Origin of the sequence: Vibrio profundi (assembly GCF_043642225.1) — a bacterium.
GTDB lineage: Bacteria > Pseudomonadota > Gammaproteobacteria > Enterobacterales > Vibrionaceae > Vibrio > Vibrio profundi_A.
Genome location: NZ_JBHZSF010000007.1, coordinates 57,672 through 115,342, shown reverse-complemented (window position 1 = coordinate 115,342; position 57,671 = coordinate 57,672). Strand labels below are relative to the sequence as shown.

The window sequence follows — 57,671 nt, the reverse complement described above, 5'->3', positions numbered from 1 at the left end:
CTCAATCATGCACTAGGTGAACTTTCAATTGGGGATATTTCGGAAGAAAACGTCGAGCATGTTTTATCCGATTTACGCTTAGAAAGCCTTGATGACCTGTTAGCTTCTATTGGCTTAGGCGAACTGATGAGTATCGTTATCGCGCGCCGTTTACTGGGCGACGCTGACGAGCTAACGGAAGTGGAACACTCCAGTGACAAACCGAAGAAGAAATTGCCTATCCGTGGTGCGGAAGGGTTACTACTGACATTTGCTAACTGTTGTCACCCAATCCCAGATGATCACATCATTGCACACGTTTCTCCTGGTCGTGGTCTTGTGGTTCACCGTGAAACGTGTCCTAACGTTCGTGGTTATCAGAAAGAGCCTGATAAGTACATGGCAGTTGAATGGTCTGAAGATTATGACCAAGAGTTCACAGCAGAGCTTCAAGTCGACTTACAGAACCACCAAGGTGCCTTAGCGGAGCTGACTAGCGTTATCTCTAAAACCGGTTCGAACATTCACGGGATCTCAACAGAAGAACGTGATGGTCGCTTGTACACAGTGACGATTCTTTTGACCACTAAAGATCGCGTTCATCTTGCAAGTATTATGAAGAAGCTACGTGTCATGCCACACGCGCTGAAAGTAAGACGACGTAAGAACTAAGTTTCTAACGTGTTCATAAAAATACCAATAAAGGTTGGCCTACTCGGTCAACCTTTTCTTTATGGCGGCCTCAATCCCTCCCTTAATCAACTCCTCCGAATTTAGCCTGTACAAAAATCCAGTAAGATGATTGAATAGCCTATAAATATTACGTTTATGAGCCATCGCCATGTCCCAACTTTTGTCTGCAATTCCACTCAGCTCCTTATCTGGCGTTGGAGCTAAAGTCGCTGAAAAGTTAGAGAAAGTCGGCCTTGTTAACGTACAAGATTTACTCTTCCACCTTCCACTTCGCTATGAAGACCGCACTCGAATTTACCCAATTGCAAAGCTGCATGCTGGCTTATGGGCAGCAGTGCAAGGCAAAGTCATGAGTGTAGACACCATCTTTGGTAAACGAAAGATGCTCGCGGTAAAGATCAGTGATGGTAATGGCACCATCACTCTGCGTTTCTTCAATTTCAGCGCCGGCATGAAGAACAACTTTTCAGAAGGTAAACAAGTACACGCCTACGGTGAAATCAAACGTGGTGGTATCGGACTAGAGATTGTCCACCCTGACTACAAGTTCTTTGCCCCTAGGCAAAAACCAGATGTAGAGCAAAACCTCACACCGGTTTACCCAACAACCGAAGGCCTACGTCAAGTCACTTTGCGAAACCTGACTGACCAAGCATTAGCCTTGTTAGACAAAGCGGCCGTCAACGAACTGCTTCCCTCAGGTTTATACGATCATCAGATCACTTTAGGACAAGCCTTACACACCATTCACCGTCCGCCGCCAGCTATCGATCTAGAGCAATTTGATGAGGGGAAACATCCCGCTCAGTTACGCCTTATTATGGAAGAACTGCTCGCACAGAATCTTTCGATGCTTTCTGTTCGCACCAAAGGTCAATTAGACGCCGCGACTCCGCTACCGGAGGCAAGTGCACTTAAACAGAAACTATTGGATCAGCTCCCGTTTTCGCCAACCAACGCACAAGCTCGAGTTGTTAAAGAAATCGAGTCTGACCTTATTAAACCGCACCCGATGATGCGTTTAGTGCAAGGAGATGTGGGCTCAGGTAAGACACTGGTAGCCGCTCTTGCTGCTGTCCGAGCTTTGGAACATGGTCAACAGGTCGCTCTGATGGCGCCTACCGAGCTGCTGGCAGAGCAACATGCTATCAACTTCAAAAACTGGTTTGAGTCGATGGGTATTCAGGTCGGCTGGCTAGCCGGAAAGCTCAAAGGCAAAGCGAGAGAAACCGAACTCGTACGAATAGCCAGTGGCGAAGCTCAAATGGTAGTCGGCACACACGCTTTGTTCCAAGAGCATGTTGAATTCAAGAACCTTGGGCTCGTGATCATCGATGAACAGCATCGTTTTGGAGTCCACCAACGATTAGAACTACGAGAAAAAGGTGCCAAGCAAGGTTACTACCCGCATCAGTTGGTAATGACGGCGACTCCAATCCCGCGAACGCTGGCAATGACGGCATACGCTGATCTTGAAACCTCCGTAATCGATGAATTACCGCCAGGAAGAACGCCTATTCAAACCGTGGCGATTCCTGATACCAAACGAGATAACATTGTCGAACGCGTTCGCAACGCCTGTCTCAATGAAGGTAAGCAAGCTTACTGGGTATGCACACTGATCGACGAATCCGAAGTTCTGGAAGCGCAAGCGGCAGCCGATACAGCGGAAGATCTTCAGCGTAAACTTCCTGACGTGAAAATCGGCTTGGTTCATGGCCGAATGAAGCCTGCTGAGAAGCAAGCCGTGATGCAAGAGTTCAAAGAGAACAAACTGCATCTACTGGTTGCCACAACCGTCATCGAAGTGGGGGTGGATGTCCCTAATTCGAGCTTAATGATCATCGAAAATCCGGAGCGACTAGGCTTAGCTCAATTGCACCAATTACGTGGCCGTGTCGGTCGAGGTTCTGTCGCCAGTCACTGTGTATTGCTGTATCACTCTCCGCTCTCGAAAACAGCGCAAAAGCGCTTAGGAGTTCTCCGGGAAAGTAATGATGGGTTTGTTATCGCCCAGAAAGACTTAGAAATTCGTGGCCCTGGGGAGTTACTCGGCACGAAACAAACTGGCTTAGCCGATTTCAAGATTGCTGACTTAGTGCGTGACCAACGTTTGATCCCAGAAGTGCAGCGTATCGCTCGCCATATTCACGATAACTATCCCGATAATGCTAAGGCGATCATCAATCGCTGGTTAGGCGAACGAGACGTCTATTCGAAAGCGTAATTCCACCGTATAAAAAAGGCTCAATACCAACGTATTGAGCCTTTTCCATTCTTTTCTCGTTAGATTATTTTACTGGAAAACTGATCTGAGCCTTTAAGCCGCCTTCACTGCGATTGTTGACCATCACGGAGCCTTGATGTTGGCTCACGATACGCTTGACGATTGCAAGTCCAAGCCCCGTACCTTCACTGCCTCGGGCAGTATCACCACGCGTGAAAGGTTCAAAGAGTTTGCCTATTTGGTCTTTTTCAATACCAGGCCCGTTATCTTCAACCGTTACCCACACCAACTTATTGTCGGCGGTCATCCCGGTTGATACTTTAATCCAGCCATTACCGTAGCGAACGGCGTTAACAACTAAATTGCTCACTGCACGTTTGATCGCTATTGGGTTGCCCAAAGCAGGCTTAGTTGAGCCCTCTATGTGTGTCTCTATCTGAAGTTCATAACCACCTTCAGCTGTCGCCACTTCACTCGCGATTTCAGTCAGGTAGACCGCTTCAAATGTTTGCGTGTTCACAGGCTTCAAATAATCCATGAACTGGCTAATGATTTCATTACATTCTTCAGTGTCACTGATGATGCCTTCAGCCAAGTAGGCATCTTCAGGAGACATCATTTCTGTTGCCAATCGGATTCGAGTCAGCGGTGTTCGCAAATCATGGCTGATACCTGCCATCAACAACGCTCTGTCTTCTTCGAGCTCCTGAATGCCTTTCGACATTTGATTAAAGGCGCGAGTCACCGAGCGAATCTCTGATGCCCCTTTTTCAGGTAATGGTGGTGGTATTTCCCCTCGCCCTACGCCTTTGGCTGCCTTTTCTAACGCGATAAGCGGTCGATTTTGCAATCGAATGAACAGCCAGCCACCGGCAATGATCAACAGCGCCATAATCAAGCTATTGCGAAATAACGGTGCAAAATCTTCTTCTTGCAGTTCAGATAACGGAATGCGGATAAGGGAGTTAGGGAGGTCTTCAATATCCATCCATAGCACATAGCTTTCCGAACCAAGAATCAAGCGCACTTCGGTTTGCGTGCCCAATTCCTTGGTCATTTCTTCACTCATTAAGTCAATCGACATCGCGTGATAATACTCCTCCGCAGTCGGGCTCTCTTTCGAGTGAACGGTCACACCTAATTGCTCTAATACACGTCGACGTAAAGGCGCATCCATCTGTAGTTCATGGTCGCTAGTATCATCGAGCACTAAGTTAAGTTCGTGAGCAAGAATCTTGTTGAATTGCTGCAAACTTGGCATCAACGCGTAGTTAAAAACTGCGTAATAGGAGAAAACTTGACTAGCAATCAGAAGAGTTAAGAAAAGGGCGATAGATTGAGTAAATGAGCTACGAATTCGCATAGAAAACCTTAAGGATGAGGTTGCTCTTTGGGAGCTAACCCCTAAAGCGAGTTAGGGGTTAGTAATATGGATGAATGGCTTATACTGCTTTACCGTCTGGAACAAACACATAGCCTAAGCCCCATACTGTCTGGATATAACGAGGCTTACTTGGGTCCTCTTCCAGCATGCGACGTAAGCGTGAAATCTGAACGTCAATCGAACGTTCCATAGCAGAATATTCACGGCCTCGAGCCATATTCATCAGCTTGTCGCGCGACATAGGTTCACGCGCATTGGTCACTAGCGATTTCAATACCGCAAATTCACCTGAAGTGAGAGGCATTGACTCTTCACCACGGAACATTTCGCGCGTCCCTAAGTTCAGACGGAACTCACCAAACTCGACGATCGATTCTTCAGAGCTTGGAGCGCCAGGAGCTTCAATTACTTGACGACGCAATACCGCTTTAATGCGGGCAAGCAGTTCACGAGGGTTAAATGGTTTTGGTAGGTAATCATCAGCACCAACTTCTAGGCCAACGATACGATCCACCTCATCACCTTTCGCAGTCAGCATAAGGATAGGTAACATGTTATTTGCGTTACGCAGGCGGCGGCAAATCGATAGCCCGTCTTCACCTGGTAACATTAAATCCAGCACCATCAAATGGAAGTTTTCACGAGTTAACAGGCGGTCCATCTGCTCACTGTTGGCCACGCTGCGTACTTGGAAACCTTGTTCCGATAAGTAACGCTCTAGCAATGCACGCAAACGAGCATCATCATCGACCACTAAAATTTTATAATTTTCTTGCATGTAATGATTCCACCTATTAAAAGCTTCTACCCCGATATTATAAGGCTCTAAAAATGTAACATTCTTGACAGAAATGTCGCGTAAAGAATTGTTAACGTATGTTGCCTTTCTATATATTGTAACTCATTCAATGCTTTTACTTAGTCAGAGTTATGAAAACAAACCTAATCACTCGTGAAGGTTATGAAAAACTTTCAAACGAGCTCAACTTTTTATGGCGAGAAGAACGACCTGAGGTCACTAAAAAAGTGACTTGGGCCGCTAGCCTTGGCGATCGCTCAGAAAATGCCGACTATCAGTACAACAAAAAACGGCTACGAGAAATCGACCGTCGAGTTCGCTATTTAAGAAAGCGCTTAGACCAAGTTAAAGTCGTCGACTACTCTCCACAGCAAGAGGGCAAAGTTTTCTTTGGTGCTTGGGTAGAAATCGAAAACGAACAAGGCGATATCAAAACATTCCGTATTGTCGGCCCTGATGAAATTTATGGCGGGGTAAAAGATTACGTGTCTATCGATTCCCCAATGGCTCGTGCTCTACTGAAGAAAGAAGTGGATGATGAGTTTGTGGTCCGCACGCCGGAAGGCGAGAAAGAGTGGTTTGTTAATTCAATTCACTATGCAGAAAGTAAACCTCGATAACTTACTCCCTGAATAAAGAAAACCCCGTTAAGCTTTCGCCTAACGGGGTTAAGTTCTTTCGTAGTCATCCTGCTACTATTTATCTCTTTGAGATAAGGTGCTCCATGCATCTTTCCATGATTAGGGTTAAATCCGTTAACCTATTTCCGTTTTGTTCATCGCCATCCTAGCGGTGTCCATATTGCCTATCATCCTGATGGGCTGCATCTCTTCCTGAGACAATTACTTCCTTGCTGACTACTCATCCTAAGTAATCAAATCTTCATCCTGAAGATACCTAGTCCATTAGGCTTTTTCCTGTTCCTGCCAACATCCTGTCGACAAGTTAAATATTACGGGAATTCGGCTAATATCCTAGTTACTCCCTAAAAAAACCGCCTATAGACCCCGGTCACAAAAATCAAAACTCAATCAAGTTCAACGACTTAGGAAAGAAACGAGCATATGTAACCCAATTATCTTGGAATACTCTTACACAACTTGTAAGAGATCTCTTACAAAGTCGGGGGCTAATTTAGAAATGTCGTTACGATCAGGGATTAATACGACTCAAGAACTAGAAAAAACCGCCAAGGAACCCCATATTCCTTTCATGATTGTAAATAAGAGATCCAACGGATGAGCCAAGCTATCTGTAATTTGATTGCACAGGAACTGAATGTACGACCTGAGCAAGTCATTGCTGCTGTAAACCTAATTGATGACGGAAGCACGATTCCATTCATCGCCCGTTACCGTAAAGAAGTCACCGGCGCACTGGATGACACCCAATTACGAACGCTGGACAGTCGCTTATCTTATCTACGCGAGCTGGATGACCGTCGCCAAACCATTCTCAAATCCATTCAAGATCAAGGTAAAATGACACCAGAGCTTGAAGCCGAAATCATCCAAGCTGACAGCAAAACTCGCCTTGAAGATTTGTACTTACCTTACAAGCCTAAGCGCCGTACTAAAGGTCAAATTGCAATTGAAGCAGGCCTTGAGCCATTAGCCGACAAACTTTGGACACAGCCTCAAACAGAACCTGAGTCCGAAGCCGCTTTATATATTGATGCAGATAAAGGCATTGCTGATAACAAAGCTGCACTCGATGGTGCGAGAGCCATCGTCATGGAGCGCATCGCAGAAGATGCGAATTTACTCGAAAAGATTAGACACCACCTAACGCGCCATGCTGAGCTCAGTGCTCGTGTTGTTTCTGGTAAAGAACACGAAGGTGAGAAGTTCAAAGACTACTTCGAACATGATGAAGCAATCAGCAAGGTTCCTTCTCACCGTGCATTAGCTATGCTGAGAGGCCGAAATGAAGGTTTCCTAACATTGGCAATGAACGCCGATCCCGCTCAAGAAGAAAGCGTTCGTGGCTCTTACTGCGAAACTATTATCGCTGAGCACTATGGTATCCATCTAAGCAGCGCTCCAGCAGACACATGGCGTAAGCAAGTGATCAGCTGGTCATGGCGTATTAAAGTGTCCATGCACATGGAAACAGAGCTAATGGGTGCGATGAAAGAACGCGCTGAAATTGAAGCGATCGAAGTCTTCGCAACGAACTTAAAAGACTTACTGATGGCGGCGCCAGCCGGGCCGCGAGCTACATTAGGACTCGACCCTGGATTACGTACGGGTTCTAAGATCGCAGTGGTTGACTCGACAGGTAAGGTTTTAGCAACTGAAACGATTTACCCTCACCCACCTCAAAAACAATACGACAAATCAGCTCACGTTGTTGATCAGATGGTTCGCCAGTTTAATGTCGATCTAATCGCGATTGGTAACGGTACGGCTTCACGCGAAACGGACAGCTTTGTTGCCGACGTGATTAAACGCGGCAACCTAAAAGTGCAAAAGATTATCGTGAGTGAAGCAGGTGCATCGGTTTACTCAGCATCTGAACTCGCTGCGAAAGAGTTCCCAAATATGGACGTTTCCCTTCGTGGAGCCGTATCGATTGCTCGACGCTTGCAAGATCCGCTAGCTGAACTTGTGAAAATTGATCCAAAATCCATTGGGGTGGGTCAATACCAGCACGATGTAAGCCAAACTATGCTAGCAAAACGCCTAGATGCTATCGTTGAGGACTGTGTGAATGCTGTCGGTGTTGATGTTAATACCGCTTCCGCAGCACTATTGACTCGTGTTGCTGGACTCTCGACAACTATCGCGCAGAACATTGTTGATTTTCGCGATGAAAATGGTCGCTTTGAAACTCGTACCACGCTTAAGAAAGTCGCTCGATTGGGACCTAAAGCTTTCGAACAATGTGCCGGTTTCCTACGCATTATGGATGGTAAAAACCCACTTGATGCGTCTTCGGTTCACCCTGAAGCCTACCCAATCGTAAAATCAATTGCTGAGAAAAACAGCAAAGATGTTAAATCACTTGTCGGTGACTCTGAGTTCTTAAAAGGTCTCCATGCAATTGATTACACCAACGACAGCTTTGGTGTTCCAACGATTACTGACATCATTAAAGAATTAGACAAACCGGGTCGAGACCCTCGACCTGAATTCAAAACCGCAACCTTTGCTGAAGGAGTCAATAGCGTTTCCGATCTAGAAGCGGGAATGATTCTAGAAGGCGTAGTCTCGAATGTGGCGAACTTTGGCGCTTTCGTTGACATCGGCGTACACCAAGATGGTTTAGTGCATATTTCAGCACTCACCGACCGCTTTGTTTCCGACCCACGTGAAGTCGTGAAGGCTGGCGATATCGTTAAAGTGAAAGTGATGGAAGTCGATGTGCAGCGTAAACGTATTGCACTTTCTATGCGTATGAAAGACGAGCCAGGTCAAGATAATCGAGCTCAACGTTCTAGCTCAGCTCGCAATACTGCGGCCCCTCGCCAAAACCAAGCGAACCAACGCCGACGTGAAGAGCCACAAAACGGAGCGATGGGTGGCGCGTTTGCTGCCGCCTTTGCTAAAGCAAAAAAATAACAAGTAATTCTGGTATTTACCCCTAAAAATCAAAACCCACTTTATTGAATAAAGTGGGTTTTATTTTAGCGCTTCCCCCTAGAGCCTTAGCGTTTGAAATTACAAAACCGCTATCACTTCTGATGGGGTATTGGGTGCCACAGCGTGACCATAGTGGTACTTAATGATCTTTCGCCGTTTCTCCATCTGACCTTCTTTTATTGCCGCATCTAAAATGTGCTTAGGCAACCGAAAACGCATCGCATAGCCTTTTCCTTGCTCGGCACTGTATGTCTTTAGTGCCAATAAATCGAATAGCCGTTCAAGCGTACTTTTCGGGTCTTCATGATAAATAGAGTTTGCTTCAGACTCTTCTTCCATCCCATAACTCGGGTGGTCGGAAGGGTCCCAAGCAGATTGCTTTCGCCTTTTATCCTCTGACTTTACCTTCTGTTCCGCTCTGGTTCTCGCCATCGCGACAGTGGGAGCAATTGGTTCACGCACTTTATTTTCGCGCGCGACTTGCTCCGTTTGCACATTAACTGATGGGGCGATCAGTGGCACACTAACTACTGTTGCAGGTGACACAATCATGCGAGTCCTCCTCAAGAATCGCCCGAAGCAATGTTCTGCGTTTGAACTGAGCCTAGTCTCTCATTCTCACCACTACACTCAAGTCAAAAGCAGCCCCATTGAAATCTTCAAGCCAAGCTCTTAGATTTCTTTGGTTAGATTATATATCGACCATATTGATTATTATTTTAGCAATTATTTATTTCCGAAGCCGATCAGCTGGTTACAAAATGTGTCGGCTTCTGTCATAAATGGCGCATGAGAAGATTGGGTAAAGATATATTGCTCGGTACCTGGGATTGATTTATCGAGATCTTTCGCCACTTTAATTGGGACCAAGCCATCTAACCTCCCGTATAAACGCAACATCGGAACAGAAAGCTGTGGCAATTGCGCTCTAAGATCCACATCAGAGAGCATCTTTAGGCCTGCAAGCAAAGAGTCAGGATTGGGTAACGGGCGAGATAACACCGCTTGTTTGAGCTGTTTAACATCCTGACGAGCAGAGGGGCTTCCCATCGCTTGAAGTGCCATAAAACGCTCAATAGTCGTTTGAAAATCCTCAACTAATTGTTCAGTGAACGCCGTCAATACATTAGGCTGAATACCTCGCCACGGCTTATCTGCCGCGAATTTAGGAGAACTTGCGACGGTGACCAGCTTTCTCACATACTCAGTATGATGAAGCGCCATATGCGTTGCGACTAAGCCGCCTAATGACCACCCCACCCAGATTGCATCTTTGGGCGCGTCAGGCATCAGAAGGTGAGCGATTTCTTCCAAATTTTGTGCGTGAGTATGAGCACTGTGTCCATAACCCGGAAGATCGACAACATGCACTTTGAAGTGCTTTTCCAAAACACTAACGGTTTGTTGCCATACCGCGCCATTCATTCCCCAACCATGAACCAGAACCAAATCCGGCCCAGATCCGGATACATGCCAAAATAACGCTTTGCTCATACTCTCAATTATCCCTACTTTTATCATCAGCCATCACTTCGGTGAGGTGATAAATTCAATCATTTCATCCAAATAAGTTTGTGCTCATGGTATCCGATTGGTGGCGAAAAAACACATCACTTTCCATCCCAAAACAATGCCATCTGTGCGGGTTGAATAAAGCGGGCAACGGCACTCGTTGGTGTTCTACGTGCCTGACTCTTTTTTCAAAAGTACCTCGCTGTCAGCGGTGTGGAATAACGACCCCAACCACTGTCGAACAATGTGGTCAATGCCTAACAACGCCACCGTCATGGCATCGCTTATACTGTGTAGGGGACTATAATTTCCCCCTGTCTCGCTACGTCCATCAGCTAAAATATTCCAAGCAGTTTTGGTTTGCCAGAGACCTAGCCTCACTACTCACCCATCACATTGAACAACCTGCTCCTATCATCGCAAGCGTGCCACTCCACTGGACACGCACCCTCTCTAGAGGCTTCAATCAAAGCGCACTCCTTAGCCATTATTTGGCAAAAAGCCTAAATGTCTCCGCTCACCCGCACATGTTTTCACGAACACGCGCGACGCCCTATCAACAAGGTCTGACGAAGAAAGAACGCCGCCAGAACCTCCACAATGCGTTCAAGTTACGTCAACAACCTCATGCAAATCATGTCGCGATTCTGGATGATGTCGTGACTACAGGCAGTACTGTGCAACATTTATGTCAATTACTACTTGAAGTAGGCGTCGAAAGAATTGATATTTACTGCATCTGCCGCACTCCTGAGCCCTTACAGTAACGTTGCAGGCTTTGATGTCGAACAACAATCCAACAAAAAAGGGCTGAATTACAATTCTGACAGGAGTAGAATGGCCGTAATAGCCTACAAATTTACTCAGGTATTCGTCGTGTCAAATATTACTATTACAGAAACAGCTCAAACTCACTTTGCTAACTTACTTGGCCAGCAACCAGAAGGCACTAACATCCGTGTTTTCGTCGTTAACCCAGGTACTCAAAATGCTGAGTGTGGCGTATCTTACTGCCCACCAGAAGCCGTTGAGTCGACTGACACAGTGTTGTCATTTGAAGGTTTCTCAGCGTACGTGGATGAGCTAAGCCTGCCTTTCCTTGATGAAGCTGAAATCGACTTCGTTACAGACAAAATGGGTTCTCAACTTACATTGAAAGCGCCAAACGCAAAAATGCGTAAAGTGGCTGATGATGCATCACTGATCGAACGTGTGGAATACGCTATCCAAACTCAAGTAAACCCTCAACTTGCTGGTCACGGCGGTCACGTGAATCTCGTAGAAATCACTGATGAAGGCGTGGCTATCGTTTCATTTGGTGGCGGTTGTAATGGTTGTTCAATGGTAGACGTCACGCTAAAAGAAGGCATCGAGAAAGAGCTACTACAACAGTTTGAAGGCGAACTGACTGCGGTTCGTGATGCTACAGAGCACGATCGCGGTGAGCACTCTTACTACTAATACTGAGTAAGAATAAATCGGTACTCAGTCCGAAAACTGAAATCAAAGGTTGATGTGAGAGCATCAACCTTTTTTAATGGCTTGGACCCAAAGCCAGTGTCAATCAATCGGATTTTCTCATATATTAGTAATAATACTTTCTAGCTAAGGAGCGAGCGAAATGACAAAAAGGACTGTGCCAGAAATTTTGGCTCAACAAACTGTCGCTCAATCAAAACTGTTCTCTATCGAATCCCTCGATTTACGTTTTTCCAATGGTGTAGAACGCACTTACGAACGCATGAAACCTAGTGGCCGTAATGCGGTGATGATGGTTCCGGTGACTGAAAACGGTGACATCTTGCTAGTAAGAGAATACGCAGCAGGTACAGAACGCTATGAGCTCGGCTTCCCTAAAGGATTAATCGATTCAGGCGAAACGCCGGCTCAAGCTGCCGACAGAGAGCTAAAAGAAGAAATAGGCTTTGGTACCAACAAGCTCACCCCATTGAAAGAAGTCATTTTGGCGCCGTCTTATTTTTCGAGCAAAATGACGTTATTTATCGCCGAAGACCTATACTCAGAGAAACTAGAAGGTGATGAACCTGAACCATTAGACGTTGTGCGCTGGCCATTAGCTCAAGCTGAAGAGTTACTGACTCACTTGGACTTCTGTGAGGCTCGCAGCATTACCGCCCTACTACTAGCAATCAGAATACTAAAAGAGCAAGAGTAGCCATTATGCCAATAACAAAAGATCTCTCCCACCTACTCCCCTCTGTCATCGAAGTGGCTCGCTCTGCTGGGCAACTTATCCTCGAAATTTACGAGAAGAAAGACTACGAAGAATTCACCAAGAGTGACGACACCCCAGTGACTAGCGCCGACTTGGCCGCGCATAAATTAATTGCTCAACGCTTAAGTGAACTCACTCCAGATATCCCAGTGCTGTCAGAAGAAGCTGCAGATATCAGTTTAGAAAAGCGCTCTCAATGGGATCGTTATTGGTTGGTTGATCCGCTTGATGGAACACAAGAGTTTATCGCCAGAAGCGGCGACTTCGCGACCATCATTGCCCTCATTGAACATAATCGTCCAGTGATGGGCGTGGTGTATGGCCCCGTATCAGGTGTCACTTACTACGCTTACTCGGGTAAAGGTGCGTGGAAAATTCCAGAAATGGATGAAAGCGTGAAGATCAAAACGCACAAACATGAGCAGCCGAATCAGTCGATTGCCATTGCTATCAGCCGACGCCAAGACATCAATCGTATTACGAGCCGAATGAGCTCGAAATGGAACTATGATTTGGTTCCTCTAGGTTCAGCGGCGCTCAAAGCCTGCTTGGTTGCCGAAGGCGCCGTCGATTGTTATCTACGTTTAGGCCCAACGGGTGAATGGGATACCGCAGCCACGCAGTGCATTGTCGAAGAAGCAGGTGGCTGTATTCTCAGTACACAATTAGAACCGCTGTCTTACAACGAAAGAGAAACACTTGAGAACCCCAACTTCATCGTCCTGGGTGATAAAGCGCTGCCATGGGATGAGATCTTAGAATGTAAAGATTAGCTTTATCAATTACATATAAATGATTTATCACTCTAAAACTAACATGCAAAACACGAATAATGATTAATACGCAATCATTTGCTATTCAAATGATTTGAAGTTAATTCCATTCCTATTTATAAAAAGCTACTTAATAATAAATAGGAATGGATACCCATGAAACGTCTTAGTTTGCTAGCTAGCTCCATCGCTATAATTCTGTCAGGATGTGGTAGCGATAGCTCAGGTAGTTCACCCCAACCACAAACACCACCCAGCTCTTCATTTGCAATTAACTCTACAGCAGGCACAACCGCCACTGAAGACATTCAATACCAATATCAACTTTCAACAAACCACTCAGAATCCGTTACATATTCTGCTGATAATCTACCTGTAGGAATGACTTTAGGCAGTGATGGCCTTCTCACATGGACACCACTAGATGGGGTCCTTACCTCTGGTGAAATTACCATTAAAGCAGTCGCTTCAACTGATTCGAGCTTATCCGATATTCAGGCGTTTACAATCACTGTAACACCTGTAAACGATGCTCCAACCGCTGGCACACCATTGCAGCTCAATACGAATGAAGACGTTGCTCTTACCATTTCTCATGCAAGTCTTCTAAGTAATGTAACAGATATAGACTCTAGTGATTTGATAGTTACAAACCTATCAATTGATAACCCAGCTATCACTATTACCGAAAACAGTGACTCAATCACTCTTACGGCATTACAAGACTACAATGGTGAGGCTAACTTATCTTTTAGTGTCTCAGATGAAGAGTTTACTATCAGCAATAGCGGTGCTGTTTTAATCACAGCAGTTAACGATCCCGTACAAGTCGACTCTTTTTCAAACTTAAGTGTAGAAGCAGGAGAATCGCTCTCCTATCAAGTGCAAATCACTGACCCTGACGATGAAAACAATGGTTCCGATATCCAGTTCTCACTGGAAAATGCTCCTAGTGGTCTATCGATCTCTGAAACAGGTGAGTTAACCATCTCCTCTTCAGTATCGGCTTCAACTATCCATGATGAGATCATATTAAAAGCGCAAGATGGCTTAGAAGATGGCGCTGTTGTTGCACAAAACACTTTCAAACTCTCTGAACTGTTCTACTACGCGGTACAAGGTGAAGTCTCTAGTTACTATGAGAATACAGCGATCGAAAATAGTATCGTCAAAATCTCGAATAACGGCTCTCTTTTAGCAGAAGGGAATACTGACGCATCAGGTAAATACAGCATTAAGGTGTTGGATACTGATTTAGATACCAGCAGAGCAATTGTAGTTTCCGCTGATGCGGTAGGTTTTTCTGAAGCGTCAGAGTCTAAACAATTTTCGGATATCAGTACGGCAATAAATTTATACCTACCAACGATTCACGCAAATGTTAGCTTTGATAGTCAAGTAGCATCCGACCTACAAGTCGATAATGAAACTCTTGTTTCAGTTGAAGCTCAGAGCTTTGTAAACGCGCAAGGGGAAGTCGTAACTGGACAAATTAGTTCAGAGCTATTCGTCATAGATCCATCATTAGATATTGATTTGATGCCTGGTGAAATGATTACCGAAGCTCCTTCCGGAGAAACTGTTCCGATTGAGTCTTTTGGAGCAATCACTGCAACCTTTACTGATAGTGACGGCAATGATCTCCAATTAGCCGATGGTAAAACTGCGCAAGTTAGAATCCCTGCGTCTGGCTCAAACCCACCAGCAATAATTCCATTGTTCTATTACGATGAAGTCCAAGGCATCTGGATAGAAGAGGGGATCGCCACTTTAGATAACGGGTTCTACGTTGGAGAGGTTACTCACTTTACCACTTGGAACGCCGATAGAATTTATGACACTGTGTACGTTGATGGCTGTGTTGTGGATAAAGAAAATCAAACGATTGCGAATGCAAGAATTCGCTCGGAAGGCGTAGACTACAATGGTCGCTCATCAGCTTATAGTGATGACCAAGGCAACTTCAGAATACCAGTTAGGCAGGAAAGCACTGTGCTTATATCTGCAGAAAGCCAGTATCAAAGTCGAACCGAAACTGTCCGTACCAGTTCTCGAGATGAAACGATGAGTGAGTGCTTAATCCTAGATGATGCAACAACAAAAATTCAACTAACATGGGGAGAAGATCCTCGCGATTTAGACACTCACTTCTATGGTCCTGACGGTAATGGAGATAGGTTTCACGTATATTATAGCAATAAGACTTTCAACCAAGCAGGCAACAATATTTTCTTGGATGTGGATGACACAAGTAGCTATGGTCCTGAAGTCGTAACCATTCCTGATTTTACCATTCCCGGAACCTATCGTTATGCTGTATATAAATACTCTGGGACTGGAGATATTCAGCGCCGAGAAACAAAAGTAGAGGTAATTTTGGATGGGAGCCGCACCGTTTTCACGCCACCAGAAGGAGAACCTGAGCGTTGGTGGCATGTCTTTGAAATAGAAGTCAGTGACAACCTTAGCTACAGCCTAACACCAATTAATCAATGGTCTACTAACAACCCTGATGATTCTGCGGCTTCAACCCGCAATAATCTAAAAGTAGATACACCTCAACCAAAACTAAACTACGTGGAGAAAATGCTAGAAGGCAAGTATTACGCCGACTAATATTAACTCCTCAAAAATAAAAAGGGCGATAGAGATTACTTCTATCGCCCTTTTGTATTTTCTATGCGTGATTTACAAACGCCCTTGATAACTAAACTGATACTGTCCCTGAGAGTTTGGGTTGCCAAGCCACTTTAATTGGCTTTTCATTGCTTGTGGGAAATCAGCACCAGGCTTAAACCAAGCTGTAGCGCTATAGCGCTGGTTTGCAGACAGCTCCGCTGAAAACTCACTAGTGACTTCAGCTGATTTCTGTTCGCCTTTCGCCATAATTTGGTTATCAGTACAGGATAAATCAGCAATCACAGGTCCAAAGTTTAGTGAGCCAATTGGCGTCTCTGCGCTGCTATTTGTCCACGCTAAAGCTCCCTCACCAGACTGGCACCAAGGCTGGCCATGCAAAGCATGTTTAATGGTTAGCTCTAATTGACCATTCAGCGTCAGAGGTACTGGAATCGCCGGTGCGTAATCCAACACTCGAACCGCTGGGATTGCCGCGACTAAGTTCTCGATATAAGCACCATCTAAACCGTAGCCAATCGAGCCTTTGCCACGTAACTCCATGTCACTCTGACGGCCAAAGCGAAGCGATACCTCTGCTTTCCCTTGCAGTAACTTATCAAACTGAAAGTCCCACTGCACCGAACCATAGTTCACCCGTTGCCACGCCACATTCGTTGCGCTGCCTTGCCAAAGGGATCCTTCTACACCTTGAATACTTAATCCACGAATAGGAGGAAGTTGCTTTAATGCAAAAGACGCAGGCAAGTGCAATATTAAGCTCACAGAAAAACAAACGACAAAAATAGCGCCGTATAACAAGCCTCGTTTCACTCTAACCTCGCTTAAACTGCAGTCGATTTATCTCAATCACACCTGGTCGGTCTGAACGGTCAATGTCCATGAACTCAACATCGACACCTTGCTTCTCTTTAAGGAACGTTAACCAATCCACAAATTGATTAAACGGCACAGGCTTAATCCAAACTTGAAGCATCTCGCCTCTCGGCTGAACTCTGATTAATTCAATTTTATAGCGACGAATCGATGAAGAAACTACCTGATTTAATGGCTGTGTAGACACAGCTATCCCACCACTTCCTCTAAGTTCTGTGATTTCATCAGCTTTATTGGTCACCCAATTTAATAGCTGCTTTTCACTTTGAATTCGAGTTTGAGCCAGCTCTGCACGCTGATTTAATGGTTGTAGGACTCCCCAGTAAATCGCGCCCATCACAAGCAACACTATGCAAGCAATGACTAACCGCTGTTCACGCTGACTCGTGCCACTCCACCAAGCTTGTAGTGAGTCTATTAAGTTTTTCATTTCAATCCTCACTTACGCTTTAAAACAAAGCTGCCGAAGACGGCTTCACCATTTCGATTCAGCGGACCTTGTTCAACAATAAACTGCTCAGATAGCTTAGTTCTTGCATCTTCAAAGCTTTGGAAATCAGCACTTTTGGCTTGAATTCGAATCTCAGAGCGATTGCCGTCGTACTTAATGCTTTCCAACTCTATCGCCGCCACTTTTCCAACGGTATCAGGAAGGTGAATCAACCAATTCAACATTGAATCAGCCCCACCATCGCCCCCGAGTCGGCCCGCTTCATCATTCATTTGACGCTTAAGATAACTGACGGTTGGAATTTTTCGTTTATTTGGGAAAACCGTTCTAAAAATACGCTCGCTCTCAGTACGATAAGCGCTAGCCTTGGCTTCATATTGTTGAACCAACAGAACTTGTTGAACAACCAGTACCGAAATTAACATACACGCAGCCACTGCTACCTTTTGCCAGATTTTCCAGTACTTAATCAGCGATGATTTAGCTTTAAAGCTGCCCGTTAACAAGTTGACGGAGCTCGTAATCGCGTGTTGGCTAAGCAACCCCATCACTAACTCTGCAGATTTAGATTGCCAAGTGATCGAACTCGCTTCTAATACAGAGTCAACTGGCAACGCTGTGTATGAAGATATGCACCACTCGTTATCTGCTTCATCCTCTTGAGCAAACCAATCTGAGGTCATAAATAGTGACAACCAACTGTCGTCGACAGATGCCACTTTAAATTCACTTTGTCGCAATAACCACTGCGACTCTAACTGCAAAGCCGACACGCCTTGCGGCTCAATAGGTAAAGCAAACGTATCCGGTAATACTTTACGAAAGTGAATGCCTTGCTCTTTAAAAGTACTGACAATATGACTCAGCCACTCTCGCTCAACACCACATATAGTCGCGCTATCATTCCCTTTGTTTAAAATCGTAAAGTGCAAGTCGTCCACATCTTGTGCGACTTCGTCTTCTAATAAGTAAGGCAACATCGACTCAAATTGACGAGCAGCCCCTTTGGGGATCTCTACATCCGTCACTAAGCAATCACTGCCTGCCAATAATGCAATGCACGTTCTCTGCTGCGCATACGGCGTCAGCTCTTCTATTTGTTGCCAACTCGCCAATTCACCACTGGCTATCACTTCTTGCTGGCTTGTCGACCAAACGCACCACGGCACAGGGCTCTGCGGTTCACTACTCAGTCGAACGGTCAGAAACTCGCTCACTGATCCCTCCAAAGCGACGACGTACGACCGTCACTGTTTCTCGATTATCACTATAGAAAAGGCTGCGAATTCTTACGCGAGACTTATCCACTAAGACTTCGGCATCTAACTCAAAATATGCGCTATCTACCGTTAAATAAGGTTTGGCTTGTTTCAATACTGCTTCATCAATAGCGGCGATTGGCGCTTCCGCTAGAAATTCGTCAAGGTTTGTCCAGCCATCAAAAGGGCGATTTTCTAATATTTCTTTGGCATTGGACTCACTTAAATTTGGTGAGAACATAGCCACCAATAGTGCGCTATGTTCTGGATCTACCGTGTTCACGTTTAGACGCCATTCATCCGTTGGTAGTGAGCAAATATACGGTGATACCTTTTGCATTATCTCGCCAGTCACTTGATAAACCGCTCTCAACTCACTGCTGTCCGCCAACAATCCATTAGCTGCCAAATAAGCTGGCTTCATTCCTTCATAAGTACTGTCTTCCACACCCGAGGAGCTCCGAGTATCGGTATTACTATCGATGAACTCCCAGGTAGAGTCAGCAATCACTTCAGCTTGATAGGGCTCAACTTCTAACTCTTCCATCAAGTGTTTCCATACATCCACCAAGTACGGGCTGTTGCTGCTTCCAGGTTTTGGTTCAGCTTGTGACAATACATTGAGATTAAAGCACGCCTGCTTGTCCCAAATGCGACCTTTTACTTGCCCATAATCAAGGGGGAATACTTGTTCTTCCAACGCCCACGGCTGACTTAAATTAATGGTGTCATTGTCTTCATAGCTTTGCTCGATACCTGCCTGAGCTAAACCTTCCACACCTAAGCTATACCAGTAGGCTTGTTGGTAATTAAGTTGGTTTCCCGCTCGCTTAAATTGCGCGAATAACCTTTCAGACATCGTTGCCGCAATGGTCGCCATAATCGCAAGTAGCATTAGAACAACAATCAGGGCGACACCTTGTTGGCGATAAGGTCGATGTAGACTAGCCATCGTTACTGTCCTTATCATCACTGCTATTGGTCACAAGCTTGCCACCTGGCGTTAAATAGATTCGCTCTATTTCATCATAATCTTTCAAAAGCAAAGTCAGTTTCACCGCTTTGGGCAATTGTAGCTCAGCGCTCCACTCTTTTTTCCACCCTTTACCGTCATAAAACTCGAGGTTAAATTCTTCCACATTCGTCAGAATTGGGGTCACTACCCCTTGTTGACCGGCAGGTGTATCGGCATATCGCCACCATACCCTTTCAAGAGTTTCTTCACTGAGGCGATAACCGACCTTCGTCACTTCACCGCGGGGGAACTGCTGCTGAGGGTTATGCCAACCTAGACGATTAAACATGACGCCTTTCGTATCTGAATCCAACAGATACTCTTGCCAATGGATCAACTTAGATGATGGTTCTTCCCCGTTGGTACGGGATTGGCGTAACGCCATTTGTCTAAAATCATTATCTAAGATGACTAGCGCGCGTTGCAGCTCATTCAATCGAGAGCTACGTTCCAGAGAAAGTTCATTACTTCGTTGAACCTGATTGACCACTTGATAAGCAGCAACACTCAACGTCGCAAATATGGCAATCGAAACCAACACTTCAATTAACGTAAAACCCACTGCGTCTCGGCGCGTGCGCTTTACTCTACTAATTGGCAACATAGCTTTGTACCGTGACGACAGGCGACGCATTTTTTGATGTCGATACACTGACTTCAAAAGCTTTCAATAAACTGTCCGCCGTTTTCAGTGGCGTCACCTTCCAATACCAAGTTCTTCCGGCCATCTCTTGCTCACCCTTTTGCGCTTTTAACTTATCAGGATGGAGCATAACCATCGCCATTTGGTTGTCCACGACCATAGACGCAAAGGTTTTTTCCTCTAGATAACCTAAGGTATTAATGTGCTGACTGACCGCTCGAATGACACTGATTGCAGCCGTTGCAAAGATAGCGAGCGCCACTAATACTTCAAGCAAGGTCATCCCTCGGGCTTTGCCTTTAGGTTGAAGCGACCGATTAGTTATCTTCATCAGTCTCTCCCGGGCCAAGCAAGGTAATCACTCCACTGTCATCGACTCTCACCTTCCAACTGTCTTGTTCTTCATCTCCAGTATTTGGATAAAAAGACAGTCGAAATGGCGTCATTTCAGCACTGGATAAGACAAACAATTGAGGTGGGCGAGGCTTTTTGTCCTCATCAAGATCGGCAAACATGTCTTCATCAAACAGGCTACCTGGTTTAAACAAGCGATCATCATCAGCCCACGCGCCACCGCCCAACGCTAAACTTAACGTCAACTCTTCAGGCATTTCTGTAGTCGGTGGAATTTTTTCTATTTCGGCTTCTTGCCAACCATCAGAGGTCAAAGTCATCAGAATATAAGTCGACTTTTTTTCATCAACCCTAATTCCGAAATCTAAACCACTCAAAATGGCTTCTTCATTAAGAAGCTGCAGCCTTTGATAAAAGCTTTGAGCCTGATGCTTAGCAAGATCTTTGCTGCTTGTAGGAATGGTGGCGATGACCGCCACCGCCGTCACCGATAGCAACACGAGTACTAACAAAATCTCGATTAAGGTAAAGCCTTGTTGTTTTGGCATAGCTATCGGCGAACAGCAATAAGCAGGCGCTTATTGGAAATCCTGCATATTCCAGTTACCAATATCAGCCGCAGCACCTTCACCACCTTCTTGGCCATCGGCGCCAAGCGTAAAGATATCGATCGTGCCGTTATCACCAGGGCTTAAGTATTGGTACTCATTGCCCCATGGGTCATTGGGAAGACGCTTAATGTAACCACCGTCGCGGTAGTTACGAGGCTCAGGGCTGCTTGGCTTAGAAACCAATGCATCTAAACCTTGATCGGTAGTTGGGTATACGCTGTTATCGAGCTTGTACATGTCTAATGCGTTTTCAAGCGCCACAATGTCAGTGATGGCTTTTTGTTGATCTGCTTTCTCTTTGTTGCCTAGTAAGTTAGGAACAACAAAACTGGCTAATACGCCTAAGATAACAACAACAACCATCACTTCTAGTAATGTAAAGCCGGACTGTTTTTTCATTTTATTTTTCATTATTTTCTCCAAATGACAGGTTCAGGTATCGGGTGAATGCCACCTTATTTTCCCAAAACTAAAAATTTATCCACTCATCAAGTTATTCATCTCAAGCATCGGCATCAGCGTTGCCATTACGATGAATAAAACCAACCCAGCCATCAAAGCTATTAACGCCGGAGTAAAAATGCCTAATGCGATATTGACTGTTGATTCAAAACTCTGATCTTGGTTATCTGCAGCGCGTGTCAGCATTTGTTCCAATTGACCACTTTGCTCACCACTGGCGATCATATGTAGCATCATCGGAGGAAAAAGCTTGGTTTGATCAAGCGCCTTACGTAGGCTTGCCCCCTCTCTGACACTGTCTGCCGCATTAACCACCTGCTGCTTAACATGCTGATTCGACATCACGTCCACCGCAACTTTCATGCCTTCTAAAATTGGAATGGCACTAGATGTACAAATGGACAACGTTCGCGCAAAACGAGCGGTATTAATCCCTTTCGCAATTTTTCCGATTAGCGGAAGTGCTAATAGTTTGCGATCCCAGCTCATACGAATAGACGGTCTCTTGAGTGCGGTGCGCAGCAACAAAAAAGCAGCGATACATAAGAACAGTAATTGGACGCCCCAGTTTTGAATAAATTCACTCGAGGCTAGCAAAAATTGAGTCGACTGAGGCAATTCTTGCCCCATCTGAATAATCGGTTCAACGATTTTTGGTACGACTGTCGCCAGTAAGAACGAAACGATAGTCACCGCAAATACCACCAGCACCACAGGATAGATCATCGCTTGCATCAGCTTAGAGCGCATCTTCTGACGATTTTCGGCGTAATCAGCTAAACGCTCCAAAACGGCATCTAAATGACCCGACTTTTCACCTGCTGCGACCATAGAACGAAACAGTTCATCAAAAATATGAGGATAGTCAGCCAGGCTGTCTGCCAAGGTATAACCTTCGGTCACCTTAGAACGAACAGCGGCTAACATAGTCTGAATACGAGGTTTCTCAGATTGCTCAGACACGGCTTTCAAACACTCTTCCAAAGGCATTCCAGATTGAACGAGTGTTGATATTTGGCGAGTAATCAACGCAAGGTCTGGGGTACTAATACCACGTTTGAAACCCGTAGGTTGCCCACCAGATTTCGTCACCTTCGCTTTTGCTTCAATCACCTCAACCGGGATCAACCCCTGCTCTTTCAGGCGCTGGCGAGCTTGGCGAGCGTTGTCACCTTCAATTGTGCCTTTTTTCTGCTTGCCTTTCGCATTCAAGGCTTTGTATTCAAACGCCGCCATACTTAAACTTCCTTGGTCACTCGCATCACTTCCTCTAGTGAAGTAATACCTTGTCTGACTTTATCAAGGCCATCATCTCGAATGCTTGGCGTAGTAGAACGGATCGCTTTTTCGATAGCCTGCTCACCCGCTTCACTATGAATGAGCTCTTGAACAGAATCATCAACCATAAGAAGTTCGTGAATACCGGTTCGCCCTCGGTAGCCCTTATGATTACAGTGCTCACAACCTTTGGCATGATAAAGTGTAAGCTCTTCTTTTTTCTTCAAACCAAAGAGTTTTTTCTGTTCTTTATCCGCCTCATACGGTTCTTTGCAGTCATGACATAAAGTACGAACCAATCGTTGAGCAAGTACACCTAGCAACGATGAAGAAATCAAGAAAGGTTCGATTCCCATATCACGCAGACGAGTGATCGCACCCACAGCAGTATTGGTATGCAAAGTGGACATCACTAAGTGTCCAGTCAAAGAAGCCTGAACACCAATTTGAGCCGTTTCCAAATCACGAATCTCACCCACCATCACGACATCAGGATCTTGACGCAAAATAGCGCGTAAGCCGCGAGCAAACGTCATGTCCACTTTTGGGTTAACCTGAGTTTGACCAATACCGTCAATATCAAATTCAATCGGATCTTCGACCGTTAAGATATTACGCTCATTACTATTGAGCTCTTGCAGACCCGCATACAACGTGGTCGATTTACCTGAACCCGTTGGACCAGTAACCAAAATGATACCGTGTGGCCTTTCAATAAGATGCTGAAATTTCTTATGATTACTTGGGGTCATCCCCAAACTATGAAGGTCAAGGCGTGTTGCATTCTTATCCAATAAACGCATTACCACGCGTTCACCATGCGAAGAGGGCATCGTAGACACACGGACATCAACCGCGCGGCCACCAATTCTCAGTGAAATACGGCCATCTTGAGGCACGCGTTTCTCAGCAATATCGAGTTTTGCCATGACCTTGACACGAGAAACCAGCAAAGGCGCCAGTTTACGGCTTGGCGCTAAGACATCTCTCAACACCCCATCGACACGAAAACGAATTGATAATGTTTTCTCGAACGTTTCGATGTGGATATCTGAGGCGCCTTCTTTAATGGCTTCGCCTAGCATGGCGTTGATCAATTTAATGATTGGAGCGTCGTCTTCGGATTCCAATAGATCTTCATCTTGCGGAAGTTCTTCTGCCAAAGAGAAAAAGTCATCGTTATCGGCGCCAATATCTTCCATTAGCTGACGAGCTTCCGACGAATCTCGCTGATAAGCTTGCGTTAATTTCAGCTCAAACTCTTTTTCTGTGATGGCTTCTGGAGTAAAGGCGCTTTTTAGTACGCGCCTTACTTCTAAAATAGCAGCAGCACTCAATGGCTCTACGTAGTAAAGCGTTGGTGCTCGTTCTGGATGCGTATACTCCAGTACCATTTTAAAACGGTTAGCAAAACTAAACGGCAGTCGTTGATAAGCTCTCGCCGTATCTAACATCTCTGCCATTACTGCGCTTCCATTTGGTCGATAAAGGCTTGGATCTCTGCAGGGTGGCGAATGTCATCACCAAACTTTGGTAGCACTGGAATATGATCATTATCCATTAGCTTCAAACCTTGCTCTGCTTTGTACAACTGTTCAGCACGAATATAGTTATATTTGCGTTGAGTAATGCCATCAGCGGTCATGCCATCACGAATGATAGTTGGCTTAATGAAAACCATCAGGTTCTTTTTCTCAACTTGAGTACTGGTCGATTTGAACAAGTGACCAAGATAAGGAATATCCCCTAACAGCGGTACTTTCGACTCACTTTCCAGAGCACGCTCATCAATCAAACCACCAAGCACTAGCATTTGGCCATCTTGAACAATTACAGACGTATTCAGTTGGCGCTTAGCAAAGCGAACATCGACAGCACCATTAGCGCCAAGTACATTCGAAACTTCTTGTTCAATATTCAGTTGAACAGAGTCACCTTCGTTAATCTGAGGCACAACTTTCAGCTTAATGCCCACTTCTTTACGATCAACTGTTTGGAATGGGTTGTCATTACTTGAACCCGCTGTAGAACCAGTCAAAACCGGCACTTCCTCACCAACGATGAAGGATGCTTCGCCATTATCCATCACGGTAATGCTCGGAGAAGATAGGATATTAGAGTTTGAGTCGGTCGATACAGCACTGATCAATGCGGTCCAGTCGCCCATTGCTAAGCTGACTGCAGCACCATTCACTCCAGAAAGCGCTGCTGCTAGGGTCGAATAATCCCCTTCTTCCGTGTACTCTCGAGTCTTCCACTCGCCATCTTCATAATAACTATCTGTTTTAGTAGTATCTTTTGCTTCTTCAAGGCCAACCATGACTCCACCGATCGATGCGCCAGTATTGCTGTACTGAATCATGGCACCTGTCTCTAAGTTACCCCACTGAACACCAAGGTTTACCCCGTCGCCTTCTGCCATTTCGACAATCAAAGCTTCGATCAGTACCTGAGCACGACGAATATCAAGTTGGGCAATCACATCTTGTAGAGCATTCATAATATCTGGCGGAGCCGTCACCACAAGAGCGTTGGTTTCAGGGTGAGCCGCAATCATCACTTCATTACGCTTTGCACCCTTACCTTTAGATGACGTTTGTTTTTCAGCCTGAAGGTTATCCGAAACGCCCTTTAGGACGTCTACTAACTCTTCCGCTTTTGCGTACTTAAGGTAAACCACTCGGTTGTTACCTTTCGTGGCCATTTCTACGTCTAACTGCTCAATTAACTTTCTTAAGCGACTACGGACTTTAGGATCACCCGAAATAAGAATCGAATTAGTACGCTCATCCGCTACTAATTTAGGCTGAAGGAAAGCCGGTGTATTTTTCGCATCCGTTGTTTTATTCAAAGCATCAACGATACGAACCATTTCTGCAGCAGATGCATTTGCCAGCTCAACGACTTCGATTTCTTTGTCGCCCGCTTGGTCAACACGTTTGATGATTTCCGCAAGACGGTTAACCACCGCAGCTCGACCAGTAATCAAGATGATGTTTGCAGGATCATAGTGAACAACGTTACCGGCACCGGCATTATCATTCAGTTGACGTAATAAAGGGGAAAGTTCACGAACGGAGACATTACGAACCGCTACCACTCGAGTAATAACGCTATCTCCTTGGATAGTTTCACGATCACCGACAACAGGAATAGCGGAAGTTTTAGAGTCTTTTGCTTTGATGATCTTCAGAACCCCTGATTCCATCTCCACAACGGCGTAGCCATATACCTCTAAAACATTCAAAAAGAAGCTGTAATATTGCTCTTCATTTAGAACGTCATAACTTCGTACATCAATCTTTCCGCGAACCGACGGATCGACAATGATGGTTTTTTCTAAGTTACGACCAACAATATTAATAAATTCTTGAATGTCCGTGCCTTTAAAGCTGGCACTAAAATCATTCGCGATAGCCGCTGGTGTGCACACTAAGCTTCCCGCCAGTAACCATGCACTTTTCTTAAACCAATGCTTCACGTACTTCTCCTACACTTTCGCCATCATGGCGCAAAGTTTTAAAATTCAATATAAACATCATGTTGCTGACCATCTCTTTCCACTGTGAGGTTTAACTCGGTCAGATCTGAAATGGTTTTAAAAATCGTTCCCATTGCGGCAGGGTCCGTTAAATCTTGTCCATTTAACTGAGTGGCGATATCACCACTCTTCAAGCCAACAGAATGGAATAATTCAGGTTCTTTACCTGGGCTAACTCGGTAGCCTAATACTTTGCCATCACGCTTCACTTGGGATAAACGAACGTATTGGAAAATTTGCTGAGGATCTTTGGTGATTGCTGACTTAATCGCGACCAACTTTTCTTCTTTATCAACTGGGTTGTTTCCAATCACGGACGACGAACGTTGAGTTTTAGGCTCTGAAACACTGAGTTTTTTATACTCTATCCCTTCCAGCATTAATGTTTCATCGCGCCCAGAGTTATCAATAATCACTCGGTCATTAAGCACTGCTTTCAGTTTTGCACGCGTGCCTTCAATTTGCTCATCAATTCCGTAAGTCGCTTGCTTCCCACGATTGGCAATGACTGCCAAGCTGAAATTAGGGTTTGAGCTCGCAACAGCCCCAACGAGCACAAGATTGAGGCGGGTTTTTGGCGCATCCTGAACCACAGGTTTTTCCACCACTACAGGTTTAGCTGCAGAATAAGCACCAAAGATATTACTTTGCTGCAAAGAAGATAAATCTAAAGACGATTGCTGGCGTTGCGAAGCAGAAACATTCGCTTTCCAAGGGACTATAGATTGCTCACTAGGTTCAATAAACCACGCTAGTTGGCCTAAGACCCACGCTGAGATTGCGATCAAAACACAACAAATGACCACACTGAGTTTTTGCTGCATGACTAGACCATTTTGTAACACTCGGCTCAATGAAGGATAACGCTCCAATCCACTTCCGAGCTCTAAAAACTTCACTCGTATCAATCCTTTCTCGTTCAGTGAGGTCGTAACGTTACAACTCTCGTTAATCTATTAGTTTTAATAAGGTAAGGTCTCGGGACTATATCATAATCATGTGAATGTGTTTCATTACACGTGCTATTTTGTAGTGTACCTTGAAAAAATGCCACACCGACTCCATTGTTAGCAACTAGTATTCAAATTACGCTCAGTAATTTGGCTAATACACCGCATTCATTACCTTTTGAGAGGCAATACGCCATTATGAAAAATGACAATGAAGCTGTCAGACTAGATAAATGGTTATGGGCAGCTCGATTTTATAAAACTCGCTCAATTGCTCGTAATATGGTCGATGGCGGCAAAGTCCATTATAATGGCCAACGAAGCAAACCAAGTAAAATTGTAGAACTTGGGGCAGTCATCGCACTGCGTCAAGGAAATGAAGAAAAGACAGTAGTAATAGAGAAAATCTCAGCACACCGCAGAGGAGCCCCTGAAGCTCAAACGCTCTATTCTGAAACCTCTGAGAGCTTAGCAAAGCGAGAAGAGTTTGCAAAACAACGTAAACTGCATGCCCATAGCCCAAGCCCAGAACGCCGACCTGACAAAAAGCAGCGTCGTGACATTATTAAATTTAAACATCAATAAGCTGGACCATCCTTATGACCACAGAAGTAATGGCAAACAACATTTTAAATCGCTACCTATTTGAAGATCTTTCTGTACGTGGTGAACTGGTACAACTGGATGACGTGTACCAGCAAATTATTTCTAGCAAGGAATACCCAGCTGCGGTTCAAAAGCTGCTTGGTGAGCTACTGGTTGCTACAACCCTATTAACGGCTACATTAAAATTTGAAGGTTCAATTACCATGCAACTGCAAGGTGACGGACCTGTATCTCTTGCGGTGATCAATGGCGACCATGATCAAAAGATCCGCGGTGTTGCTCGTTTTGAAGGTGACATTGCTGACGACGCAGGTTTACACGATCTTATGGGTAAAGGTCACCTAGTGATCACGATTACCCCTAAGAAAGGTGAGCGTTACCAAGGCGTTGTAGGCCTAGAGGGTGACAACCTTTCTGAAGTATTAGAAGGTTACTTCGCAAACTCCGAGCAGCTAAAAACTCGCCTTTGGATCCGCACGGGTGAGCACGACGGTAAGCCGCACGCTGCAGGAATGCTTCTACAAGTAATGCCTGACGGCACTGGCACACCTGATGACTTCGAGCACTTAGAGCAACTGACGAATACCGTTAAAAATGAAGAGCTGTTCGCATTAGAAGCGAATGACTTACTGTACCGTCTATACAACCAAGAAAAAGTGCAGCTGTTTACGCCACAGCCTGTTGAGTTTTTCTGTGGTTGCTCTCGTGAACGTAGCGGTTCAGCGATTATTACCGTCGCTAAAGAAGAGATCTACGACATCCTTAGCACCGAAGGTAGCGTAGCACTTCATTGTGATTACTGCGGAACAAACTACTCGTTCGACAAGAATGATGTTGACGCTTTATACGCTGAAGCGGCAGATAAGGGCAATAATACGGTTCATTAATTTACCGCGTTTACCAAGCACGTAATTTACCCAACAAAAGGCCAGCATCACGCTGGCCTTTTTGTGATCCAAAGCCAGTATTCTCGGGGCTTTCACGTAATAAAATCACCGCTTAATTTTAGTCAATTAATAATCGTTTTGATCTAGCGCAAAGGTTTGCGCGCAGGATAGACTAGTACTACCAATATGTGACGAGACACTTAAAACCACTTGAAAATTGTGGGTATATTTTGAGCTATACCTTGCATTTTTCAGTCTCGTTACACGAGTGGTGAGCTGATAAAAATAATTAAAAAATTAATACAAAAATCCCTACAAAATATCCTACAAGGAGCACCTATGACCGTTATGGAACATACAAAGGCTGCACAAATTGATCTAACCAAACACGGACTAACTGGTGTAACTGAGGTTCTACGTAACCCGAGTTACGAACAGTTGTTTGTTGAAGAAACACTTCCAGGTTTAGAAGGCTACGAGAAAGGTGTAGTGACTGAGCTTGGTTCTGTTGCTGTTGACACTGGTATCTTCACTGGTCGCTCACCAAAAGATAAATACATCGTAAAAGATGACACTACCCGCGATACCATGTGGTGGTCAGATCAAGGCAAAAACGACAACAAACCTATCACAACAGAAGTGTGGAATGAGCTTAAAGAGCTTGTAACTACGCAACTGTCTGGCAAGCGCCTATTTGTGATTGACGGTTATTGTGGTGCTAACCCTGATACGCGCCTAAGCGTACGAATCATTACTGAAGTTGCATGGCAAGCACACTTCGTTAAGAACATGTTTATTCGTCCAACGGATGAAGAACTCGCAACGTTCGAACCTGACTTCGTAGTAATGAACGGGGCTAAAACAACCAACCCTAATTGGGAGAAGCAAGGTCTAAATTCAGAAAACTTTGTTGCTTTCAACCTAACAGAGCGAGTTCAAATCATCGGTGGTACTTGGTACGGCGGTGAGATGAAAAAAGGCATGTTCGCAATGATGAACTACCTGCTTCCTCTGCAAGGCATTGCTTCAATGCACTGTAGTGCTAACGTCGGTGAAAAAGGCGACGTAGCGGTCTTCTTCGGCCTATCAGGCACAGGTAAAACAACCCTATCAACAGACCCTAAACGTCAGCTAATCGGTGATGATGAGCACGGCTGGGATGACGATGGTATCTTCAACTTTGAAGGTGGTTGTTACGCGAAGACCATTCGCCTATCTAAAGAAGCTGAACCAGAAATCTACAATGCAATCCGTCGTGATGCGCTACTAGAGAACGTAACAGTTCGCAGCGATGGCTCTATCGATTTTGATGACGGTTCTAAAACCGAAAACACGCGTGTTTCTTACCCGATTCACCACATCGACAACATTGTTAAGCCAGTATCGAAAGCCGGTCACGCTCAAAAAGTTATCTTCCTGACGGCTGATGCATTTGGTGTATTACCACCAGTTTCTAAGCTGACTCCGGAGCAAACTAAGTACCACTTCCTATCGGGCTTCACAGCTAAGCTTGCAGGGACAGAGCGTGGCATCACTGAGCCGACTCCAACCTTCTCTGCAGCGTTTGGTGCAGCATTCCTAACACTTCACCCAACTCAGTACGCTGAAGTGCTTGTGAAGCGTATGGAAGCAGCTGGCGCAGAAGCTTACCTAGTCAATACTGGTTGGAATGGCACAGGCAAACGTATTTCTATCCAAGATACTCGCGGTATCATCGACGCTATCCTAGACGGTTCAATCGATGAAGCAGAAACAAAGGTTATTCCTATGTTTAACCTAGAAGTGCCGCTAGCGCTGCACGATGTTGACCCTGCGATTCTTGATCCACGTGACACGTACACTGACCCACTACAATGGGAAAGCAAAGCGAAAGATCTAGCGGAACGCTTTATCAATAACTTTGATAAGTACACGGATAATGCCGAAGGCAAAGCGCTTGTCGCTGCAGGTCCTCAGCTAGACTAAATCAGCTCCATCGCCTTAAAAGTGATATTTCTGTAGCAAGCCCCTCTTTTGAGGGGCTTTTTTGTTGAAGCCTCTGCTTTTTTGTTCCACTCTATTTGCAAGAACATGTCCATGGCTGGGTACTTCAAGGAATGAAAAAAGCACTAATTGTAATCGCGCTCATACTCTCTCTCATCGTCGTGTCGATTGGCGCTTTTTTTGCGACCTTAAAAACCGAGTATGGGGCGCCCACCGCGAATTGGTTTCTACAAGAAATACTCAAACAACCTATTCAAATTGAAGCGATAGACATCAACCAGCCATATCGCATTACCCTACAAGGCATTGAAATCATCGACCCTGAGCCCTTTTACATTCAGAAAGCGGACTTATGGATCAACCCAACCCAACTCCTTCAAGGACAACTGGCCTTTGATAGCGTGCTGTTGGATGGACTCAGTTTGCAACGCGGGATTGAACACTTCTCACCACAACAATATCTGTCGCGTAATAACATCGTCGTCAATCAGTTAGCGATTCACAACCTAGATTATGCCCAAGGGGATCTCAGCAGCAGAGGGATCAATATTCAAATAAAACAGCCGCAATGGCTGTCACCAGCACAAATCGTTCCATTTGGAGAAATACAGCTCTCTGCTGAACAAATTTATTGGCAAGGAGAAGCCATTGATGGACTCCTCATCGATGCTAAATACCAAGAGAACGACAGCACGGTCTATGGCGTCTCATTCCAATGGAGAGATGCCAAGGTTTCCGGGCAAGCCGAGCAATTTAACCAAGACTGGTCCCTGATTAACGTTACTATTGACGGGTTGCGCCTAAATTCCCAACAAATGCAATCACTGAATAGCAAGCCATGGCCTTTCGAAACCGCTAGAATCAACCACATTAATAGCCTGGATATTTTACGTAGTGATATTCAATGGCAAGAGTGGCACCTCGTTGGTTTCGATGCTTCTTTCGAAAACTTGCAATTACCTTTTGAACCATGGAGACAGAAACAAGGTACGTTTTCGTTACAAGCGGACAGTGTCTTGATTAACGATGAACAGTGGGTTTCTCCGAGTTTTAATGTCCTCTTTAACCGTAACCAAATAGACGTCGTCGACTTTGTAACGGTATGGAAACAGGGCCGAATTCAGCTCAGTGGATTCATTACCCCTACAGAGATCAATCTCCATTCCTTATCCCTCCAAGGTCTAAAGTGGATAGCAGAAGTTAAAGCACCCGACATCGAGCTGCCCTACGACTTCAGCCAACTGCAAACGGTCTCAATCCAAGAACTCGATATCGCGAGAAGCCAATTCATTCAGCTTATGTCTGAACCGTATTGGCAAATCTCTGGCTTAGAAGTGGAAGGCGATAACCTGCAGCTAATGTCTCAAGGAAAAGTGGGACTGTGGAAAGGAAGCTTACGAGCCGCGGTCAATAATGCGAGCTATGATAGCGTCATCACTTCACACGCCTTAGCTGAAATGCAAAGTGACCAGGGGCAATGGCAATTAACCCGCCTATTTGCGCCGTTAGCCGATGGTTACATTGAAGCGGAGGCGAGCCTAGACTTTTCATCATTAAGCCAACCATGGCAATTACTCGTGACCGCTGACGGAATTCCTACTCAGCCCCTATTCTCAAGACTAGAGCTACCTTTTATGCTACACGGCTTAAGTGAATTCGAACTGCGCGCCCACGGTCTAATTGGCGATCAAACGATGTTGGCGCATTCTCTCACGGGGAAATTAATAGGTTCAATTCGCAATGCGGGAGTGGAAGTCCCCTCAACGGAAGAACCACAAAACAATGCACAACCAGTAAAGGTATCGGATATTCATCTGAATATGGACAGAGGCCGAATCGCACTTCAAGACGTCAGCATCACAGGGCTAAACACCCAAGGTCAGCTGGGAGGAAAATTCGATCTGCTTTCTTCTGAACCGCATCAACTACCAATTGAACTTAAACAAGAGTGTTTCTCTTTGATCGGAAATATCATGACAAGGGAGTACGATCAAAAAACCGAATGTGTTGATACATCGACAACTCATTCGGTTTCAGAAAGCGACCACCTAGCAGAATAAATTACTCACTCTCTGTTGGGCTTTCTACTTCTTTAAGGACCTTTTTATAATCAGGTAACAGCATGTAAGTGCCTACGAACTCCACTGCTGCGACATCACCACTGAAAATCGTCACGTGAATGACGATTCGAGCCTTACGCCCGGAGGCTAAGCGATCCAAATCCCCACTGATTCCGTCCAATGAAGTCGAGGCCACAGGGCTCTGCTCGACAGGGTGACGATAGCGGATATTACTGTCGGCTAACACAATGTCGCCACTCAAACCACGCTCTTTCATCAGTAGCCAAGTCATTCCCCACCCCGTTAAGGTCGCCAAAGTAAACGCCGAACCTGCAAACATGGTGTTGTGAGGATTTAAATTTGGATTCAACTGAGCGCTACACTCAAACTGATAACCCGTATACTGATTAATCTTAATCCCCATTTTGTCACTGATAGGAATTTGATTTTCCCAACGCTGCTGAAGTTCGTTACACCATTCAGGCTTACGCAAAACATCAGCCATTGGGTCTAAGTGTTTCACCATTTGTTGGTGACGTACTGGACCACGTTGATCGTTAATTTCTCCACGGCGCTCAAAGCTGTTTTTTTCATAGAAAGCGATAGCGTCTTCGCGAGCATTACATACCAGTCGCTTCGCTCCTTCTTGGCGTGCGAGCGATTCAAGTGCAACTAGGATTAACGATCCCATACCCTTACTTCGGCGGGAATTTTTCACCGCCATATAACGAATTTGACCTTCAAAATCAGGCGTAATGTATAAACGGCCAATCGCCATTGGGCGACCACGCCCATCCACGATCATTCGATGGTGGCTCATCGGATCATATTCATCACGCTCAGAACCAATCGGCATTCGCCATGGCTCACGCAACATTTGCCAACGGAAGTGATAATACTTATTCAGTTGGTTTTCTGTTTTCGGCGTTATTAGTTTAAACATGCAAATCCTTTCGTTGTGCTAAAAGGCACGAAATCGCCTTTAACATCAAAATCCATTTATACTTGTAGCCAGAAAGTCACAGGCCCATCATTTACCAAAGATACTTTCATATCCGCAGCAAACTGACCACGTTGAGTTGGAAGCACTAACTCGCATTGATCCGAAAAGTAATCATACAGTCGTTCAGCGTCTACAGGGTGTGCCCCTTTAGAAAAGCCTGCTCGCGTCCCTTTTTTAGTATCAGCGGGTAGCGTAAATTGGGATACCACTAACACTTTTCCATCAACCTGTTTCACATTAAGGTTCATCTTACCATCTTCGTCTTCAAAGACACGGTAAGTCGTGACACGCTCCACTAAGCGCTTCGCCTTAGCGTCATCATCGTCTTTCTCTACGCCTAATAAAACCAGTAGACCTTGGTCTATTTCACCTACAGTCTCACCATTTACGCGAACCGCGGCCTCACTTACTCTCTGAATCAGTGCAATCACTGTGATTTCCTTTTACAACTGGGTACTGCTTATCCGCAGAGTGTACCATTTCTTTACCCTGACTCCACTGTTCACGTTCACCCAGCGCCGCGGTAACTTCAGCACCAATCAATACAATCAACCAACACAGATAGACCCAAACAAATAAAATCGGAATCGCCGCTAACGCACCGTAAATAAGCTGATAAGACGGAAACTGGGTGATATAAGCGGCGAAGCCTTTCTTACTCAGCTCAAAAAGCAAAGCAGCGACTAATGCTCCAATCACAGCGTGTTTCACGTACACTTTTTTATTCGGCACTAAAAGATAGAGGCCGACAAAAGCACATAAAGACAAGATGAACGGCAACCAGCGCAATAGCAGGTTAAATGCCCCTGAAATGGCTTCGCTTTCTAGCAGCTTCAAAGAGGTAAGGTAAGAGGTCGCAGCAATACTAGCGCCAATGAGGATCGGGCCTAAAGTCAAAACCATCCAGTACATTGAAAAAGAAAAGACCGCACGCCTTTTCTGGGTCACTCGCCAAATGTAATTCAGGTTCTTATCGATATTCGAGATCAGCATTAAAGCGGCCACAAACAAAAACACACTACCAACCGCTGTCATTTTTCCGGTGTTCGCCACAAACTCAAGCAAGGCATTGTGCACAGCATCACCCGCCGCTGGCACAAAATTGTTGATGATAAACCCCTGAAGCACTTCACCCACATCGGAGAATACCGAAAAGGATGACAATACAGACAGCAATACTGTCAGCATGGGTACAATCGACAGTAGCGTGATATACGCTAAATAGCCGGCGTTTACGTTCACGCGATCGTGTTTCATACGGGTAAGTAGATAGCGGAAAAATAGTAGGTTTAGCTCAACAGCCTTGTGAACTCTCAACTTGTAACTCCCATGTAACTCGTTCATAGTCCTAATTAATATTCATCGACTTAACTATAGGAAACAAGGATGCCTTATTTAATCGCTATAGTGCTATCTATTTTTACTTTAACTGGATGTCAGTCTGCATATTACTCCGCGATGGAAAAAGTCGGCTACCATAAACGCGACATCATGGTTGATCGAGTTGAAGAAGCCAAAGAATCCCAGCAAGACGCACAAGAAGAATTCACCAGTGCCTTAGAAGCGCTGTCAACGTTGACCAACTTTGATGGCGGTGAGCTTGAGGGGATGTACAACACCATTAATGACAAGTATCAAGACAGCGAAAAAGCAGCTCAAACGGTTAGCGATCGAATTGCTGCAATTGAAGATGTTTCTGATGCTTTATTCCAAGAGTGGCAAGATGAGTTAAAGCTGTACACCAGTAGCAAACTTCGCCGTTCTAGCGAACAGAAACTACGAGAAACCAAAAGTTCTTACAGCTCGATGATTTCTGCGATGAAACGAGCGGAAAAGAAAATGACACCGGTTCTGAATACACTGCGCGATAATACGCTTTATCTCAAACACAATCTCAATGCGAGTGCTATTGGATCCCTTCAAGGTGAGTTCATGAGTTTAGAGCGAGATATAGAATATGCCATCAAACAGATGAACGCTGCGATTGCTGAGTCCGACAAGTTCCTCAAAAAGCTTCAAGCGAAGTAGTCTTAACGTAGAGTATGAACCTACACCAATAAGATACAAAAAGGGCGAGAAGTGAATCACTTCTCGCCCTTTTCTATACGATTAAGCGGTAAGCTAAATTAAGCTTTAGCTGGACGTGCCGCACGTTTACGTTCGTTCTCAGTAAGGAACTTCTTACGGATACGAATGTTTTCTGGCGTTACTTCTACTAGTTCATCTTCATCGATGAACTCTAGAGCTTGCTCTAGTGTGTACTTGATAGCAGGAGTAAGAACTTGTGCTTCATCAGTACCTGATGCACGAACGTTCGTTAGCTGCTTACCTTTCAGACAGTTAACTGTTAGGTCATTTGAACGGTTGTGAATACCGATAACTTGACCTTCGTAAACTTCATCCGCGTGCTCAGAGAACAGACGACCACGCTCTTGCAGGTTGAATAGTGCGTAAGTCAGAGCTTTACCTGTAGCATTCGAGATAAGAACACCGTTATTACGTTGACCGATTACACCACCTTTGTGTGGACCGTAGTGATCAAATGTATGGTAAAGAAGACCAGAACCTGAAGTTAGCGTCATGAACTCAGTTTGGAAACCGATAAGACCACGAGAAGGCATCATGAAGTCCATACGTACACGGCCTTTACCGTCTGGTGCCATGTCAGTCAGCTCACCTTTACGTAGGCCGATGTTTTCCATGATACCGCCTTGGTGTTCTTCAAGAACATCAATCGTTACTGTTTCGTACGGTTCCATTAGCTGACCATCTTCTTCTTTGATGATTACTTCTGGACGAGATACCGCAAGCTCGAAACCTTCACGACGCATGTTCTCGATCAGGATAGATAGGTGAAGTTCACCACGACCTGAAACACGGAAACGATCTGGGTTATCAGTTTCTTCAACGCGCAGTGCTACGTTGTGTACTAGTTCTTTTTGTAGACGCTCAAGGATGTTACGTGAAGTCACGAACTTACCTTCTTTACCCGCGAACGGAGAAGTGTTTACTTGGAACGTCATTGTTACTGTTGGTTCATCAACAGAAAGCGGAGTCATTGGCTCAACATTGTTTTGGTCACAGATAGTGTCTGAGATTTTCAGCTCACCAAGACCAGTGATTGCAATGATGTCACCAGCGTTTGCTTGTTCAACTTCGTGACGCTCTAGGCCTAGGTAACCAAGAACCGTACCGACTTTACCGTTACGTTGCTTGCCGTCAGCACCAACGATAGTCACTTGTTGGTTTGGTTTAACAGAACCACGAGTAACACGAGCAACACCGATTACACCTACGTAAGAGCTGTAATCAAGCTGAGAGATTTGCATTTGAAGTGAACCGTCGATATCAACGTTAGGCGCTTCAACAGTATCTACTACTGCTTGGAACAATGGTTCCATGTTCTCGCCTTCTTCGCCTTCTTCTAAAGAAGCCCAACCGTTAAGTGCTGAAGCGTAAACTACTTTAAAGTCTAGCTGTTCATCAGTTGCACCTAGGTTGTCGAATAGGTCGAATACTTGATCCATAACCCAATCAGGACGAGCACCAGGACGGTCAATCTTGTTGATTACAACGATTGGCTTAAGGCCGTGTGCGAAAGCTTTTTGCGTTACGAAACGAGTTTGAGGCATAGGGCCGTCAACTGCGTCAACAATCAGTAGAACTGAATCTACCATAGACATGATACGCTCAACTTCACCACCGAAGTCCGCGTGTCCCGGAGTATCTACGATGTTGATGCGGTAGTCATTCCAGTTAATTGCTGTGTTCTTAGCAAGAATGGTAATGCCACGCTCTTTTTCGATATCATTCGAATCCATGACACGCTCTTCAGCTTCACCACGAGACTCAAGTGTGCCTGACTGTTGTAGCAGTTTATCAACCAAAGTCGTTTTACCGTGGTCAACGTGCGCGATAATCGCGATATTTCTTAACTTATCAATCTGTGGAGTAGACATGGATTTTCGATTCACTCATAAAAGTAGCCGCACATTACTCACGTTTTGAATAAGCGCCGCTAGCTTGATTAAAAAAACGGTCAATAATATACCAGATTTTAGAAAAAACCCCAGAGATATGTGATCTCCGGCAAGTCTTTTTTCATTCCCTCATCGTCACACCGTTGCAACCTTACTTTGACAACCTTGATATCAAACAACTTTAAGTCATTGTTTCACCAATTAGGGTCGGATCAGAAAAAAGTGGATTGACAATATAATCAAATCGTTGCTGAATGGTATGCGCTTGTGACTCATATTGGTGCACCAACACACGAGTGCACCATATTAGTGCAAGCAATGATCATATTGGTGCATTTCAATCAGTCAATTTGATCACAAAACACGCAAGGCCTTGAAAATAAGGGAATATTTTTTTTGGCACGATTTTGGCTTTAGCTAAAACAGCATCGATTAATGCAACTCAACAGACATTAATCAATGCTAGTTTCAACCGAATCGAGCTAATACCGCTTTAATAACACTGGAGGTTATCCAAGATGTCAGTAGAAAATGTACTATCGCTGATCCAAGAGAACGAAGTTAAATTTGTTGACCTACGCTTTACTGATACTAAAGGTAAAGAACAACATATCTCTCTACCTGCACACCAAGTCGACGCAGACTTCTTCGAAGAAGGTAAAATGTTCGATGGTTCTTCAGTAGCTGGCTGGAAGGGTATCAACGAGTCTGACATGGTAATGATGCCTGACGCTGCATCTGCCGTACTTGACCCATTCACAGAAGACGCAACACTAAACATCCGTTGTGACATTCTTGAGCCTGCAACAATGCAAGGCTACGACCGTGACCCACGTTCAATCGCAAAACGTTCTGAAGAGTACATGCGTTCAACAGGTATCGCTGACACGGTTCTTATCGGTCCTGAGCCAGAGTTCTTCCTATTTGATGATGTTAAGTTCGCAACTGACATGTCAGGTTCTTTCTTCAAAATTGACGACGTAGAAGCAGCTTGGAACACAGGTTCTGAGTTCGAAGGCGGTAACAAAGGTCACCGTCCTGGCGTTAAAGGCGGTTACTTCCCGGTAGCGCCTGTAGATTCTTCTCAAGACATCCGTTCTGCAATGTGTCTAGTAATGGAAGAGATGGGTCTAGTAGTTGAAGCTCACCACCACGAAGTAGCAACTGCGGGTCAAAACGAAATCGCAACTCGCTTCAACACGCTAACAACGAAAGCTGATGAAACTCAAATCTACAAGTACGTTGTACACAACGTTGCTCACGCATTTGGTAAAACAGCGACATTCATGCCTAAGCCACTTGTAGGTGATAACGGTTCTGGTATGCACGTTCACCAATCTCTAGCAAAAGACGGTGTTAACCTGTTTGCTGGTGATAAGTACGGCGGCCTATCTGAAACAGCACTTTACTACATCGGTGGTGTAATCAAGCACGCTCGCGCAATCAACGCATTCGCGAACCCATCAACTAACTCGTACAAGCGTCTTGTACCAGGCTTCGAAGCGCCAGTTATGCTAGCTTACTCTGCTCGTAACCGTTCTGCTTCTATCCGTATCCCAGTGGTACCAAGCCCTAAAGCACGTCGTATCGAGCTACGTTTTGGTGACCCAGCGGCGAACCCATACCTATGCTACTCTGCAATGCTAATGGCTGGTCTTGACGGTATTAAGAACAAGATCCACCCAGGTGAAGCGATGGATAAAGATCTATACGACCTACCTGCAGAAGAAGCAGCAGAAATCCCAACAGTTGCAGAATCTCTACAACAAGCACTAGCTGAGCTAGACGCTGACCGTGAGTTCCTAACAGCTGGTGGCGTATTCTCTGACGACTTCATCGATTCTTACATCGCTCTTAAGTCTCAAGACGTAGAGAAAGTAAACATGACAACTCACCCACTTGAGTTCGAACTTTACTACTCAGTTTAATCACTGATGATGTAAATATCAGTGCTGATGTAATATGTAAGCACTGATACAATTTATTAGGCTCGCCTCGCAGGCGAGCCTTTTTTGTATTCCCGCTTCAATTCCCCCGACGTACCATACCGTCGACAAGCTGCCGCCCAATACAATAGTGCAGCCCTCATCTAGACCATTACATATCCAATAAGCAAACTATCCACCGAGGTAGCAAGAATGAACAATAAGCTGATTCTTATCGGGCTTGCATTTCTTAGCTCTACGGCTGCACAGGCTCAAACTGTTTACACATGGGAAGACGAACACGGCGTCGTTCATTTCAGCGACTCCCCAATGGAACAGCATGCAAAGAAATTGATTTTACCTGACTATCAAGCTGCAGCCCCTGCGCCCAAATTTGAAAGTTCAACACCGGTAGATGCGCCGAAACCTGTTCTGCCAGAAAAAAAACCGACAGAGAGCAAGCAAGACGGGTTACCCGTGCCGTTAAAGCTATCGCTTATCCACCCTCAGCACGATCAAACCATTCGTAGCAATCAAGGCTTGGTTGATATTGAAATCACAATTAACCGTAAACTGGCGATTGGAGAGCAGTTTCAATTGATCTTAGACGGACGCCGCTATGGTGCCCCTCAAACACAAAGAAACTGGCAACTAAAAAACATCGACAGGGGAACACATACGATTTCAATTCAAGCACATAGAAGCGGCAAGCTTATTGCATCAACTAGTCCAGCGACAGTGTATTTACACCGAGCTACGGTCAAGTAAGGCTTATCAGCATCACTAACTACGGAAACAGCGCAAATTCGCTCATTATTCTTTAGCTTCTGATTGATATGCGCCATACTTGAATTCACAACGCACCACTTTGGTGCATGGAAGTGAATTTGGATTAGGGATGCAGCTGTGAAAACAAAAGTTCAAAGAGAGAACCTAAACAATGCTGGGCTATCAAGCGCCATTCTAGACAATATGGTCACTGCGACCTTCATGCTAGATGAAGAGCTTTATATCCGATATACCAACCCAGCAGCTGAGCAGCTCTTTTCTCAAAGTGCAAAGAGAATGGTCGATCATCCTCTTAGCCAGCTTATCCAACACGCCTCGTTAGATCTCGCCATCCTCACTCAACCACTTCAAAGCGGACAAAGTATTACCGACAGTGACGTTACCTTTGTGGTCGACAATAAACCTCTGATGCTTGAAGTGACTGTGAGCCCTATTTCGTGGCAAAAAGAGCTCATGTTATTGGTTGAGATGCGAAAAATTGACCAACAAAGGCGACTGAGCCAAGAACTGAATCAACATGCTCAGCAGCAAGCGGCCAAGCTATTAGTGCGTGGACTCGCTCATGAAATCAAAAACCCACTCGGTGGATTACGCGGGGCGGCGCAGCTGTTAGGAAAAATGCTGCCCGACCAGTCTCTGACTGAGTATACGCAAATCATCATCGAGCAAGCCGATCGTCTAAGAGCCTTAGTTGACCGATTATTAGGGCCACAAAAGCCGGGTAAGAAAACTTCTGAGAACCTTCATCAAACCTTAGAAAAAGTTCGTCAATTGGTGGAATTAGAGTCTGGCTCTTCACTTGTTATCGAGCGGGACTATGACCCTAGCCTTCCCGACTTACTGATGGATTCTGCTCAAATAGAACAAGCAATGCTGAATATTGTGAGTAACGCGGCTCAGATTTTATCTGCGCAAGAACAAGGCAAAATTCTGATTCGCACCAGAACAGTGCATCAAGCAAACATTCATGGTCAGCGCCATAAGCTCGCCGCGCGAATTGAAATTATCGACAACGGCCCAGGCATCCCTTACGAATTACAAGATACCCTGTTCTACCCTATGGTCAGTGGCCGAGAAGGCGGAACCGGATTAGGCCTATCCATTTCCCAAAACTTAATTGATCAACACAGTGGAAAAATTGATGTTGAAAGCTGGCCAGGGCGGACCACGTTCACCATTTATTTACCGATATAAAGACGCCGCTAAAGGCGCAATAACAATGAAAAATCGCATTCACCAAATTATTTTTAACACGACAGATAACGTCGGCTGCAAGGAATTTAACTATGAGTAAAGGATACGTTTGGGTTGTAGACGACGACAGTTCAATTCGCTGGGTGGTAGAGAAAACCTTATCTTCAGCCAACATAAAATGTGAAACCTTTGCAGATGCAGAGAGCGTACTGTTAGCACTAGAGCGTGAAACGCCAGATGTCTTAGTCTCTGATATTCGCATGCCAGGGATCGATGGCATTGAACTGCTCAGCCAAGTCCACCAGCGCTCACCAGATCTTCCCGTCATCATCATGACCGCGCATTCTGACCTTGATGCTGCCGTGAACGCTTACCAACAAGGAGCGTTCGAATATTTACCCAAGCCGTTTGATATCGATGAAACCTTAACCCTCGTTGAACGTGCTATTGCTCATAGCCATGAGCAAAAACGCGGACAAGCGAATGACGATACTCTGAATACGGAGGCTCCAGAAATCATCGGGGAAGCACCGGCGATGCAGGAGGTTTTCAGAGCCATCGGGCGCTTATCTCGCTCTTCTATCTCGGTACTCATTAACGGCGAATCGGGCACAGGTAAAGAGCTGGTCGCTCACGCCCTGCATCGCCATAGCCCTCGGGCGAAAAATCCGTTCATTGCCTTGAACATGGCCGCCATTCCTAAAGACCTAATTGAGTCAGAATTGTTTGGTCATGAAAAAGGTGCATTCACCGGCGCTAACAGTGTTCGCCAGGGGCGCTTCGAACAAGCAAATGGCGGCACCTTATTTCTAGATGAAATTGGTGACATGCCTCTTGATATCCAAACTCGATTATTAAGGGTGTTATCTGATGGTCAGTTTTATCGTGTTGGTGGACACTCCGCCGTCAAGGTAGACGTTCGAATTGTCGCCGCAACGCATCAGAATTTAGAGCGCCTTGTCGACGAAGGGGAATTTAGGGAAGATTTATTCCACCGCCTCAATGTCATCCGAATCCATATTCCCGCGCTGCGAGAGCGCAAACAAGATATAGAAAAGCTCACTCAACACTTTCTCATCTTGGCAGCCGAAGAATTGGGAGTGGAAGTAAAGACATTGCACCCAGATACCGTCACCATTCTTAATCGTCTAAATTGGCCAGGGAACGTTAGGCAGCTAGAGAACATTTGTCGTTGGTTAACTGTCATGGCAAGTGGTAGCGAAATTTTACCAAACGATCTTCCACCAGAATTGCTTGATGAAAGGCCAACCGCGACCACACAAAGTGCCGGCAGTTGGCAGCAACAGTTATCATCATGGGCGAAAGGAGCACTTGATTCTGGAGAAAAAGAACTGCTTTCTTATGCACTTCCAGAATTTGAACGTATACTTTTAGAAGCAGCATTGGACCACACTAAAGGTCACAAACAAGATGCCGCTAAAGTACTTGGTTGGGGAAGAAACACCCTAACAAGGAAACTAAAAGAGCTTTATTGACCCATAATTGCTCAGTGCTGCACTCATTTTTGATCACAAAATGCTCGCAGCACTGTAGTTGAGTGGGTACAATTACAGTACAACATACACTCAATTCATAGTTGGTCATGTCAATTAATACACAAATTACATTGAGAACCGCCGTCGTTCTACCTTTCGTGATGATTTTTCTCTTCACTATCGGTGTAATCGTGTTTGTCCAAAAAGCTAACTATGAAGAGATGGTTAGTGACATCAGTAGTAAGCAGCTCACCTCCCTGACAGACAGTGTAAACAAAAGCCTGACGGTATTTTTGCAAGAGCCTTTTAACGCGGCATTGGCACTCAGCCACAGTATCGGCTTCAACCACCAGTATCAGGCTGGAAACTTAAAAGCGATTCAAGATTATATGTTGGATAGCTTTACTAAATTATATCAAACCATTCCACAACTTGATGTTCTTGGCTTTGGCTCCGAAGCCACTAACTACGTCGGCTTTCGCAAAGAAGCCAACGCGGGCTATACCTTGATGATTCAAGATTCGCGTACCGATGACCAACTGGTTATTTACCGAGGCCGAGAACTGACTAGCGATATTCGCTCGGTAATAACAGGCTACGATCCGAGAATCCGCCCATGGTATGCCCCGGTAGCACAGTCGCGAAAACCCTCTTGGTCTTCTATCTATGCAAATGCCGATGAACGACAAGAGATCACGTTGTCGGCTCTTGCTCCGGTGTATGAAACAGGCGAGTTTATTGGTGTGTTTGTTGCTGATATCAAAATCGACACATTCAATGCTTTCTTAAAACGCCTGAAAGACAAAACCAATGCATCCGTTTACATTATGGACCAAGATCAGCGCCTTATTGCCCACTCCAGTGGAGGTAGCGTAGTGTCTTGGGGCACCAAAAAAACTGAAAAGGGTGATCGGCTACTTGCAATTGAAGACGTCAACCCAATCATCAGTGAAAGTGCTCGCCACGTCAGAGAGCAAGATAAACTTCTCCCTCAGTCCGTGCATCGTTTTAATTTCTCTTTAAACGGGGAGCGTTATTTTAGTCAAATCACCCCTTACCGAGATGAATATGGCATTACTTGGTACATCGGTATGTCTATTTCCGAAGTCGACTTACTCGGTAAACTGCCAGAAAGCCAGAAAGACAGCTGGATTGTAGGGGTCATTGTCAGCTTGATAGGGATCATTTTAGGGCTCTTTGCGTTCAATAAAATTACTCGCCCTATTACGTCGACTGCGGCGGCGGCTAAACACTTGGCTCGCGGTGACTGGGACAGTCACATGCCAAAACCTGGCAAAATATACGAGACCAGTTTGCTTGTGCATGCCTTTAACGAAATGGCGAATAACCTCAAAGCATCGTTCAACGCACTTCAAGCCCAACTGACCTACGATTCACTCACTCATTTATACAGCCGTGAAGGCTTGATCGATGCTAGTGAGAAACTCAATAGTCAAAAAGATGGCTGCCTATTCTTGATTGGAATTGACCGCTTTCGAGACATCAATGACAGCCTAGGGCACTACAATGGGGATCAAATCCTAATTGTGGCGTCTACTCGTTTGCAGAGCACCCTGTCCGATGATTTCCTAATGGCGAGAACTGGAGGGGATGAATTCGCGATATACGCACCTAGCGTGACCGACAAAGAACAAATCAACCTACTCGCCAATCGCCTGCTTCAGACATTCGCCTCACCATTTAGCATGGAAAGCGAAAACGTGATGGTTAATGTTTCCATCGGTGTGGTACAAACCTCCCCAGATAAAGACATGACGCTATGGCTACGCAATAGCAGTATTGCACTGAGTAATGCCAAGCAGGATAAAACCCGAATTAGTATGTACAGCCCAGAGATGGGCAATGCTTCACGTAACCGCACCCAAATGCTTGCCAAAATTAATGCTGCAATTGAAGAACAAGAATTCGTGCCTTTCTATCAGCCCATCATTGATCTCAAAACTGGCGAGGTAGTAGGAGCAGAAGCTCTGGCTCGATGGATTTCATCTCAAGGAATCATCTCTCCTCTCGAGTTCATCCCTCTTGCAGAAGACTCCGGGCTTATCAGCGACATCGGACGCCAGATTTTATTTAAAACTTGCCAGGATGCGTCGTCTGCCATTGAATCAGGCATGTGGTCGCGAGATTTTGCTATTCATGTGAATTTGTCTGTCGACCAGCTCACTCAAAAAGACTTTTTAAGCGACGTTCAATTCATCCTAGATAAAACCCAGCTTTCTCCGAGAAACCTGACTTTAGAAATTACCGAATCTCGCATTGTAGACAACGATCCAATGATCATTGAAAACATGATGTCGCTAAAGCAACTAGGGATCTCAATTGCCATTGATGACTTTGGAACCGGCTATTCATCACTCGCTTATTTGCACAAACTGCCATTTGACTGCCTAAAAATCGACCGGAGCTTTGTCGATAAACTGGAAGCGGATAACTTAGACAGCTCCATCGTCGCCGCTATCGTCAATATTACCAAAGGCTTTAAAGTCAACTTAGTGGCTGAGGGAGTCGAGACCCCACAGCAAGCGGAATTACTCTGTCAGCTGCAATGCCCTCAAGCCCAGGGATTCCTCTATAGCCGCCCTGTGCCTTTTGAGGAATGGCCAACAGATTTGGTTAACATGAAGTAGAAAACAGCGAAAATTGCTGTTTTCATACGCTTTTGTTGCTGACACTTTTCCGAATCATTTTATACTGATAAGACCCACACATAATTTTTTAATCTGGATATAGTCATAATGATAACTAAAAATTTGCCCCTTACTGATTTACACCGCCACTTGGACGGTAATATTCGTACTCAAACTATTCTAGATTTAGGCCAAAAGTTTGGTGTGGCATTACCTGCCTACGACGTAGAGGCGCTAACTCCTCACGTACAGATTGTAGAAGCGGAGCCTTCTTTGGTGGCTTTCTTATCTAAGCTAGATTGGGGTGTTGCTGTACTAGGCGATCTAGACGCATGTCGTCGCGTCGCTTACGAAAATGTCGAAGACGCTCTGAATGCACAAATTGATTACGCAGAGCTACGCTTTTCTCCTTACTACATGGCAATGAAACACAAACTACCCGTCGCTGGTGTGGTGGAAGCTGTCGTTGACGGTGTTGAAGCAGGTATGCGTGACTTTGGTATCAAGACCAACCTTATCGGCATCATGAGCCGTACATTTGGTACTGATGCTTGCCAACAAGAACTCGATGGCATCCTGACACAAAAAGATAAAATTGTGGCGGTTGACCTTGCAGGTGATGAACTAGGCCAACCTGGTGATCGTTTTGTTTCTCACTTCAAACAAGTGCGCGACGCTGGCATGAATGTAACCGTTCACGCTGGTGAAGCGGCAGGTGCAGAAAGCATGTGGCAAGCAATTAAAGATCTAGGTGCTACACGTATCGGTCACGGTGTGAAAGCGATTCATGATCCACAACTTATGGATTACTTAGCTGAACACGGCATCGGTATTGAGTCTTGCCTAACCTCGAACTTCCAGACTAGTACTGTTGATTCACTAGAAAATCACCCTGTGAAGCAATTCTTAGATCACGGTGTGAAAGCATGTCTAAACACTGATGACCCAGCGGTAGAAGGCATCGAGCTGCCTTATGAATATGAAGTGGCTGCGCCTCAAGCTGGCCTAACTCAAGCTCAAATCCGTCAAGCTCAAATCAATGGCCTTGACCTAGCCTTTATCTCTGATGCAGAGAAAAAAGAGCTGAAAGACAAAGTCGCAAACCGCACCTAAATACATGAGTTAAGCTGATTACAAACTCAGCCTAGCCGATAAAGCAAAAAGCCCGCATATCACGATGCGGGCTTTTTTTTATCATCGCGAGGGTTAAATTACGCGAGAAAACTGTTGCTGACGCGCTTTGGCACGAAGGTACTTATCAAAGCACATGCAAATATTACGGATCAGCAATCGGCCACGTAATGTTACTCGAATCTCAGTATCATCAACTTCTACTAGCCCATCATCAATAAAGGTTTTCAGTAACTGCAAATCTTCTTTGAAGTATTGATTAAATGTCACCTTAAACTCGGATTCGATTTGAGTCTTATCCAGTTTAAAATTACAAATCAATTGCTTGATCACTTCACGACGTAGTAAATCGTCTCCGTCCAGAGCAACCCCTTTCCAAAGAGCATGACGTAAGTCATTTACTTGAGCATAGTATTTTTTCAGCTCTTTTTGGTTTTGCGCGTAAGCATCACCCATCATCGAAATCGCTGATACACCAAAACCAACAAGATCCGCTTCACCTTGCGTGGTGTAACCTTGGAAATTACGGTGCAAGATACCTTCACGTTGAGCCACTGCCAATTCATCATCAGGCAGAGCAAAGTGATCCATACCGATAAACTGGTAACCTGCGCCTGTTAGCGTGGAAATGGTATCCTGCAGAATCGCCATTTTCTCTTCGGCAATAGGCAAATCTTCATCTTTAATTTTACGCTGCGCAGCAAAAAGTTGAGGCATGTGTGCATAGTTAAAGACAGACAATCGGCCTGGCTGCATTGCTAATACTTGCTTGAGCGTTTCAGCAAAAGAGTCTTTCGTTTGCTTCGGCAAACCATAGATAAGGTCTAGGTTAGTAGAGCGGAAACCAAGTTCTTTGGCACGTTGTACCATCGCAATAATAAAGTCTTCATCTTGCTCACGATTAACAAGCTTCTGCACTTCTTTATTGAAATCTTGTACCCCAATGCTTAAACGATTAAACCCTTCTCCACGTAAATGGTCGAGCATATCCAATTCAATTTCACGAGGGTCAACTTCGATGCTCACTTCAGCGTCAGCTTCAAAGTTAAATTCTTCATGAAGAATAGCCATAAGGCGAGAAATCTGAGCTTTATTCAAGAAGGTTGGAGTACCGCCACCAAAGTGCAACTGAGTCACTTTGCGGCCATGCAGCAAGGAAGCACGCTGTCGAATTTCATGCTCAATCACATCCAAATATTCATCCGCTTTATGCGAATGGCGAGTGATTACCTTATTACAGCCACAGTAGTAACACAGCTTATGGCAAAAAGGGATATGCACATAAAGAGACAACGGGCGATCAGGGTATTGCGTGCACGCCATGTCATAGTCAGCGACGGTAAAAGCCTCATGAAACTCAAGTGCGGTTGGGTATGAGGTGTAACGCGGCCCAGAATAATTGTATTTGTCTAAGATGGCTTGATCCCAAACGATTTGCTGATTGGTTACTGCTGGCTGACTCGACATGTTGGTATTTCCAGTTAAGACCAGTAAACACAATGTGCTTACTCATCATATGTACATATATAGATTATAGGTTGGCTATTTTGCCATACGACTTTCATGGTCGTTTGATACTAGGACAAGTTTTGATGAAAAATAATCAGAACTGCTAGCGTGATCACTCACACCAGAGAGGATACAAAAAGGCTTACTCAGTTCAGTAAGCCTTTATAGTTAGAGTATTTGAATGTTGATCTGATTGTTAAGCGGCTTCACCTTGGTTTGGAGCTGCTTTAATTCATCAACAATAGCGTCATTCAATCGTGTTTCTGCTTTATGGCGAGTCAAGTTTTGCTGCATTCGCTCTTTCTTTACGAGTTCCTGCCTGTCTTCACCACGAGCCATATCTTTTACAATATGATACAGCTCAGAAATCGCAGGGTACTCAGTATCAAAATCAACACGTTCTTCACCTTGGACAAAATCCATGATGTTGTAGACACGAATACTGATTTCAGATAAATCACACTGCCCTTGAATGCCCGCTAAACACAGCGTATTTACGTTGTCGTAAATGTTGGCATTACGCTTTTCAATCGCTAGCGCTTTATGCTGCTCTTGCAGTTCCGTCTGCTTCTTCACTTGAAGTAGAAGGTAACCTGCATAAGCGCCTAAGCCGAGAATGATTACTCCACCAACAATAGCTAATAAGGTTACATTCATTCAGTGCTACCCTTTAAAGCTATCTAAGTCGATATCTTCAAACTGCGACAGCAAATCTTCATCTGAATTCGCTTTCTTCGAAGTCGCAACAGGCTCTAGATCCTGTGCTTCTTCCTCTTCTGGCTCAAGTAAGCCCAAGCGATCCATCAGAACTTCAATACGGTCAAGTTTCTCATCCACATACTTCTGCAAGCCAGCACCTAGGTTTTCACCGCTTTCGATGCGATCTAGCAAGATATTCAATTGAGCATCATTTTCAAGCATTTCCAGCTCTTGCTCGTTTGACAGCTTGCGCTCTTGCTTAGTTTGCTTCTTCACTGGCTCAATAACCAATGGGATCTTTTTCTTGCTACCTAAACGAGGATCGCGATTCTGTGCAGCTTTACGTTGCTTCGATTCGCTACCATCAGAATGACGGCTGCCCGACTTAAGGCCTTTACGTTTTCGTAAACGCTTACGCTCACGCCCTTCAACATCAGACTCGCTGCGGTTGCGAGTTACGATAACTTCAGGAGCACCAGCGGCTCCCGGCTTTCTAGATTTTTTACTACGGCTCATTACTGGGTCTTCCTCAGTAAAATTACATCATTTCCAACAAATTCGAGTTCGAGCTTATCCCGCTCAGCCAAAAACTGGAATGTTTGACGACTAAAAAACACCACATGCGTTGGGTCATTTTTATAGTGCCAACCAGCAAACGCATCTACGTCTATTACTAGCTTGGTCATCAAACCAATCCAGCCACCTGGCTTAACTAAATTCAACCATTGCTGCCATATCTGATCAGGGTGATAAAGATGTTCTATCACTTCAGTGGCAGTCATAAAGTCATACGTTTTCTCTAATGCTGTTGCATCAGGGTGGTAATAAATATCGTATAACGCCATGGTGTGGCCTGCTTCTTCCAACATTAATGACAATGTAGGGCCAGGACCACATCCAAAATCCAATCCATTTGAATTGGATGAGATTCTTTCTGTTAAGGGATCGGCTACTCGGGATAAAAACCGACGATAACCTTGGTCACTAGGATCGTTCTCATGTAGATCATAGTGCGCTTTTTCTTCGCTTGCAGATAACCGTTGCTCTGGGTTAACAAATACCAACTCACATTGCTGACACTGCAGGTATTCCCTACGTTTGTCTTCGAAATAGTGAATCACATGATTGTGATGGCATAAGGGACAAGTATACATAAGCACATCCTCAAACAGGGATGCGAAACATACCAGAAACTGACTGTAGAGTGGAGGGGTATTGAGTGTTTTTTCAGCAAATCAATAAAAAAAGCGATAGGAAAACCTATCGCTCTCTAAATCTGCCTATACTGGCCAAAATTTGCGTACTCAACTTAGTACCCAAATCTCCATTTGTTATTGGTGCTTTCCATGCCAATTTGTTTGTTTTTCATCGTCCTGATGAATTTTGGCTTTCCTTTTCTAACACCTTGTTACTGGGCTATCCAAGCCTGATCCATTTCTGTCTATACCTTTAGACAAAGTCGATCATCCATATCTGTCTTCAGCTCCGTGCCGATGCGCCTACTATACCGATATCAATAAAACTCACCAGTCTCCGACTTCACACTTTTCCTTTAAACATTCGTTAAATTGAAATGGATTTATAAATCAGTCAGTTAAAAATCATCAACGAAATTTATACGGTAAAGAATGGCGAATATCTCACAAACCAGTGAGAACAAAAGGCAAAAGAAAACGCCCTTACCGAAAACGATAAGGGCGCATCTTAATACTGTGCTCGAGCGTGTATCTTATTAGTGTAAGCCACCAACGTACTTCGATAAGGTATCAATATCTTCATTGGTTAGCTTTTTAGCGATATCACGCATCATTGCATTCATATCGTTATTGCGGCTACCGTCGCGGAATTTTTCTAGTTGTAGCTTAATGTAATCAGCTTGTTGACCAGAGATCTTAGGGAAACCAGACAACTCTGTACCGTTACCACGAGGGCCGTGACAAGCAATACATGCTGTAATACCACGTTCAGCATCACCTGCTGTGTATAAAACCTTACCGTCTTCAACTACGTTTTCTGGCGTCGTGTTACCAGAAATAGGTAGAGATGCGTAGTAAGCTGACAGATCAGCAATATCTTCATCTGTCAGTGGCATCGCCATACCACTCATAACAGGATCGTAACGACCTTGTTTACCGCCGCTCGTCATGCCTAGTTTAAGATCTTGTAACTGCTTCTCAAGATACTTGGCATGTTGACCCGCCAGTTTAGGGTAATTGGTGATTAGACTGTTGCCGTCAGCACCGTGGCAGGCAACACATGTTTGGGATTTGGCTTTACCAGCTTCAATACTACCTTGAGCCCATACTGAGCAGCTGGCTAATAGACTCAAAATTAGCGCTAATTTCTTCATGACATTCCATTATAATTATCAAGCTTCCAGTACCACTCTATGTTGCCACTCATGGTACAATAGGCGACCTTATGCCGAGCACGGTTATTTTACACAATTTCACAAAAAAGTAATCAATCGACTACACAAAGTCGAGATGGAGTTAACAGTGAGCGTAAAAATTCATTATCAAAACACGCATTTCATTACCAGTGCGCCTGATATTCGTCATTTACCAGAAGACGAAGGGATCGAAATTGCGTTTGCAGGACGCTCCAATGCTGGTAAATCTAGTGCACTTAATCGTGTTACTAACCAAAAAAGCCTAGCTAAAACCAGTAAAACGCCAGGTCGAACTCAGCTTATTAACCTATTTAAGGTTGCTGAGGGTTGTCATATTGTCGACCTACCTGGATATGGCTTCGCACAAGTCCCACTTGAAATGAAAAAGAAGTGGCAGAAGTCGTTAGGTGAATACTTACAAAAACGTGAAAGCCTGAAAGGTTTGGTCGTATTGATGGATATTCGCCACCCAATGAAAGATCTCGACCAACAAATGATCTACTGGGCAATTGATAGTCGCATCCCAGTGCAAGTCTTGCTGACTAAAGCAGACAAACTGAAAAGTGGCGCTCGCAAAGCTCAGCTTCTGAAGATTCGTAAAGACGCGCAATCTTTTGGCGGCGATGTGAAAGTGGATGTCTTTTCTTCAATGAAAGGCATTGGTGTCGACCAGTTGCGTAGCACAATGGATGAGTGGTTTGCTCCAGCGTTCGCCCACCTTATTGAAGAAGAACAAAACGGTAACTCAGAAACAGAATAGTCACGAACATTATTCTGCGACAAATAACCGTAAAGCCTCGCCTTGTGCGAGGTTTTTTATTGCCTGCTATCCGGGAGCCGTCGTTACGAATAAGAAGAGCGTGAGACTCGTGTGATCATGAACAGAATGGGGAAAGAAACTCCCCGCCATCCTAGCGGGGAAAGGGAGAGAATTACTATTCGTTTTAATTATGCTTCTACGATGACTGAAAAATCGCCGAAGTTCAACGCTCTACTTTTCTTTTACAATAAAATTAAAATCAATACCAATCAATGACTTAAACAAATAACGGCATTAAAAAACCCTTAGTTTAACTCGTAAATTAACTAAAGTGTGAAGGGAATAAAATTACAAATATCAATAAAATTAAGGAATCAAACGAAAGAGAGCGGAGTAAGTAGAAAATAGAAGAAATAGCGATGACTCAAAAAAGAAATGAAGGGGAAATACTAACTATTTGAATTGGTTTATTTTTTCTTTCGCACAAGAAAAAACGCCCCAGTCAAATACTGACTGGGGCGGCTGAATCAGCCTAATCCAATAACGTGAAACAAAAGGTCTGAAAGATAGAACATCTTACCTCTGTACCCTACGAGATTTAATGTACAACAATTGGTCAGAAATGGAAACTATTTTTGTAGTTTATTTTCATTAAAATTTTATTAAACAACGAAAACCTCTTCGTTAAAGATCCTTTTTTCTCGATACAAAAAAGCCAGCGTTTGTGCGCTGGCTCATGTTTATTCACTCATTTTGTATAAATTGTGGCTAGTGCGCCTGATCCCAGTTGTCACCATGACCAGCTTCAGCCACTAACGGGACTTCTAGTTCAGCCGCCGCTTCCATCAATTCCTGTACTTTACTTTCAATTTCGGTCAATGCTGACTCTTCAACTTCAAATACCAATTCATCGTGTACTTGCATGAGTAGTTTAACGCGCCCATTTCCTTCAGACTGAATCCACTCATCTACCAACAGCATCGCTTTCTTAATAATATCGGCCGCTGTACCCTGCATAGGTGCATTGATTGCTGCGCGCTCTGCAGCTTTACGACGCATACCATTACGAGATTTAATTTCAGGCAAGTGCAAACGACGACCAAAGATCGTTTCTACATAACCTTGCTCAGAAGCAGCACTGCGAGTGTCTTCCATGTATTGCATCACACCAGGGTAACGCTCGAAGTAAGTGTCCATATAATGTTGCGCTTCACCACGTGGAATTCCTAATTGCTTAGCCAGACCAAAGGCACTCATTCCGTAGATCAAGCCAAAGTTAACCGCCTTAGCACGACGACGCTGCTCAGTTGTTACGTCTTCAATGCTTACACCAATGATCTCAGCGGCCGTTGCTGCATGAATATCTTTACCTTGCTGGAACGCTTCCAGTAACGCTTTGTCACCAGACAAGTGCGCCATGATACGTAATTCAATTTGAGAGTAATCGACTGCTAGAATCTTCCAACCGTGTTGAGCAACGAATGCTTGGCGAATACGTCGACCCTCTTCATTACGAATTGGGATGTTCTGTAGGTTTGGATCAGTCGAAGACAAACGACCCGTTGCTGTCACCGCTTGGTGATAAGACGTATGAACACGGCCCGTTTCAGCATTGATCATCTTAGGTAGTTTATCGGTATAGGTAGACTTCAATTTCGCTAAACCGCGATATTCGATGATCAGCTTAGGTAATGGGTAATCAAGAGCCAGTTCTTGCAGCACTTCTTCATTGGTTGAAGGTGCACCTGATGGCGTTTTCTTGATAACTGGCAGACCCATTTTTTCGAACAAAATCGCTTGCAGCTGTTTCGGGGAGTTCATGTTGAACTCTTGCTCTGCAATCTCGTAGGCTTTCTGTTCTAGCTCATCAAGACGTACGGCGATTTCCTGCGATTGAGCACCTAATAACATGTCATCGACAAAAACACCGGTACGCTCAATACGGGACATGACTGGAACAAGCGGAACTTCGATCTCTTCATAAATCGTTTTAAGCTTTTCATCTTGCTCAATATTTTCCATCAAGCGATTATGCAAGCGTAAAGTCACATCGGCATCTTCTGCGGCGTAAGGAGACGCTTGGTCGAGTTCAATTTGGTTGAACGTCAGTTGCTTCTTACCCTTACCCGCGATCTGCTCGAATGAGATGCAACTGTGTTGTAAGAAACGCAGCGCTAGGCTGTCCATGTCATGCTTACCACCCACACTGTTATAAACATAAGAAGCCAGCATAGTGTCATGCTTGATTCCTTTCATTTCAATGCCATAACGCGCCAGTACACTTGCATCATACTTGAGGTTCTGACCGACTTTGGCTTGAGTGTCATCTTCCAGAATCGGTTTAAGCTGCTCTAGCACCCAATCACGATCCAGTTGCTCAGGAGCATCTAGGTAATCGTGCGCCACAGGTACGTACGCTGCCACGCCTTCTTCTGTCGCAAACGAAAGACCGACCAAGTTAGCTACCATGTAATCTAGGCTGTCCGTCTCGGTATCAAAGGCAAACACTTCTGCAGCTTGTAATTTCTCTAACCACTTACCAAATGTTTCTTGCTCAAGAATCGTCTCATATTGGCTACGATCAATAGTTACCGCTGAGGTATTCATTTCGGCAACTGAAGAATCAGCATTAGCCGTTGAGCCTCGAACTGCACCAGATTTTTCATCCGCTTCAACCACTCCAGTTCCGCCGTCAAGCAACTCATTCAGCCATGATTTAAACACTAACTGGCCGTAAAGCTTAATCAATTCATCAGTGTCAGGTGTTGCTTTAACTAATGATTCTGGAGTTTCTTCCAGCTCAACATCTAGCTTGATCGTCGCTAATTCATAAGAAAGCTTGGCATTCTCTTCATTATCAACCAGCTTCTTAGACATGGTTTTCGAGCCTCGGAAGCCAAGTGCAGCAATGTCATCAAGGTTTTGGTACAGCTTTTCAATGCTACCGATACCTTGCAGAAGAGCTGTGGCCGTTTTGTCACCGACACCAGGTACACCTGGAATGTTATCGACTTTATCGCCCATTAAAGCAAGGTAGTCGATGATCAGTTCAGGTGGGATGCCAAACTTTTCGATGACGCCTTCGCGATCCATCACTACGTTCGTCATGGTGTTAATCAAGGTAACGTTCTCATCCACAAGCTGAGCCATATCTTTATCACCAGTACTGATCAGTACTGGAATACCGGCTTTCGACGCTTGAGATGCCAAAGTACCGATTACATCATCGGCTTCTACGCCTGGAATTGAAATCAGCGGTAAGCCCATTGCACGAATTACATTATGCAAAGGCTCTATCTGACAACGAAGATCGTCGGGCATTGGTGGACGGTTCGCTTTGTACTCTGGATACATATCGTCACGGAATGTCTTGCCTTTTGCATCAAAAATCACCGCAATACGGTCCGAAGCAAACTGACGCATCATGCTTCGCAGCATATTCACTACACCATAAACGGCGTTAGTTGGAATATCACCATTACTCATGGTGCCTGGGTAAGCATGAAAAGCACGATAAAGGTAAGAAGAACCGTCGATAAGAATCAACGGATTATCAGGAATACGAGCCATAATAATTGTGTATCCAGTAAGTACAGAAATGATCTGTTAAGGATGCCACGTCTCTTGCTCTGATGCCATGTTATCTCCTCTAAGTGGGACTGGCATTTACCTGTTACTTTTCCACCCCACCACCTTCCCATCTGTGGATAACTCTGTTTATATTATTTACTCACAGGTTGATAAGTCAAAGACAAATCGTGATAAAGCAAGTGTAAGACTTTGATTTAAAACAAACAAAGCCCAGATCGATCAGACAACTTACGATCTTTTTACGATCCTACATTGTGGAAAAGAATACTGATGCCGTTTTATTCACAGGATTGAGAGAGGAGATTTGCGCAAATAGAAAAAAAGCGACACCCAAGGGTGTCGCCTAGCAAAAAACGGTAAGCCATTCTAAATGAATACTACAGCTTAACCAAAAAGCTATAAATTACACTGGAAGCAATGTGAGCAATGTCGTGTCAAAAAGAACTTAGTTTAAGTTCGCGAGAATTCTGTTCTTCATTGAGCTAATTGGCTCTCTGATTCAACATCCTTGTGAACTGTTTCCTCATTCCCTAAGACGCAGTTAATAATAATGATTCTCATTTCACAGTCAAGCTCTAAATGAGAAAAAATCTCATTTAATTTATAAAAACTTCACAAAGTGAACTCTAGACTCTTCCAGTATTTCTTTTTCTTCAAATTTTTCAATAAGATAATAATTCCTTAGTAATAACCTTAGCATGGCTGGAAACTGATTACGTGATTTCACTTTCAGCTGTTTATAACCTTGTCCCTTCACCCATTGCTCTTGGGCGTCCAATTGCTTCTGGGCAACGCCTTTGTTACGAGCCAACGGAGACACTCCCCCAAACCAGCTATAGAAAGTCTCATTATCCAATTGGTAACCAATTTTAAATCCGAGTAACTGACCTTCTTCCTCCGCAACAAGAATCAAGGATTGCTTGCCAGATAACCTTTCTGAAAGCGACTCTTCTGTTTCCTTTTCTACGAACTCACTGATTTCGTTAACAATGAGTACCACCTCTTTTAGGCTGCCCTCACGTACCTGCACTGCCATCATCATTTCTCCCACTAAAAAGGGCTGGTATTCGCCAGCCCTTAATCAATTCACATAGCCCGAAGTTATTCAGATTCGGCTAAATGCTCAGCAGCACGCGCATTATCTTCAGCTAGCCATTCCGCTACATCTTTTGCGAAATACGTTAGGATGCCATCCGCACCTGCACGCTTAAAGCATAAAAGTGATTCTAGAACCGTCTCACGTTCTTTCAGCCAACCGTTTTGGATCGCTGCTTTATGCATCGCATATTCGCCTGACACTTGATAAGCAAACGTCGGCACTTGCAGCTCATGTTTCACTCGACGAACAATGTCCAGATATGGCATACCTGGCTTCACCATCACCATGTCCGCGCCTTCATTCACGTCCATCGCCACTTCATGAATCGCTTCATCACTGTTTGCAGGATCCATCTGATAATTCTTCTTGTCGCCACCTTTCAGGTTAGATGCGCTACCAACGGCATCACGGAACGGGCCATAGTAGCAAGAAGCGTATTTCGCTGAGTAAGCCATAATTTGAGTATGGATGTGGCCTGCTTCTTCTAACGCTTCACGAATTTTACCGATACGACCGTCCATCATATCTGATGGTGCGACAACGTCAGCGCCCGCTTCTGCATGAGAAAGTGCCTGCTTAATTAACACCTCAGTCGTTTCATCATTTTGTACGTAACCATCTTCGTCGATGATACCGTCTTGACCGTGTGTCGTGA

50 protein-coding genes (2 of these 50 cut by a window edge) are annotated in these 57,671 nt (G+C 44.7%); 21 read left to right on the top strand and 29 right to left on the bottom strand.

The window, feature by feature from the left end; genetic code table 11:
- Together spoT and recG are read left to right on the top strand one after the other, a co-directional pair.
- A protein-coding gene (gene spoT, locus ACHUFI_RS12755; protein ID WP_394249650.1) for a bifunctional GTP diphosphokinase/guanosine-3',5'-bis pyrophosphate 3'-pyrophosphohydrolase crosses the window boundary here: on the top strand, positions 1 to 651 show its end. It extends 1,470 nt beyond the left edge of the window; only the last 651 of its 2,121 coding nucleotides appear in the window; the start codon falls outside the window, past its left edge; the stop codon is at positions 649 to 651.
- 169 nt (positions 652 to 820) lie between these two features.
- Positions 821 to 2,899 carry an ATP-dependent DNA helicase RecG gene (gene recG, locus ACHUFI_RS12750; RefSeq protein ID WP_394249648.1) on the top strand — a complete coding sequence of 693 codons (2,079 nt, stop codon included), beginning with the start codon at positions 821 to 823 and terminating at the stop codon, positions 2,897 to 2,899.
- Between the two features lie 64 nt (positions 2,900 to 2,963).
- Here the strand turns inward: recG and envZ are convergent, their stop codons facing one another.
- Positions 2,964 to 4,262 carry a two-component system sensor histidine kinase EnvZ gene (gene envZ / locus ACHUFI_RS12745; protein WP_394249646.1) on the bottom strand — a complete coding sequence of 433 codons (1,299 nt, stop codon included), beginning with the start codon at positions 4,260 to 4,262 and terminating at the stop codon, positions 2,964 to 2,966.
- A 79-nt stretch (positions 4,263 to 4,341) separates the two neighbouring features.
- The gene (gene ompR, locus ACHUFI_RS12740) at positions 4,342 to 5,061 is read right to left on the bottom strand and encodes an osmolarity response regulator transcription factor OmpR (protein WP_394249644.1); all 720 of its coding nucleotides are present in this window, start codon (positions 5,059 to 5,061) and stop codon (positions 4,342 to 4,344) included.
- A 152-nt stretch (positions 5,062 to 5,213) separates the two neighbouring features.
- Between ompR and greB the strand changes: the two genes are divergently transcribed.
- Together greB and ACHUFI_RS12730 are read left to right on the top strand one after the other, a co-directional pair.
- On the top strand, positions 5,214 to 5,702 hold the full coding sequence (gene greB, locus ACHUFI_RS12735) for a transcription elongation factor GreB (protein WP_394249642.1): 489 nt from the start codon (positions 5,214 to 5,216) through the stop codon (positions 5,700 to 5,702).
- A gap of 618 nt (positions 5,703 to 6,320) precedes the next feature.
- Positions 6,321 to 8,645 carry a Tex family protein gene (locus ACHUFI_RS12730; protein ID WP_394249640.1) on the top strand — a complete coding sequence of 775 codons (2,325 nt, stop codon included), beginning with the start codon at positions 6,321 to 6,323 and terminating at the stop codon, positions 8,643 to 8,645.
- 99 nt (positions 8,646 to 8,744) lie between these two features.
- Here ACHUFI_RS12730 and ACHUFI_RS12725 read toward each other — a convergent pair whose 3' ends face one another.
- Together ACHUFI_RS12725 and bioH are read right to left on the bottom strand one after the other, a co-directional pair.
- Positions 8,745 to 9,218 (bottom strand): ATP-dependent Lon protease, encoded by a 474-nt coding sequence (locus ACHUFI_RS12725; RefSeq protein WP_394249638.1) that lies wholly within the window; start codon positions 9,216 to 9,218, stop codon positions 8,745 to 8,747.
- A 174-nt stretch (positions 9,219 to 9,392) separates the two neighbouring features.
- Positions 9,393 to 10,160: a pimeloyl-ACP methyl ester esterase BioH gene (bioH, locus tag ACHUFI_RS12720; RefSeq protein WP_394249636.1), complete on the bottom strand. Its 768-nt coding sequence runs from the start codon at positions 10,158 to 10,160 to the stop codon at positions 9,393 to 9,395.
- Positions 10,161 to 10,246: 86 nt separating this feature from the next.
- Between bioH and ACHUFI_RS12715 the strand changes: the two genes are divergently transcribed.
- The 5 genes from ACHUFI_RS12715 to ACHUFI_RS12695 all read left to right on the top strand — a co-directional run bounded on the left by ACHUFI_RS12715 (position 10,247) and on the right by ACHUFI_RS12695 (position 15,803).
- Positions 10,247 to 10,945 carry a ComF family protein gene (locus tag ACHUFI_RS12715; protein WP_394249634.1) on the top strand — a complete coding sequence of 233 codons (699 nt, stop codon included), beginning with the start codon at positions 10,247 to 10,249 and terminating at the stop codon, positions 10,943 to 10,945.
- A 109-nt stretch (positions 10,946 to 11,054) separates the two neighbouring features.
- Positions 11,055 to 11,639: a Fe-S biogenesis protein NfuA gene (gene nfuA / locus ACHUFI_RS12710; protein WP_394249830.1), complete on the top strand. Its 585-nt coding sequence runs from the start codon at positions 11,055 to 11,057 to the stop codon at positions 11,637 to 11,639.
- Positions 11,640 to 11,799: 160 nt separating this feature from the next.
- The gene (gene nudE / locus ACHUFI_RS12705; protein ID WP_394249632.1) at positions 11,800 to 12,354 is read left to right on the top strand and encodes an ADP compounds hydrolase NudE; all 555 of its coding nucleotides are present in this window, start codon (positions 11,800 to 11,802) and stop codon (positions 12,352 to 12,354) included.
- 5 nt (positions 12,355 to 12,359) lie between these two features.
- A complete protein-coding gene (gene cysQ / locus ACHUFI_RS12700; protein ID WP_394249630.1) occupies positions 12,360 to 13,187 on the top strand; it encodes a 3'(2'),5'-bisphosphate nucleotidase CysQ in 828 nt (275 codons plus the stop codon).
- A gap of 156 nt (positions 13,188 to 13,343) precedes the next feature.
- On the top strand, positions 13,344 to 15,803 hold the full coding sequence (locus ACHUFI_RS12695) for a cadherin-like domain-containing protein (RefSeq protein ID WP_394249628.1): 2,460 nt from the start codon (positions 13,344 to 13,346) through the stop codon (positions 15,801 to 15,803).
- Positions 15,804 to 15,875: 72 nt separating this feature from the next.
- Here the strand turns inward: ACHUFI_RS12695 and ACHUFI_RS12690 are convergent, their stop codons facing one another.
- The 12 genes from ACHUFI_RS12690 to gspC all read right to left on the bottom strand — a co-directional run bounded on the left by ACHUFI_RS12690 (position 15,876) and on the right by gspC (position 27,213).
- Entirely contained in the window at positions 15,876 to 16,637 is a 762-nt protein-coding gene (locus tag ACHUFI_RS12690) for a type II secretion system protein N (protein WP_394249626.1), read from the bottom strand.
- A 1-nt stretch (position 16,638) separates the two neighbouring features.
- Positions 16,639 to 17,130, bottom strand: a complete 492-nt coding sequence (locus ACHUFI_RS12685) for a type II secretion system protein M (RefSeq protein WP_394249624.1) — start codon at positions 17,128 to 17,130, stop codon at positions 16,639 to 16,641.
- 8 nt (positions 17,131 to 17,138) lie between these two features.
- Positions 17,139 to 18,368: a type II secretion system protein GspL gene (gene gspL, locus ACHUFI_RS12680; protein WP_394249622.1), complete on the bottom strand. Its 1,230-nt coding sequence runs from the start codon at positions 18,366 to 18,368 to the stop codon at positions 17,139 to 17,141.
- On the bottom strand, positions 18,337 to 19,380 hold the full coding sequence (gspK, locus tag ACHUFI_RS12675; protein ID WP_394249828.1) for a type II secretion system minor pseudopilin GspK: 1,044 nt from the start codon (positions 19,378 to 19,380) through the stop codon (positions 18,337 to 18,339). Before gspK ends, gspL begins: the two co-directional genes overlap by 32 nt.
- Positions 19,355 to 20,029, bottom strand: coding sequence for a type II secretion system minor pseudopilin GspJ (gene gspJ, locus ACHUFI_RS12670; protein WP_394249620.1), 675 nt, complete (start codon positions 20,027 to 20,029; stop codon positions 19,355 to 19,357). The genes gspK and gspJ overlap by 26 nt, the downstream gene beginning before the upstream one ends.
- Complete coding sequence (gene gspI / locus ACHUFI_RS12665; protein ID WP_394249618.1) at positions 20,016 to 20,399, bottom strand: type II secretion system minor pseudopilin GspI; 384 nt, start codon at positions 20,397 to 20,399, stop codon at positions 20,016 to 20,018. Before gspI ends, gspJ begins: the two co-directional genes overlap by 14 nt.
- Positions 20,386 to 20,970, bottom strand: a complete 585-nt coding sequence (gene gspH, locus ACHUFI_RS12660) for a type II secretion system minor pseudopilin GspH (RefSeq protein ID WP_394249616.1) — start codon at positions 20,968 to 20,970, stop codon at positions 20,386 to 20,388. The genes gspI and gspH overlap by 14 nt, the downstream gene beginning before the upstream one ends.
- Before the next feature lie 30 nt (positions 20,971 to 21,000).
- Entirely contained in the window at positions 21,001 to 21,444 is a 444-nt protein-coding gene (gene gspG / locus ACHUFI_RS12655; RefSeq protein WP_394249614.1) for a type II secretion system major pseudopilin GspG, read from the bottom strand.
- Positions 21,445 to 21,510: 66 nt separating this feature from the next.
- Complete coding sequence (gspF, locus tag ACHUFI_RS12650; protein WP_394249612.1) at positions 21,511 to 22,731, bottom strand: type II secretion system inner membrane protein GspF; 1,221 nt, start codon at positions 22,729 to 22,731, stop codon at positions 21,511 to 21,513.
- A gap of 2 nt (positions 22,732 to 22,733) precedes the next feature.
- A complete protein-coding gene (gene gspE / locus ACHUFI_RS12645) occupies positions 22,734 to 24,236 on the bottom strand; it encodes a type II secretion system ATPase GspE (protein ID WP_394249610.1) in 1,503 nt (500 codons plus the stop codon).
- Complete coding sequence (gene gspD, locus ACHUFI_RS12640; RefSeq protein ID WP_394249608.1) at positions 24,236 to 26,254, bottom strand: type II secretion system secretin GspD; 2,019 nt, start codon at positions 26,252 to 26,254, stop codon at positions 24,236 to 24,238. The genes gspE and gspD overlap by 1 nt, the downstream gene beginning before the upstream one ends.
- A 38-nt stretch (positions 26,255 to 26,292) precedes the next feature.
- A complete protein-coding gene (gspC, locus tag ACHUFI_RS12635; RefSeq protein ID WP_394249606.1) occupies positions 26,293 to 27,213 on the bottom strand; it encodes a type II secretion system protein GspC in 921 nt (306 codons plus the stop codon).
- A 249-nt stretch (positions 27,214 to 27,462) separates the two neighbouring features.
- Between gspC and hslR the strand changes: the two genes are divergently transcribed.
- From hslR to ACHUFI_RS12615, 4 genes are all read left to right on the top strand, one after another.
- Positions 27,463 to 27,849, top strand: coding sequence for a ribosome-associated heat shock protein Hsp15 (gene hslR, locus ACHUFI_RS12630; protein ID WP_394249604.1), 387 nt, complete (start codon positions 27,463 to 27,465; stop codon positions 27,847 to 27,849).
- Positions 27,850 to 27,878: 29 nt separating this feature from the next.
- Positions 27,879 to 28,757: an Hsp33 family molecular chaperone HslO gene (gene hslO / locus ACHUFI_RS12625; RefSeq protein WP_394249826.1), complete on the top strand. Its 879-nt coding sequence runs from the start codon at positions 27,879 to 27,881 to the stop codon at positions 28,755 to 28,757.
- Positions 28,758 to 29,096: 339 nt separating this feature from the next.
- Positions 29,097 to 30,722 carry a phosphoenolpyruvate carboxykinase (ATP) gene (gene pckA, locus ACHUFI_RS12620; RefSeq protein ID WP_394249602.1) on the top strand — a complete coding sequence of 542 codons (1,626 nt, stop codon included), beginning with the start codon at positions 29,097 to 29,099 and terminating at the stop codon, positions 30,720 to 30,722.
- 131 nt (positions 30,723 to 30,853) lie between these two features.
- Positions 30,854 to 32,800, top strand: a complete 1,947-nt coding sequence (locus tag ACHUFI_RS12615; protein WP_394249600.1) for an AsmA family protein — start codon at positions 30,854 to 30,856, stop codon at positions 32,798 to 32,800.
- Between the two features lies 1 nt (position 32,801).
- Here the strand turns inward: ACHUFI_RS12615 and ACHUFI_RS12610 are convergent, their stop codons facing one another.
- From ACHUFI_RS12610 to ACHUFI_RS12600, 3 genes are read right to left on the bottom strand one after another with little or no spacing between them, the layout of a single operon-like run.
- Positions 32,802 to 33,743, bottom strand: a complete 942-nt coding sequence (locus ACHUFI_RS12610; protein WP_394249598.1) for a bifunctional GNAT family N-acetyltransferase/hotdog fold thioesterase — start codon at positions 33,741 to 33,743, stop codon at positions 32,802 to 32,804.
- 56 nt (positions 33,744 to 33,799) lie between these two features.
- Entirely contained in the window at positions 33,800 to 34,234 is a 435-nt protein-coding gene (gene dtd, locus ACHUFI_RS12605) for a D-aminoacyl-tRNA deacylase (protein WP_394249596.1), read from the bottom strand.
- Positions 34,206 to 35,147, bottom strand: a complete 942-nt coding sequence (locus tag ACHUFI_RS12600; RefSeq protein ID WP_394249594.1) for a virulence factor BrkB family protein — start codon at positions 35,145 to 35,147, stop codon at positions 34,206 to 34,208. Before ACHUFI_RS12600 ends, dtd begins: the two co-directional genes overlap by 29 nt.
- A gap of 42 nt (positions 35,148 to 35,189) precedes the next feature.
- Here ACHUFI_RS12600 and ACHUFI_RS12595 point away from each other — a divergent pair, with 42 nt between their 5' ends.
- Positions 35,190 to 35,831 carry a DUF2959 domain-containing protein gene (locus tag ACHUFI_RS12595; protein ID WP_394249592.1) on the top strand — a complete coding sequence of 214 codons (642 nt, stop codon included), beginning with the start codon at positions 35,190 to 35,192 and terminating at the stop codon, positions 35,829 to 35,831.
- A 98-nt stretch (positions 35,832 to 35,929) separates the two neighbouring features.
- On the opposite strand, the gene typA is transcribed toward ACHUFI_RS12595, so the two are convergent.
- Complete coding sequence (gene typA / locus ACHUFI_RS12590) at positions 35,930 to 37,762, bottom strand: translational GTPase TypA (protein WP_394249590.1); 1,833 nt, start codon at positions 37,760 to 37,762, stop codon at positions 35,930 to 35,932.
- A gap of 539 nt (positions 37,763 to 38,301) precedes the next feature.
- On the opposite strand from typA, the gene glnA reads away from it, so the two are divergent.
- The 6 genes from glnA (at position 38,302) to add (ending at position 46,948) form a co-directional block, all read left to right on the top strand.
- Entirely contained in the window at positions 38,302 to 39,711 is a 1,410-nt protein-coding gene (glnA, locus tag ACHUFI_RS12585) for a glutamate--ammonia ligase (RefSeq protein WP_394249588.1), read from the top strand.
- Positions 39,712 to 39,921: 210 nt separating this feature from the next.
- Positions 39,922 to 40,476 (top strand): DUF4124 domain-containing protein, encoded by a 555-nt coding sequence (locus ACHUFI_RS12580; RefSeq protein ID WP_394249586.1) that lies wholly within the window; start codon positions 39,922 to 39,924, stop codon positions 40,474 to 40,476.
- A gap of 138 nt (positions 40,477 to 40,614) precedes the next feature.
- Positions 40,615 to 41,691, top strand: coding sequence for a nitrogen regulation protein NR(II) (gene glnL / locus ACHUFI_RS12575; RefSeq protein ID WP_394249584.1), 1,077 nt, complete (start codon positions 40,615 to 40,617; stop codon positions 41,689 to 41,691).
- 92 nt (positions 41,692 to 41,783) lie between these two features.
- The gene (gene glnG / locus ACHUFI_RS12570) at positions 41,784 to 43,187 is read left to right on the top strand and encodes a nitrogen regulation protein NR(I) (RefSeq protein ID WP_394249582.1); all 1,404 of its coding nucleotides are present in this window, start codon (positions 41,784 to 41,786) and stop codon (positions 43,185 to 43,187) included.
- A 107-nt stretch (positions 43,188 to 43,294) separates the two neighbouring features.
- Positions 43,295 to 45,835, top strand: a complete 2,541-nt coding sequence (gene gepA, locus ACHUFI_RS12565) for a phosphodiesterase GepA (RefSeq protein WP_394249580.1) — start codon at positions 43,295 to 43,297, stop codon at positions 45,833 to 45,835.
- Between the two features lie 108 nt (positions 45,836 to 45,943).
- On the top strand, positions 45,944 to 46,948 hold the full coding sequence (gene add, locus ACHUFI_RS12560; protein ID WP_394249578.1) for an adenosine deaminase: 1,005 nt from the start codon (positions 45,944 to 45,946) through the stop codon (positions 46,946 to 46,948).
- A gap of 93 nt (positions 46,949 to 47,041) precedes the next feature.
- Here the strand turns inward: add and hemN are convergent, their stop codons facing one another.
- From hemN to ACHUFI_RS12535, 5 genes are all read right to left on the bottom strand, one after another.
- Positions 47,042 to 48,433, bottom strand: a complete 1,392-nt coding sequence (hemN, locus tag ACHUFI_RS12555) for an oxygen-independent coproporphyrinogen III oxidase (protein WP_394249576.1) — start codon at positions 48,431 to 48,433, stop codon at positions 47,042 to 47,044.
- A gap of 210 nt (positions 48,434 to 48,643) precedes the next feature.
- Positions 48,644 to 49,132 (bottom strand): DUF2489 domain-containing protein, encoded by a 489-nt coding sequence (locus ACHUFI_RS12550; protein WP_394249574.1) that lies wholly within the window; start codon positions 49,130 to 49,132, stop codon positions 48,644 to 48,646.
- A 6-nt stretch (positions 49,133 to 49,138) separates the two neighbouring features.
- Positions 49,139 to 49,690: a Der GTPase-activating protein YihI gene (gene yihI, locus ACHUFI_RS12545; protein ID WP_394249572.1), complete on the bottom strand. Its 552-nt coding sequence runs from the start codon at positions 49,688 to 49,690 to the stop codon at positions 49,139 to 49,141.
- The gene (locus ACHUFI_RS12540; protein WP_394249570.1) at positions 49,690 to 50,328 is read right to left on the bottom strand and encodes a class I SAM-dependent methyltransferase; all 639 of its coding nucleotides are present in this window, start codon (positions 50,326 to 50,328) and stop codon (positions 49,690 to 49,692) included. The genes yihI and ACHUFI_RS12540 overlap by 1 nt, the downstream gene beginning before the upstream one ends.
- A gap of 578 nt (positions 50,329 to 50,906) precedes the next feature.
- Positions 50,907 to 51,524, bottom strand: a complete 618-nt coding sequence (locus tag ACHUFI_RS12535; RefSeq protein WP_394249568.1) for a c-type cytochrome — start codon at positions 51,522 to 51,524, stop codon at positions 50,907 to 50,909.
- A gap of 148 nt (positions 51,525 to 51,672) precedes the next feature.
- On the opposite strand from ACHUFI_RS12535, the gene yihA reads away from it, so the two are divergent.
- The gene (gene yihA, locus ACHUFI_RS12530) at positions 51,673 to 52,326 is read left to right on the top strand and encodes a ribosome biogenesis GTP-binding protein YihA/YsxC (protein WP_394249566.1); all 654 of its coding nucleotides are present in this window, start codon (positions 51,673 to 51,675) and stop codon (positions 52,324 to 52,326) included.
- Positions 52,327 to 52,853: 527 nt separating this feature from the next.
- Here the strand turns inward: yihA and spfP are convergent.
- The 4 genes from spfP to hemB all read right to left on the bottom strand — a co-directional run.
- On the bottom strand, positions 52,854 to 52,901 hold the full coding sequence (gene spfP / locus ACHUFI_RS22475; protein ID WP_438356636.1) for a small protein SpfP: 48 nt from the start codon (positions 52,899 to 52,901) through the stop codon (positions 52,854 to 52,856).
- Between the two features lie 193 nt (positions 52,902 to 53,094).
- On the bottom strand, positions 53,095 to 55,896 hold the full coding sequence (gene polA, locus ACHUFI_RS12525) for a DNA polymerase I (RefSeq protein WP_394249564.1): 2,802 nt from the start codon (positions 55,894 to 55,896) through the stop codon (positions 53,095 to 53,097).
- Between the two features lie 622 nt (positions 55,897 to 56,518).
- Complete coding sequence (locus tag ACHUFI_RS12520; protein WP_394249824.1) at positions 56,519 to 56,953, bottom strand: GNAT family N-acetyltransferase; 435 nt, start codon at positions 56,951 to 56,953, stop codon at positions 56,519 to 56,521.
- A gap of 65 nt (positions 56,954 to 57,018) precedes the next feature.
- On the bottom strand, positions 57,019 to 57,671 hold the 3' portion of the coding sequence (hemB, locus tag ACHUFI_RS12515) for a porphobilinogen synthase (RefSeq protein WP_394249562.1). 394 nt of this gene lie beyond the right edge of the window; 653 of the gene's 1,047 nt are visible here — the last part of the coding sequence; its start codon lies off the right edge, out of view; the stop codon is at positions 57,019 to 57,021.

What these genes read in the sequence shown, in the direction of transcription:
- recG (WP_394249648.1), top strand. Translation starts at nt 821, where the DNA reads ATGTCCCAACTTTTGTCTGCAATTCCACTCAGCTCCTTATCTGGCGTT.
- envZ (WP_394249646.1), bottom strand. Translation starts at nt 4,262, where the DNA reads ATGCGAATTCGTAGCTCATTTACTCAATCTATCGCCCTTTTCTTAACT.
- ompR (WP_394249644.1), bottom strand. Translation starts at nt 5,061, where the DNA reads ATGCAAGAAAATTATAAAATTTTAGTGGTCGATGATGATGCTCGTTTG.
- greB (WP_394249642.1), top strand. Translation starts at nt 5,214, where the DNA reads ATGAAAACAAACCTAATCACTCGTGAAGGTTATGAAAAACTTTCAAAC.
- ACHUFI_RS12730 (WP_394249640.1), top strand. Translation starts at nt 6,321, where the DNA reads ATGAGCCAAGCTATCTGTAATTTGATTGCACAGGAACTGAATGTACGA.
- ACHUFI_RS12725 (WP_394249638.1), bottom strand. Translation starts at nt 9,218, where the DNA reads ATGATTGTGTCACCTGCAACAGTAGTTAGTGTGCCACTGATCGCCCCA.
- bioH (WP_394249636.1), bottom strand. Translation starts at nt 10,160, where the DNA reads ATGAGCAAAGCGTTATTTTGGCATGTATCCGGATCTGGGCCGGATTTG.
- ACHUFI_RS12715 (WP_394249634.1), top strand. Translation starts at nt 10,247, where the DNA reads ATGGTATCCGATTGGTGGCGAAAAAACACATCACTTTCCATCCCAAAA.
- nudE (WP_394249632.1), top strand. Translation starts at nt 11,800, where the DNA reads ATGACAAAAAGGACTGTGCCAGAAATTTTGGCTCAACAAACTGTCGCT.
- cysQ (WP_394249630.1), top strand. Translation starts at nt 12,360, where the DNA reads ATGCCAATAACAAAAGATCTCTCCCACCTACTCCCCTCTGTCATCGAA.
- ACHUFI_RS12695 (WP_394249628.1), top strand. Translation starts at nt 13,344, where the DNA reads ATGAAACGTCTTAGTTTGCTAGCTAGCTCCATCGCTATAATTCTGTCA.
- ACHUFI_RS12685 (WP_394249624.1), bottom strand. Translation starts at nt 17,130, where the DNA reads ATGAAAAACTTAATAGACTCACTACAAGCTTGGTGGAGTGGCACGAGT.
- gspK (WP_394249828.1), bottom strand. Translation starts at nt 19,380, where the DNA reads ATGATAAGGACAGTAACGATGGCTAGTCTACATCGACCTTATCGCCAA.
- gspJ (WP_394249620.1), bottom strand. Translation starts at nt 20,029, where the DNA reads ATGTTGCCAATTAGTAGAGTAAAGCGCACGCGCCGAGACGCAGTGGGT.
- gspI (WP_394249618.1), bottom strand. Translation starts at nt 20,399, where the DNA reads ATGAAGATAACTAATCGGTCGCTTCAACCTAAAGGCAAAGCCCGAGGG.
- gspH (WP_394249616.1), bottom strand. Translation starts at nt 20,970, where the DNA reads ATGCCAAAACAACAAGGCTTTACCTTAATCGAGATTTTGTTAGTACTC.
- gspG (WP_394249614.1), bottom strand. Translation starts at nt 21,444, where the DNA reads ATGAAAAATAAAATGAAAAAACAGTCCGGCTTTACATTACTAGAAGTG.
- gspF (WP_394249612.1), bottom strand. Translation starts at nt 22,731, where the DNA reads ATGGCGGCGTTTGAATACAAAGCCTTGAATGCGAAAGGCAAGCAGAAA.
- gspE (WP_394249610.1), bottom strand. Translation starts at nt 24,236, where the DNA reads ATGGCAGAGATGTTAGATACGGCGAGAGCTTATCAACGACTGCCGTTT.
- hslR (WP_394249604.1), top strand. Translation starts at nt 27,463, where the DNA reads ATGAAAAATGACAATGAAGCTGTCAGACTAGATAAATGGTTATGGGCA.
- hslO (WP_394249826.1), top strand. Translation starts at nt 27,879, where the DNA reads ATGGCAAACAACATTTTAAATCGCTACCTATTTGAAGATCTTTCTGTA.
- pckA (WP_394249602.1), top strand. Translation starts at nt 29,097, where the DNA reads ATGACCGTTATGGAACATACAAAGGCTGCACAAATTGATCTAACCAAA.
- ACHUFI_RS12615 (WP_394249600.1), top strand. Translation starts at nt 30,854, where the DNA reads ATGAAAAAAGCACTAATTGTAATCGCGCTCATACTCTCTCTCATCGTC.
- ACHUFI_RS12610 (WP_394249598.1), bottom strand. Translation starts at nt 33,743, where the DNA reads ATGTTTAAACTAATAACGCCGAAAACAGAAAACCAACTGAATAAGTAT.
- ACHUFI_RS12600 (WP_394249594.1), bottom strand. Translation starts at nt 35,147, where the DNA reads ATGAACGAGTTACATGGGAGTTACAAGTTGAGAGTTCACAAGGCTGTT.
- ACHUFI_RS12595 (WP_394249592.1), top strand. Translation starts at nt 35,190, where the DNA reads ATGCCTTATTTAATCGCTATAGTGCTATCTATTTTTACTTTAACTGGA.
- typA (WP_394249590.1), bottom strand. Translation starts at nt 37,762, where the DNA reads ATGTCTACTCCACAGATTGATAAGTTAAGAAATATCGCGATTATCGCG.
- glnA (WP_394249588.1), top strand. Translation starts at nt 38,302, where the DNA reads ATGTCAGTAGAAAATGTACTATCGCTGATCCAAGAGAACGAAGTTAAA.
- ACHUFI_RS12580 (WP_394249586.1), top strand. Translation starts at nt 39,922, where the DNA reads ATGAACAATAAGCTGATTCTTATCGGGCTTGCATTTCTTAGCTCTACG.
- glnG (WP_394249582.1), top strand. Translation starts at nt 41,784, where the DNA reads ATGAGTAAAGGATACGTTTGGGTTGTAGACGACGACAGTTCAATTCGC.
- gepA (WP_394249580.1), top strand. Translation starts at nt 43,295, where the DNA reads ATGTCAATTAATACACAAATTACATTGAGAACCGCCGTCGTTCTACCT.
- add (WP_394249578.1), top strand. Translation starts at nt 45,944, where the DNA reads ATGATAACTAAAAATTTGCCCCTTACTGATTTACACCGCCACTTGGAC.
- hemN (WP_394249576.1), bottom strand. Translation starts at nt 48,433, where the DNA reads ATGTCGAGTCAGCCAGCAGTAACCAATCAGCAAATCGTTTGGGATCAA.
- ACHUFI_RS12550 (WP_394249574.1), bottom strand. Translation starts at nt 49,132, where the DNA reads ATGAATGTAACCTTATTAGCTATTGTTGGTGGAGTAATCATTCTCGGC.
- yihI (WP_394249572.1), bottom strand. Translation starts at nt 49,690, where the DNA reads ATGAGCCGTAGTAAAAAATCTAGAAAGCCGGGAGCCGCTGGTGCTCCT.
- ACHUFI_RS12540 (WP_394249570.1), bottom strand. Translation starts at nt 50,328, where the DNA reads ATGTATACTTGTCCCTTATGCCATCACAATCATGTGATTCACTATTTC.
- ACHUFI_RS12535 (WP_394249568.1), bottom strand. Translation starts at nt 51,524, where the DNA reads ATGAAGAAATTAGCGCTAATTTTGAGTCTATTAGCCAGCTGCTCAGTA.
- polA (WP_394249564.1), bottom strand. Translation starts at nt 55,896, where the DNA reads ATGGCTCGTATTCCTGATAATCCGTTGATTCTTATCGACGGTTCTTCT.
- ACHUFI_RS12520 (WP_394249824.1), bottom strand. Translation starts at nt 56,953, where the DNA reads ATGGCAGTGCAGGTACGTGAGGGCAGCCTAAAAGAGGTGGTACTCATT.